The following is a 57,671-nucleotide window of genomic DNA, read 5'->3' as shown; positions in this document are numbered from 1 at the left end:
GGCGGTACGGGCAGGTCTTTTCCGATGCCTCTGAGGAACTGATGACCCATGTCGGTGCCGACCGGGCCTATATCGACGCGGGAAACAGCTATTTCACCGCTGAGACCAACGTGAAGTATCTGGCGGAAACTCTTGCCGGAGAGGCGTTTTTTGTCGAAACAAAGGTACTGTTGGGGGAGGGCAAGAAACTGCGCCTCTGGCATGAGATGAAGCGGGCGGAGGATGGCGAGGTGCTGGCCACCTGCGATCAGTTCCTGCTACACGTGTCTCTGGACACGCGGCGGAGTTGCCCGCCTTTGGATCACGTCCGCGCACAGGTCGAACGGCTTGCCCGGATGCACGCGGAGGCATGAGGGACTGTCCCTCACAGGCCCCCGAATAGTTTGACCAAGTAGAAGACAGGGGATTCCATGGAACCGCGGCGCTTTCTGACCGAATTGTTCGAAGAGGCCGTCGCGGCGGCCGATCCGCAAAAGGCGCTGAAGGATGTGCTGCCGGACCGGCCCAAAGGGCGGACCGTGGTTGTGGCTCTTGGCAAAGGGGCCGCGCAACTGGCAGCGGCGTTTGAGACCCTGTGGGATGCGCCGGTCGAGGGCGTGGTGGTCACGCGTTATGGCTATGCCGCGCCCTGTCGGCATCTGCCGGTGATCGAGGCGTCGCATCCGGTGCCTGACGCCGCCGGGATGCGTGCAAGTGCGGCGGTGATGCAGGCGGTGTCCGGTCTGACGGCGGATGATCTGGTGGTCGCGCTGGTCTGTGGCGGCGGCTCTGCGCTGTTGCCCGCCCCGCCAAAGGGTTTGACGTTGGAGGATGAGCAGGCGCTGAACCGGGCGCTTTTGGCCTCTGGCGCGCCGATCGGCGTGATGAATGCGATCCGCAAACATGTGAGCACGATCAAGGGCGGGCGGCTGGCGGCGGCGGCCCATCCGGCGCGCGTTGTGTCGCTGGTGGTGTCGGACGTGCCCGGAGACGATCCGGCGCAGGTGGCCTCGGGGCCGACGGTGCCGGACAAGGTCACGCGCCTTGATGCGCTGGCGATGATAGAAGCGCGAAATATCAAATTACCAGAACGGATTATGGCGTATATCTCAAGTGAAGACTGCGCCGCGCCTTTGCCCTCTGACCCGGTGTTTGCCCACAATGAGGTGCGGGTTGTGGCCTCGGCCCGTCTGTCGCTGGAAGCGGCGGCGGCGCGGGCAGAGTCGCAGGGGATCGCCGCCGCGATCCTGTCGGACGCCATCGAGGGTGAGGCGCATGACGTGGGCCGGGTCCATGCCGCCTTGGCGCGCGAGGTGGCTTTGCGCGCGCGGCCATTCACGGCACCCGTGGTGATCCTGTCCGGCGGTGAGACAACCGTGACCCTTGGCGCGAAACCGGGGCGCGGAGGCCGCAACACCGCCTTTCTGATGGGGCTGGCTGAGGGGGTGGAGGGCCTTTCGGGGGTGACCGCTCTGGCTGCCGATACCGATGGCATCGACGGCACCGAAGACAACGCCGGGGCCTTTGTCGACGGCAGCAGTTTCGACCGGATACGCGGGTTGGGGCACGACCCGATGGGGTTTGTCCAAAGGCAAGACCCTTACAGCGCGTTTGAGGTGCTTGGGGATATCTATGCGCCCGGACCAACCGGAACAAACGTGAATGATTTCAGAGCTATACTTATCAAACCTCAGGTGTAGTCATAGCCCAGTAGGGCCTCTGTCGGCAGGTCCAGATTTTCCCAAAGCAGGGCAAGATCAAACTCTGAAAGCGTCTCTGGCGTGGTCGGACGAGCCTCCACCGCAGATAGAAATTTCGACCCAAGGCGTTTGTGTACCGGTCGCAACCCGCCCGTTCGGGCGGGCAGGTCCAGTCCCGCGTGCAACGCGTCAAGAAAAGCCTCAGGCGCGGCCTGCACCGCCTCCATCCGGCACAGGACGACGGTGCAGCCGCGTCGGTGATAGGACAGCAGGCCTTGCAGTTTGGCGCGCCGAAGGGCGAAGAGATTGGGAAAGGCCTGCCCGGTGATCGGGTGGCGGTCGTGTTGCAGGGGCTGCCCCTGTCCTCCCAACGCGGCGACCTGCGGAAAATAGCGTTTGCGGTCGGCCACCGTGCGCCATGGCGCGCGGATGAACTCGGCAAAGGGCAGGCTCTGCATGTCGGGCGGACAGTGCCAGGGTTTGGCATGCATCGACAGCGCCCAACTGCGGGCATCGCGCAGGGTGCAGATCACCGCCAGATCCTCGGGGATGGCAGTCATCGACGGAAACCCGTGTTTCCAGCCGAAATCCTCAACCGGCTGGAGCGGTGAATTGCGCCCCAGCAGGCGTTTGATGAAATTGGTCCCCGAAGACCGTTCCCCAAAGACCTGAAAGCGGCGCGGCGGGCCATGGGGCCGGGTTATCTGCCAGCCGATGTCGCGAAACTCTGGGTCGATCATGGGGGTGCCCGCCTGTTTTTCAGCAGGTTAGCGGCAAGGCTGTCAAAATGCGATTCCCCGAATGAACCGTCTGGGGTAGTCTGGCGGCAAAACAACAGGCGAAGAGGCCAGAGCAGATGCAATCGGTTGCGGCGGCGCTGACCATGGTGCGCGGGGACGCCTTCTTTTTGAAGGCATGGCTGCGCCACTATGGCGAAACTCTGGGACGAGAGAACTGCTATATCGTCAACCATGGCCGTGGCGAGGATGTCGATGAACTGGCAGAAGGGTGCAATATCATCGGGATACCCGGTGATCCTCACCCAAATTTCGACATGAAACGCTGGCGTATGCTGAACAATCTCGTGCAGGGGCTGCGCTGTTATTACACCCATGTGGTGGTTGGCGACGTGGACGAACTGGTGGTGGTTGACCCGGCGCATGGCGGGTCATTGCTGGACTACCTGCGAGAGGTGCGGCCCAAGCGGGTTCTGACGCCGCTGGGTCTGGAGGTGATCCACAGGACCGACATCGAGACGTCAGAGATCAGCGGCCCGATCCTTGGTCCCCGGCGGCACGTCCGGTTGGCCCCGCATTATTCCAAACCCTGCGTGATCAGTCACGGGGTTAAGATCGCGCGCGGCGGCCATTTCACCCAGTTCGAGCATCTGATTGCGCCCGACGAGCTGTATTTGTTTCACTTAAAGTTCTGCGATTTCTACACCTACGTGGCCACCATGAATGCGCGCAATCAGGTTACGGCAGAGGTGGGGACCGGCATTCAGGACACCGCCATCGGACGGCACTGGTTTGCCGAGGCACGCGGTGAGGACCGCGAGGTGTTCGATGGGTTTGCACGGCTACCGATGCAAGACGGGTTTGACCTGTCATGGGTCCGACGGCGCATGAAACGCAGTTGGGCCCCGCGCGGCGAGACGGGGTTTTACGCCTTCAAGCGACCGGACTACGACGGGCAATACGTGCTGCCGGACCGGTTTACGGGTCTGATCTGACCGGGGTTAACCGCGCGAGGAGGTAAAGCGGATCTGGTCGATGTTGAGACCGGGGATCACCTCGCCGACAATCTCACCGGCCTTGGACAGAAAGCCCTGTGAATGGCCGTCAAGCAGGTCATATCCCAGCAACCAGATGGTTTCCGGCGTGTAGAACATGGCAAAAGCCAGCGCCGCGCCAAGGACATAGGCCCGCCCGTTCTTGCGTCCCACACCAGCGGTCAGGGCGGTCCGGACAACCTGAACCGTCAGCATGACCAGCGTCGCGGCCAAGGCGGCGGTCAGCACCGAAAGGATCAGGTGGTGGATGTCCGGGGTCAGCCCTTGCTGGCGCAGTACAGCTTCGATCCGGTCGCGGTTGGTGCCGATCGCGGCGGCGGTATAGGCGGCCCCGAACCCCAGCAGCGCCGCTGTCACCACTTTCGGCTGGGCGCGGTATCGGTTGGGCAGCCCGCCGAATTGTGCGGTGGGGTCGATAAGCTGAACCCGTCGGCAGAAGTCACCGTGGTCTTGCTTGCGAAAGGCGGAGGGGCGATAGGGCATTGTCATGCCCAAATCGTTAACGCGGGAATGGGGCGGGATTCGCGGCGAATTGTGGCCAGAACCGGGTTTTTATCCACAATACAATTCGCATGCGACGCATGGTGGCGCGCCTTCCGCCAAGGCCCGCCACGTGACTGCCAGCGACACGCCGACGGCCCCGCCCGCCGGGTTTATCGGATCGCTTGCAGGATACGCGCCCAGCTGCGGATACCTTTGTGAAAGCTCTCGACGTCGTATTTCTCGTTCGGAGAGTGGATCTGGTCGTCGTCCTTGCCCCAGCCGACCAGCATCGAATCCATGCCCAGTATGGATTTAAAATACCCCGCAACCGGGATCGACCCGCCGCAGCCGGTAAAAGCGGCGTCATGGCCCCATTCCGCCCCCAGCACGCTGCGGGCGGATTCGAAGGCCGGATGGGTTGTCTGCATCTGGCTGGCGGGAGAGGCACCGTGGCCGTGGAAATCGACGGTGACATCCTCGGGCAGTTGCGCGCGCACCCAAGCGCGGAAATGTTCGCGAATCGCGTGCGGGTCCTGCTGGCCGACAAGGCGAAAGCTGACCTTGGCCGAGGCCTTGGAGGGCAGCACGGTCTTGAACCCGTCGCCGGTATAGCCGCCGATGATGCCGTTGACCTCGGCGGTGGGGCGCGACCAGATCATTTCCAGCGCCGAACGGTCCTGCTCACCGGCGGGTTTTGACAGGCCCACGTCACCCAGAAAGGTGCCGTGATCGAAATTCAGTGCGTCCCACTGCGCCTTGATGTCGTCCGACAGGTCAGGGACGCCATCGTAAAACTGCGGCACCTGAATGCGCCCGGTGACGTCATGCAGGTTGCCAAGAATCCTGCAAAGGACGGTGATCGGGTTCCGCGCCGCGCCGCCGTACATGCCCGAGTGCAGATCCTTGTCCGGGCCGGTCAGGGTGATTTCCTCACCCAGAAGCCCGCGCAACTGGGTGATGATCGACGGCACCCGGCTCTCAAACAGGCCGGTGTCGCAGATCAGCGCAAGATCGGCCTTCAGTTCGTCCTTGTTGGCCTCAAGGAAAGGGATCAACGACGGCGAGCCTGATTCCTCTTCGCCTTCGAAGAAAAAGGTGATGCGGCAGGGCATGGTGCCGTGAACGGTTTTCCACGCCCGGCAGGCCTCGACAAAGCTCATCAACTGGCCCTTGTCGTCCGATGCACCGCGACCGCGGATCACCTTGCCCTTGGGCGTCTCCTCGATTTGCGGGTCAAACGGGTCACGGTCCCACAGGGTCAGCGGATCGACCGGCTGCACATCATAGTGCCCGTAAAACAGCACATGCGGGCCGTCGCCATCGACATGACCGACAACCATCGGATGGCCGGGGGTCGGACGTGCCTCGGCCTTGATGCCAAGGCTTTGCAGATCGGAGACCAGCCAGTCGGCGGCCTGCTGGCATTTGTCGGCATAGGCCGGATCGGTCGAGATCGACGGGATGCGCAGCAGCGCCATCAACCGGTCGAGCGCTGCGGGCAGGTCGGAATCGATCTGGGAAAGGGTGGCGTCGAGGGACATGAGACTCTCCTGCTGGATTTCACGCGGACCCTAGCAGAGGGCAGGGCGCTGTCCAGCCGGTCGGCTCAGAGCGCGACCAGTGGGGCCGCCGCCAGAACCTCGCCCGTGGGCGCGCCGGTGGGCGAGCCGCCCGGCGGCTCGTCCGAGACCGCCAGTGCCGCGCCGGTCAGTTGCGCGGCAAGGGCGGGCGTCAGCGCGATACGGGTGCTGTCCGCCTCTGGCAGAACCCCCAGCGACACCGGCGCGGGCGCGCCATCGGCGATCAGCCAAAGCTCCAGCGCGCGACCGGGACGCGGCCCGCCTTCGAGGCGTGCAAGCACCAGTTCGGCCCCTGTGATCGTCGCATTCATCCGCAATGTGCCATCGGCAGAGGCGATTTGCGCCTCGAACTCCGGGCCCCGCAACAGCGTTGGCAGCGGCGAGATGACCAGCAGGGCCGCAACCGTGGCCAGCCCAAGCCCGGTGCCCAGCCACCAGCGCCGCGCCGGTGACGCGGGCGCGCCGCCGATCGAATCCATCAAGGCGCGTCTGGTCCGCCGCGACGGCGTCATGTCGCCCAGTTCATCGGTCATGGACGCAAACCGCGCCTCCCAGTCCCGCACCCGGACGGCAAAGCCGGGGTCGTCGATGACGCGGCGGTCCATGGCGCGTTCGATATCCGGGGACAGCAGGCGCAGCACGTATTCGGCGGCCATCAGGTCGTCGTCTTCGGGCATTTCTGGCAGATCGGCGCTCATCGGGACATGCACTCCCTGAGGCTTTGCAAACTGCGGCGCAGCCATGTTCGCATGGTGTTCAGCGGCACGTCAAACCGCGTGGCGAGATCGGTGTAGCTCGCCCCTTCCAGATAGGCGCCGCGCACCGCATTGGCGCGCTCACCGGGCAGCTCGCCAAGGCAGGCGACGATCCGACGGCTTTCCGAGGCGGCGATGGTCGAGGCCTCCGGTCCGGGCCGGGTGTCGGGCAGCACATCGGTTTCGGATCCGTCCTTGCCGGTCTGCGCCTTTTGCCGCGCCCGCAGGCGGTCGATGGCGATGTTGCGCGCGACGGTGATCAGCCAGGTCATCGGGCTGTGGCCGGTCACCGCATAGCGATCGGCCTTGTTCCACACCCGCAGGAACACCTCTTGCAGGGTGTCCTCTGCCTCGTGGCGGTCCTTCAGCACCGAATGACACACGGCCAGCAGCTTGCCGCTGGTTGCATCGTAGAGCGCGCCAAACGCGGCCCGGTCGCGCAACGCGGTACGCGCTATCAGTGTCTCTATGTCGCCACGGGTTGTCATGCGCACTCCGGTCTGCAAGGACAGAGATACTAGTGCCACCTCCCGCCGAGGCAATGCAATCATGTTTCCGATATACGTCATTTCGTTTCGCCAAGTGGCCCGTTCCCGGATATCCTTTGATTCAGATCAAGGATGCGACGCTTGGTCCGGCCCTAAACGGTAGACAGATTGGTCCGTGGGCTTTAGGTATTCATGAACTTGAATAAGCTGTGCCCGCAGCACCGGCCCCGGCACAAGGGCCGTAAGTAGAAGGAGGAGCCCGGTGGATTACACCGCGAAACTGGATGACGCCCTTAATCGTCTGCATGAGGAAGGCCGTTACCGCACCTTCATCGACATTGAACGTAAGAACGGCCAGTTCCCGCACGCCTCCTGGCGCAAGCCTGACGGCAGCGAAGAACCGATCACCGTCTGGTGTGGCAATGATTATCTGGGCATGGGTCAGCATCCGGTTGTCCTGTCCGCCATGCATGAGGCGATCGACGCCACCGGTGCAGGGTCCGGCGGGACGCGCAACATCTCGGGCACAACGGTTTATCACAAGCGTTTGGAGGCCGAACTGGCCGACCTGCATGGCAAGGAGGCGGCGCTGCTGTTCACCTCTGCCTATATCGCCAATGATGCGACGCTCAGCACTCTGCCCAAGCTTTTTCCCGGTCTGATCATCTATTCGGATGAGTTGAACCATGCCTCGATGATCGAGGGCATCCGCCGCAACGGTGGCGCAAAGCGAATCTTCAAGCACAACGATCTGACCGATCTGCGCGCCAAGCTGGAGGCCGACGACCCCGCCGCGCCCAAGCTGATCGCCTTCGAATCGATCTATTCGATGGACGGCGACTTTGGCCCGATCAAGGAACTCTGCGACCTGGCCGATGAATTCGGCGCGCTGACCTATATCGACGAGGTGCACGCGGTCGGCATGTACGGGCCACGCGGGGCAGGGGTGGCGGAACGCGACCGCCTGATGCACCGCATCGACATCATCAACGGCACACTGGCCAAGGCGTATGGCGTGATGGGCGGCTACATCGCGGCCTCGGAAAAGATGTGTGACGCGGTGCGCTCCTACGCGCCCGGTTTCATCTTTTCGACTTCGCTGGCCCCGGCACTGGCTGCGGGCGCAACCGCCTCTGTCGCGCATCTCAAGCGGGACCAGTCGCTGCGCGAACAACACCAGACACAGGCAAAGATCCTCAAGACCCGGCTCAAGGGGCTGGGCATGCCGATCATCGATCACGGCAGTCACATCGTGCCGGTCATCGTCGGCGATCCGGTCCACACCAAGAAACTGTCGGACATGTTGCTTGAGGGCTATGGCATCTACGTGCAGCCGATCAACTTCCCCACTGTGCCGCGCGGGACAGAGCGGCTGCGGTTTACGCCGTCTCCGGTGCACGGTCCGAAGGAAATGGACCGTCTTGTTCACGCAATGGATGAGCTTTGGAGCCACTGTGCGCTGAATCGCGCTGAAATGGCCGGCTAAACCCCGCGTATTCCTGTCAAACGGCTTGAGATGTGTTACCCTTACAGCAATAACCGGGTTGCGCGAATCGTGCTGCCTGGACCGGGCAGGCACATAAAGATGGGTAAGATGGGGCAGTCTCGCTATGATTGGGCGAAAATCCCAGCACCGTGACGACAGTGGCGATGGGGCATCGCCGCAAAGCTTTGACGACTTCAAGTTGAAGCTGGGTGACGTCATGCGGGGCGAACGGGCGACTATGGGTAAGTCGCTGCTTGACGTCCAGCGTGAGCTGCGGATCAAGGCCAGCTATATTGCGGCCATTGAAAACTGTGACCCCTCTGCCTTTGATACGCCCGGCTTCATCGCTGGATATGTCCGCTCTTACGCACGGTATCTGGGGATGGACCCGGATGAGGCGTTTGCGCATTTCTGCGCCGAAAGCGGGTTCTCCGTCGCGCATGGCATGTCACAAGAGGCGTCTGTCGTGCGCAAGCCGCGCACGCAAGAGCCGCGCCCGCGCGCCCGCGATTCCATTGCCGAACCCCGGATGCCTTTCGCCCCGGCAGGCGACAGCCTGCTGTCGCGGGTCGAACCCGGCGCGCTTGGCTCGTCGCTGGTGTTGCTGGCGCTGATTGGCGGCATCGGGTATGGCGGCTACCGCGTCCTGCAAGAAGTGCAGCGCGTTCAGGTGACGCCGGTCGATCAAACCCCGATCGTGTTGAGCGAACTTGACCCGCTACAGGCGGCCATTGCCCCCAGCGCGCGGGCCGAGGACGATGACCCGCAGCTTGCCGGTGTCTTCACCCCACCCACCACCGAAGCATTTGACCGCCTCTACCGTCCGCAGGCGCTGGATGTGCCGGTTCTGGTCGCGCGCGATGCGCCGATCTCGACACTGGACCCGGAGCGCGTCGGCCTCTTTGCCCGAAACGGCCGTCCGGCCCTGCCGTCGGTACAGGACAGTTCATTGGCCGCCGCCGCGCTGGCGCAGCGTCTGGTGGCCGAGGGGGTCATCCCCGACACCGCGACACCTGCCGCGCCGCTGGCCGCGCCCAAGGGCGTCACCGTGGTTGCCGTGCGCCCCGCTTGGGTCGAAGTGCGGGATGAAACCGGCGGTGTGCTGATCTCGCGCGTGCTGAACGCCGGCGACACCTTTGCCGTGCCGCGCAACGCGGTGAACCCACGTATTCGCGTCGGCGAATCCGGCGCGGTCTATTTCTCTGTCAACGGGCAGACCTTTGGCCCCGCAGGCACCCCCGGACGCGTCACCAGCAAGATTTCACTGGCGGCGGCAGACGTGGTGGACCGCTACGATGTGGCGAACACCGCGAAAGACCGTGACCTGATGGCGGTGCTGACGGACCTCAACATGGCCGCACCGCAGGCGGCCCCGGCGCAACAACTGGCCAGTGTCACGCCAGTTGAGATCGAGCCAGTGCACCGCGCAGCGCAGACGCCGATCCTGACCGAACTCGCGCGCAATATTCCTTCGGTGCCGCCGGTGGCCCGTCCGGACAGCATTGCGCTGGCGGCTGTGTTGGCCGAGGCGCCCGCGCCGGTTGCGCCCGCGGCGATCCCGGTCGCCCCGCCTGTCGCCGTGGCCGAACCGGCGGCCCCGATCCTGACCGCCGACCCGGTTCCGGCACCGCAGCTGACCATTCCGCGCGTCACCGCAGAACCCGCGCCGGGCATCACCGTTGTCGCGGTGGCCGAAACATGGGTCGAAGTGACGTCTCCTTCGGGTAAGAAGCTGCTGGCGCGCCTGCTGAAACCGGGCGACAGCTATGAGGTGCCGCAGACCGAACAGGCCGCGACGATCTTTTCCGGCAACGCAGGTGGCGTGTTCTTTGCGGTCAACGGCCAGACCTATGGCCCTTACGGACAAAGCGGGCAGTTTGGCCGCGATCTCGCGCTGTCGGCCGAGGCGATCCAGCAAAAGCTGGAAGTGGCCGACCTGACCCAGAATCGGACCCTTGCCAAGGTGGTGGCCGAACTTCAGCTTCAGGGCCAGTGATCCGGCGAAATGCGCTCGGATCACGGGTGGTCTGAGCACGCGCGAATGACTATGTTCCCGGCGAACGCAAGCTAACACAGGACAGAGCGCATGAGCCTCAACCACGTCCGACCGTGGCGGAATATCTATCGTCGCAAGTCGCGCCAGATCATGGTCGGCACTGTGCCGGTCGGCGGCGACGCTCCGATCACCGTCCAGACCATGACCAACACGGTCACCACCGATATTCCCGGCACCATCGCGCAGGTGCAGGCCGCGGCGGAGGCGGGGGCCGACATCGTGCGGATTTCCGTCCCGGATCAGGAGTCGTCCCGCGCGCTGCGCGAGATCGTGCGCGAAAGCCCGGTGCCCATCGTGGCCGACATCCATTTCCACTACAAACGCGGGATCGAGGCCGCCGAGGCCGGGGCCGCCTGCCTGCGGATCAATCCCGGCAACATCGGCAGTCAGGACCGCGTGCGCGAGGTCATCAAGGCGGCGCGCGACCACAACTGTTCCATCCGGATCGGTGTAAATGCGGGCAGTTTGGAAAAGCACCTGCTGGACAAATACGGTGAGCCGTGCCCCGATGCGATGGTCGAAAGCGGTCTGGATCACATCAAGATCCTGCAAGACAACGATTTTCACGCGTTCAAGATCAGTTGCAAAGCCTCTGACGTGTTTATGGCCGCCGCCGCCTATCAGCAACTCGCGGACCAGACCGACGCGCCGATCCACCTTGGCATCACAGAGGCGGGCGGGCTGACATCGGGCACGATCAAATCCGCCATTGGTCTTGGCAACCTGCTGTGGATGGGCATTGGCGACACGATCCGCGTGTCGCTGTCGGCGGACCCGGTCGAAGAGGTCAAGGTCGGCTACGAGATCCTGAAGTCTCTGGGCCTGCGCCATCGCGGCGTCAATATCATCTCTTGCCCGTCCTGCGCGCGGCAGGGGTTTGACGTGATCAAGACGGTCGAGACGCTGGAAAAACGGCTGGAGCACATCAAGACTCCGATGAGCCTGTCAATCATCGGCTGCGTCGTGAACGGCCCCGGTGAGGCGCTGATGACCGATGTCGGCTTTACCGGCGGTGGCGCGGGCAGCGGCATGGTCTATCTGGCGGGCAAGGCCAGCCACAAGATGTCGAACGACCAGATGGTCGAGCATATCGTGGAAGAAGTCGAAAAACGCGCCGCGGTGATAGATGCCGAAGAGGCCGCCGCAACCGAGGCGGCGGAATAGCGGTCAGTCAGCGGCCTCGATAATATAGCGTTCGAGGACAAAGGCGGGCATGTGCCCCCGGATCATCCGGTCACGCATGACGTAGGACGGCAGCACGTCCAGACCCAGCGCCGCCATCGTGGCGGCGTTTTCCGGGTCGGTCGTCTCCAGCAGGGTGACGCGAATTCCCAGATCCTGCGAAATCTGCTTAAGCTCCGCCAGTGCGGCGTCGCAGTCGGGGCAGTCCGGCCCAATGAACAGGGCAAGGACCGGCCCGCCCGCTGGACCAAATCCGGGGCTTGCGGGGTCGAACAGGGTGTCTTGACGGGCAATACCGGCAAGATCGGCCTGCTTTTCATCGCTGTACAGATCAAGCGGCGCGGCAGGTGTTTGCAGCGCGTGGATGCGCCCGAGAAAGTCGGCCTTCAGGCCACCGTCGGACGCGGGCAATGGACCGGCGTCGGCAGCCAGACGAGCGGCACCTGAAAATAGCGCGACGGCTGCAACCAGCCATCGCGCCATACCGGATATCATTGCGCCTCGCGGACCTCATCGACGATCTGGCGCATGGTCGGCAGCGGCGCGTAACCGCGCACCATCTGGTCGCCAAAGACAAAGCTGGGCGTGCCATTGATGTTCATCGCCAGCGCCAGTTCCCGCGTCTCGGTGATGCGGCGGGTAACCTCTTCGCTGTCCATCTCGGCCATGATGGCGTCCGCATCCAGAGACAGCGTCTCGGCGATGCGGCGCAGTGGACCGTTGCCGGGGTTGCCTTCAAGAGTGATCAGCGCGTCATGAACAGACTTGTAGGCCTCTTCCCCCGCGACGATCAGGGTGGCGATGGCAAAGCGCGACGACACCACCGATGCCTCCCCCAAAATCGGGAATTCCTTGACGATATAGCGGATGTTGCCGTCAGATTCGATCAGTTCCGTCACCTCGGGGTGGGCGCGGCGGCAGAACCCGCAGCGGTAGTCGGAGAACTCGATGACCGTCACGTCGCCTTCGGGGTTGCCGCCGACCCATGAAAACCCGTCGTCCAGCAGGCGCGCCATGTTGTCTGCGACCAGCGTGTCGTCCTGAGCGGTCTGCGCGGCCTTTTCGCGTTCCTCCAGAACGGCGACGGCCTCCATGATGACCTGCGGGTTTTCCAGCAGATAGGCGCGCACTTCTGCGCCAAACGCCGTCTTTTGTTCCGGTGTCATGTTGGCGAAATCGAACGGGCCTGCGTCCTGCGCCAGCGCCATGGGGGCGGTGAACAGACAGAAGGCGGCAGCGGAACTGCTCAGGAAAGACTTGGAAAGGAACATGGGAACTCCCGTAAAAAGTTGGGTTATCGGTTTATTTGGCCTGTTGGGCGGCACTTATCACATCCTGTGCCCGTTGCCACGGGGCAGAGCCACGCGGCAGCGTGGCAAGGGCGCGTTCGGCGTGCAGCTTGGCGTCTTCCAGACGGCCCTGAAGGGCATAGCGTTCGGCGGTCGAGATCGAGGCCATGCCATTTTGCCCGGTCTTGGCATAGGCAACCGCCAGATCGCGCAACAGGCGCGCATCGGTGAAATCGCGCCCGCGCGCGGCCTCCAGCGCGCTGAGCGCCTGTTTTGGCTGACCGGCGGCCAGCAGCGCGCGCCCCAGCCCGCCCAGGATCAGCGGTTCTCGCGGGGCACGGCTGGCGGCGGCCTGATAGACCTGCACCGCGGCCCCGAACTGGCGCGATTCCAGCAGGATCTGGCCTTTGAGTTCCAGCAGGTAGGGGTCGTTGGGGCGCAGGGCGATGGCGCGGTCGATGGCGCTGAGGGATTTCTTGAGGTTGGATTGCCGGTGATAGGCCACCGCCTCGCGCATGTAGGCGATGTCCTGACTGCCGCTGTCCTTGAGCCGCCGCAGCGTCCATGACGGCGCGCGCTTGAAGGCGCTCAGCTTGCCCTGCGCGCGCTTGAACCAGTATTGCGATGTGGCATCGCGGCCCGGTGTCTTGGTGCCTGCCACCAGTCCCTCAAGGGCGCGCAGTCGGTCGCGGGTCAACGGATGCGTGCGCATGTAGGGGTCTTGCCGCCCGACCGACAGGGCCTCTTGTCCGCGAAACAGCTTTTGCACCTCCAGCGCGCCGCGCGGATCGACCCCGGCGCGCGACATGAACCGCACGGATGAGATGTCGGCGGCGGATTCCTCGGCGCGGGTGTGGGAAAAGAACAGCCGCATGGCAGAGCCTTGGCTTCCCAGCGCCACACCTGCGGCGGCCTGTTTGTTGGCCCCGGCGGCGGCGGCGGCGGCGGCCAGAGCCATGCCGATCCCGGCGGCGGTGCGCGCCGCGCGCAGATTGCCAAGGCGACGAGAGATATGGCCGTTAGAGATATGCGCCGCTTCATGCGCAATGACCGCCTGCAACGCCTCGGCGCTGTCCAGCTTCATGATCAGGCCGGAGTGCAGAAAGATATGCTGGGTATCGACCACAAAGGCGTTCAGCGACCCGTCGTCGATCACGATGATGTCGACCTGTTGCGGACTGAGACCGGCGGCGCTGAGGATCGGCGCGCCCAACTGGCGCAGGGCATATTCGATATCGGCATCGCGCAACAGCGTGGTCGCGGCCTGCACCGGAGCGGCGGCCATCATGCTCAATGCCGTTGCCAGTGCGATCAACCGGGGCAGGATCTGTTTGCGGATCATTGACGGGCTGCTCCTTGCGCTCGTAAGCCGTGTTGGCGACACAGTAGAGAGGCTCACATGCGAAGTTCAAGGCGCGGCGCGGTCGATCCCTTCATCGTGATGGACGTGATGGAGGCCGCACGGCAGGCCGAAGCGGCCGGTCGGCGCATCATCCACATGGAGGTGGGCCAGCCGGGAACGCCCGCGCCGGCGGCCGCACGGGCTGCACTTGCGCAGGCGATGGAGCAGGACGCGCTTGGCTATACCGTGGCGCTTGGCCTGCCCGCGCTGCGGGCGCGGATCGCGAAACTCTATGCCCAGTGGTACGGGGTCGATCTGGACCCGGCCCGCGTGGTGGTCACTCCGGGGTCTTCGGGCGGTTTCATTCTGGCCTTCACGGCGCTCTTTGACGCCGGTGAGCGCGTGGCGCTGGGGGCACCGGGCTATCCCTCTTACCGGCAGATCCTCAAGGCGCTGGACCTTGTGCCGGTCGAGGTGCAGACCTCGGCGGAAAATCGCCTGCAACCGACGCCCGAAGACCTTGCCGGGATCGCCTATGAGGGCCTGTTGGTGGCCAGCCCGGCGAATCCCACCGGGACCATGCTGGACAAGCCCGCCCTGTCGGCGCTGATCGGCGCGGCGCAGGCGCGCGGGGCGGCCTTCCTGTCGGATGAGATTTATCACGGCATCGAATACGACAAACGCGCTGTGACCGCGCTGGAGGTCAGCGACGATGTCATCGTGATCAATTCGTTCTCCAAGTTCTTTTCCATGACCGGATGGCGCGTCGGCTGGCTGGTGGTGCCCGATGACATGGTCCGTCAGGTCGAACGGCTGGCGCAGAACCTGTTCATCTGTCCGCCCCACGCGGCGCAGGTCGCGGCCTTGGCGGCGCTGGACGCGCAGGAGGAACTGGAGGGCAATCTGGCCGTCTACGCCCGCAACCGCGCGCTGATGATGGACGGGCTGCCAAAGGCGGGGTTTGACCGGATCGCGCCGCCGGACGGGGCCTTTTACGTCTATGCCGATGTCAGCCATCTGACCGACGACAGCCGCGCGTTTGCCGGTGAAATCCTTGAGCAGGCCGGGGTGGCGGTGACGCCGGGGCTGGATTTCGATCCGGTGCGGGGCGGCGGCACGCTGCGGTTTTCCTATGCGCGGGCGACCGCCGATATCGAAGAGGGGCTGGCACGGTTAAAGGCGTTTATGCTGGCGCGCGGGTAACTGGCGCGTGCGTCGCCCTGCGGTGCCTGCTAGATTACGCCCAAACCACCGGAACCGGGGCATATGAGCAGATTTCTTTCCTTTGTGATGGCGCTGAGCCTTTGGGTCGGTGCCGTGTCGGCGCAGGATGTGGGTCTTGCCCGCCTGATGGGGGGCCAGATCGAGGATCGCCGTTTTGGCGTCACCGACCTGCAACTGGACCTGTCGCAGGGCGTGCCGTGGCGGCTGTTTACCCTGACCGATCCGGACCGGCTGGTGCTGGATTTCGCCGAAGTGGACTGGCAGGGGGCCGACCCCGAGGCGATCAACCAAAGCGACCGGATCGCGGTGCTGCGCATGGGGGTGTTCCGGCCCGGCTGGTCGCGGCTGGTGGCCGAACTGGCAGAGCCGATGGCGGTGGACCGGGCCGAGATGCGCGTGGCACCTGACGGGGCCTGGGCGAAACTGGTCCTGAGCCTGACCTCTACCGACGCCGAGAGTTTTGCCGCCGCCGCCGGTCAGCCCGCCGATCCGGTCTGGGTGCGGACCCGGCCCAAGGCGCGGCGCGTGACCCCCGATCCTGACCGCCCGCTGACCATCGTGCTGGATCCCGGCCATGGCGGGATCGACCCCGGCGCCCGGCGCGATGGCATCAGCGAGGCGGATCTGATGCTTCTTTTCGCGCAGGAACTGCGTGAAATGCTGCTGCGGGCCGGGGACTACCGGGTGCTGCTGACCCGGCAGGACGATCAGTTTGTCTCACTGGAGGGGCGGGTGAAATTTGCCCATGACGCGGGTGCCGACCTGTTCATCTCGTTGCACGCCGACGCCTTGTCCGAGGGCGTGGCGCATGGGGCGGCGATCTATACGCTGGCGGAAGAGGCCTCGGACGCGGCCTCGGCGGCGCTGGCGGAACGGCACGACCGGGACGACCTGCTGGCGGGGCTGGACCTGTCGGGCACCGATGACCGGGTGGCGCAGATCCTTATGGACCTCGCGCGGCTGGACAACACGCCGCGCAGTCAGGCGCTGGCGCGTCACATCGTCGACGGGATCGAAACCTCACTGGGCCACGTCCACAAGGACCCGCTGCGTCAGGCGGCGTTTTCGGTGCTGAAATCCGCCGACATCCCCTCGGTCCTGCTGGAACTGGGATTCCTGTCGACCCAGGCCGACCTGCGCAATCTGCAAGACCCGGCGTGGCGGGCTGGCATGGCGGCGGGCATCCGCGACGGGCTTGCCGCGTGGCTGGTCGAGGACGCGGCGCTGTCGCGGCTGCGGCGGCAATAGGCAAACCCTTGCCCCTATGGCAAAACCCCGCGCGGTTGTGTTTTGACGCCGCGCGCCGGGGCCTGTAGGGAATAGGATGAACGAGTAACGGGAGCGGCTGGTGCTGCGTTTCATCTTTTCCTTCTTCGGGGCGATTTTCGCCGTCGTGACAATGGGCACCATGATGGTGGCGCTGACCATCGGGGCGGTGTTCTGGATGTATGGGCGCGATCTGCCCAGCCATGACCACCTTGCCCAATACACGCCGCCGACGATCAGCCGCATCTACTCCACCGAAGGCGCGGTGATCGACGAATTCGCGCAGGAACGCCGGTTGTACACGCCCGCCGCGCAGATCCCCGATCTGGTCAAGGACGCGTTCATCTCGGCCGAGGACAAGAATTTCTACACCCATCAGGGCTATGACCTGCGTGGCATCGCCGCCGCCGCCGTGCAGGCGGTGCAGACGCGCGGGCGCGACGTGCGCGGGGCCTCGACGATCACGCAACAGGTGATGAAGAACTTTCTGCTGTCGGGCGACCGGCGCGCCGAACGCAAGATCAAGGAAATCATTCTGGCCAGCCGGGTCGAGAATGCGCTGTCCAAGGAAAAGATCCTTGAACTGTACCTGAACGAGATCTTCCTGGGCCAGAACGCCTACGGCGTCACCGCCGCCGCGCAGGTCTATTTCAACAAGACCTTGTCGGAAATTGCTCCTCACGAGGCAGCATTCTTGGCCTCGCTACCAAAGGCACCATCCAACCGGCATCCGGTGCGCGATCATGATGTGGCGTTCTACTGGAGAAACAATACCCTTCGGGAGATGTTCGAGAACGGCTACATCGACGAGGCCACCTATCAGGCCGAGGTCGCGATGCCGCTGAAATCCGTGCAGAACGGCGACTACGAACCCTACCAGCGGTCGCTGCCGCCCCGTGACTATTTCACCGACGAGATCCGCCGCCAGTTGAGCCGCGACTTCGGCGAGGAACAGTTCTTCTCCGGCGGGTATTCCGTTCGCGCGACGCTGGACCCCGAGATGCAGGGGCAGGCGGCCCAGGCGCTGCGCAGCGCGCTGGAACAATACGACCGTTCGCGCGGGGAATGGCGCGGCACCGGCAAGACGATTCCGACCGATACCCTGGGCGACGAGGCCAAGTGGCGCGAAGCCCTGGCTGACCTGCGTGTGGCCCGCGACATCGAGCTGGAACACCCCTGGCACGTGGCGGTAGTGCGCGAGGTGCGCGACAATTCTCTGCTCTTGGGGATCGAGGACGTGGCGCTGGACGATCCGCGCGGCATGACCGTGCCCCGAACCGACACCGACTGGTTCAAGGGTAGCCTGCAGGACAATTTCGAACCCGGCGACGTGATCCATGTCCGCCAGATGACCCAGGACAGTGACGGCGCCTTTATCCGCTGGAGCCTGCGGCAGGTGCCCGAAGTGCAGGGCGGTTTCATGGCGATGGACGCCCACACGGGCCGCGTCATCGCCATGCAGGGCGGGTTCTCCTACCAGAACTCGGTCTTCAACCGGGCGACGCAGGCGATGCGCCAGCCGGGGTCGAGCTTCAAGCCCTTCGTCTATGCCTCGGCGCTGGATTCGGGCTATTCGCCCGCGACCATCGTTGTCGACGCCCCGATCGAGGTGGACACCGGCGCCGGCGTCTGGCGCCCCAAGAACGCCTCTCACCAGTATTACGGCCCGACACCGCTGCGCACCGGGATCGAACGGTCGCGGAACCTGATGACGATCCGCCTGGCGCAGGAAGTGGGCATGGACATCGTCGCCAGCTATGCCGAGAAATTCGGGGTCTACGACCGCATGGGCCTGTCCATCGCGAACTCGCTGGGCGCGGATGAGACGACCCTGTTCCGCATGGTTGCCGCCTACGCGATGTTCGCCAACGGCGGCGAGCGGGTCGAACCGACGCTGGTCGACCGGGTTCAGGACCGCTACGGCACCACCGTCTATTCGCATGAATCCGTCTTTGGCAACAAACGGGTCTGCGTCGATTGCGACAATCCTGACCTGCCGGAGGGGCAGGCGCCGCGTATCGCCGACGAGCGTGAAAGGGTGATGAACGCCGTCACCGCCTATCAGCTGACCTCGATGATGCGCGGCGTCGTCGAGCGCGGCACCGCCGCGCGTACCGTCAACCTCAGCGTGCCGACCGCGGGCAAGACCGGCACCACGAACGACGCCAAGGATGTCTGGTTCGTCGGCTTCACCTCGAATATCGTGGCGGGCTGCTACATCGGCTACGACACGCCGCGGTCCCTGGGCCGCGGGGCCTCGGGGGGCGGCATGTGTGGCCCGGTGTTCAACGAATTCATGAAGGAAGCTGTCAAGAAGTACGGGGGCGGCAACTTCAAGGTTCCCGAGGAATGCCAGTTCATCAAGATCGACCGTTTCTCTGGCGCGCGCCTGCCGGACGATGCCAGCGGCCCCAACGTCGTTTCCGAGTGTTTCCGCCTCGGCGAAGAGCCGATCTTCGGCGTGATGTTCGACGGCGGCTTTGCGATCTCGGGCACCTTTGACGTGATCCAGCCGGACGGATCGACCGTCGCGCAGGAGGTCACGACCTCGACCGGCGACAAGGCCATCGTGGGGCCGAAGGCGGGCTTTGGCACGTTGTCCTCAGGCGGGTTGTACTGAACAGGGCATCGGTCGCTGTTCCATGTCGGGACAGTGGCCGGACCGGGCCGAACTTCATGCGGGCAGGGGCGGATCGTCCGCCCCGGTGACAGCGGGCCAAACCTCATGCGGATGTTCACCGGCGCGCGTGCCGTGTGAATTTGTCTGCCACGGCTTCCCCGGCTTGCCCGCACCTTGCCCCCTTGGTATCACGCATCACTCCCAAGGACCGAAACAGGACCATAGCAGATGCGCGCAGAGACCCAGAACCATGCCGACAAGATCGAGAAATCGCTCGACCTGCTGGCGCAGCGGCTCGAATGGGACACCGCCCAGCACCGGCTGGAGGAATTCAATGCACGGGTTGAGGACCCCAATCTCTGGGACGACCCGGCGGCGGCGCAAAAACTGATGCGTGAGCGTCAGCAACTGGTCGACGCGATGGAAACCTATACCTCGATGAAGCAGGAGCTTGCCGACCAGATCGAACTGATCGAACTGGGCGAGATGGAAGAGGATGAGGAAGTTGTGGCCGAGGCAGAGGCGGCCATTGCCGCGCTGGTGGACAAGGCCGCAAAAAAGGAACTTGAGGCGCTGCTGAACGGTGAGACCGACGGCAACGACGCCTTTCTGGAGATCAAGGCCGGTGCCGGTGGCACCGAGGCCTGCGACTGGGCCAACATGCTGGCGCGGATGTATGTCCGCTGGGCGGAAAAGCGCGGCTTTGAGGTCGATCTGCAAGAAGAGCAGTCCGGCGCCGAGGCGGGCATCAAATCCGCCACCTATCAGATCAAGGGGCCAAACGCCTATGGCTGGCTGAAGTCAGAGAGCGGCACGCACCGTCTGGTCCGGATTTCGCCGTTTGGCAAAGGCACGCGCGAGACGAGTTTCGCCGCCGTGGGGGCCTATCCGGTGATCGACGACAATATCGAGATCGAGGTGAACCCGGCGGATATCCGCATCGACACCTTCCGGTCCTCGGGCGCGGGCGGCCAGCACGTCAACACAACCGACTCTGCCGTGCGGATCACCCACGCGCCGACGGGCATCGTGGTGACAAGTTCGGAAAAGTCGCAGCACCAGAACCGGGATATTGCCATGAAGGCGCTGAAATCGCGCCTCTACCAGATGGAACTGGACAAGCGAAACGCCGAGGTCAACGCCCTGCATGAGGCCAAGGGGGACGCGGGCTGGGGCAACCAGATCCGGTCGTATGTGTTGCAACCCTACCAGATGGTGAAGGACCTGCGCACCAACTATGAGACCGCCGACACGTCCGGTGTGCTGGACGGCGACCTTGATCCGTTTATGGCGGCGACTCTGGCAATGAACGTCGCGGGCAAAAGCCGCGCGGACGCCCAGGCCGAGGACTGAGGCCGCGCCGCACGCCGCTAGTAGGACCGCAGCACCCCGCGAAAGGCAAAGCTGTCGCGGGTCTTGCGTTCGGAAAACTTGGCGTTGCCATCCAGAAAGCGCACCGTGAGCGGGCGACCGGTGGCCTCTGCCGCCAAGGTCAGACCCGGCAGATGGGCCACGCCAGAGGCAAAGGCCAGCACGCGCGCCGGGCCGTCACGGCCCGCCCAATCCTGCAACGCCTCGGGGTCTTGGGGATCGACGCGCTCTGCGATCACGCCACCGGTGCCGACGATCGGATCGGCGGGCAGCACCATTTCGAACAGCTCAAAAGCGCCGGTGGCAGCGGGATCGGGGGTGAAGGCCATGATGATCCCCGATTGCGGATCGGTCGCCCCCAGCGGCAGGCGCGGCGGGGCGGCGGCCAGTTGGCGCGCGGCGGCATCATAGTCGATCCGCAACAGCTCTCCCCGCCGCAGGATCCAGTTTTCCAGTCGGGGAAAGGGTGCCGCCAAAGAAGCAGGCTGGATCGCCGCGGTCTCTGGATCTTGGCTCCGGTACTGAAACCGGGTGGTGCCGGAGACCGTCGCCGCAGCGGTGGTCACGAGGATCACAAGGATCATCGCAAACAGCGATACCACCGCGTCGAGCTGATAGCTGTCGTCAGGCTCATCGGATCGTTTGCGGCGGAACAGGCGCCGGCTCATTCCTCAGGCTCCTCTGGCGGGTCGATCATGACCACGGTGAGCAGCAGGATGGCGCGTTCCTGCGTGGCATCGCGGGTGGTGACATCGTCTGTTGTGTCGTTCATCTGGCGGACCGCCTGCTGAAAGCGCGCAACACAGCGAAACGCCCGCTGGTCCGCCTCCAGCCGGAGGCGTGTCAGCAGGCGGTCGGGGCGCGGGTGCGTGGCCAGCCAGTCAGCGGCCTCATTTGGCGGCAGCGGCGCTGTGGCGGGCAGCCATTCCGGCTGCAAGGTGGTGGCAACGGCCCCCTCTGCGCAGCGCAGGACCACATCCGCCTGCGGCTGGCTGCCCGGATGATCCTGAAGGTTGCTGGACAGCACAATCAGGATCAACAGGATCGCCGTGCCGCCGACAAAGGCATCGACCATGGCCAGCACCGGCGGTCGGATCAGCCCGCGACGCAGCGGCCCGGTCATTCCAGACCGGCGCGGCGCGACAGGCGGTCCCATGCCTGATCAATCGCCTTTGCCCCGATCAGGCAGATCAGCGCGCCGATCAACCCCAAGAGGGTCGTGTCAAAGGCGACATGCAGTTCCGACAGCACAGGTTGCAGCGCGTCCGGGTTGCCAATGGCGCCGGGCAGCGACTCGATCGCGCCGGAAAGGCCCACAACCGTGCCCAAAAAGCCCAGCATGGGGAAGGCGGTCAGCCCCAGCCGAAGAGGATCAGCAATGATGTCGCCTTCGGAGGCCAGTTCAAAGGCGTCCAGCCGCCGCCGGTCCGGATGGCCGACCCGCAGACGACGGGCCGCGAACAGCCGGGTCAGTTGCGCCAGAGGCGTCAACAGCCCGGCGCGCGCCTCGTGCCGCGAGACAAGCCGGGTGTCGATGGCAAGACTGGTCAGTTGAACTGCGATAAAGATCAGCGTGGCAAGGCATCCGGCGGCAAAGGTCAATCGGATCGGATCAGAGAGGATACGGGTCAGCAGGGGATGGCCGCTGTCTTCGGGCGCGGCCAGCGCAACGATCTCAGGCACCGGGGGGGCTGCGGCGGGGGCGTCCGGCGCAACCGCCGGGGCGGCAGGGTCAGGTGTCGTGTCTGGTGCACCCTCTGGTGCGGTGTCCGGTGTGGCCTCTGGCGGTGTGTCACCCAGGCCCATCACCCAGGTGGTTGCCGTCCGGGACATGTCGCGCGCGGCGTCGGCAATGCTGCGCGGGTCGGTCAGACCAAGATCGCGAAACACCGCCACCGTCAGCGCGACCAGAGCGGCACAGATCAACAGGCTGCGCCATGGGCGGATCGGCAAAGCGCCAAAATCGTGATCCTCTGCACGGGGCAGCGGGGTCATGTCACGGGTCCCCGCGCAGGGTGGCCAACAGGGCGCGGACCTCGGCCCGTTTTGCCGCCAGGTCCGTCCGGCGGGCAATCAACCCGTCGATCTGGGCCAACGTCTCGGCAGAGGCCCCGAAGCCCGCGTTTTCCTCCTGCAAGGCGATCTCGGCGTCCAGTTCCTCCAGAATTGCCGAAAGCTGTGTATCCAGCGTGGTCGCGACCTCGATCAGGTCCGCCCGTTCGGCGACGGGCTCGTTCCCGGTGTCATGGTTGTCGGCGTGCAGCGGCAAAGCGGTCAGCCCAAGTGCCAGCACGCAAGCGCCCAGAAAGGGCGCTTGCAGGAACCGGGCTATGACGGTCATCTCAGTTCTCGACGAGGTTGGGATCACGCTTGCGCAGCGCGTCTTCGACCTGCGCGACGCGGTCCGCGCCCTGCTGGATGATGCCGGTGGCATCGGCAAACAGCTGCTGGATCTGGTCGTAGCGGCGCAGCTTGATCAGGAAAACGATGCGCTTGCGCTCTGCCTCGACGGCGCGGATGCGGCGTTCCAGCGCCTCGAACTCGGACACAAGGGTGCCGCGCTGGTCGGAAAACACCTGCGCATCCTCAAGAAAGGCCTCTTCGAAATCAAGGAAACCCTCGACCTTGGCGGCCTGCGCATCCAGCTTGGCCGCCTCTTCGAGCGCTTGCAGACGCTGCACATAGCTGCCGTCCGGGTCGCCGACACCGGCATGCGCGCGCAGCGTGGCGATCATCTCGTCAAAGGCGGCGTCCGCCTCATTCAGTTCGACAGTGGCAAGGTCGATCTCCGCCGACAGCGCGTCGATCCGGTCGATGGTCGCCTGCCGCGAGGCGGCGATGTCCTCGATCACCTTGGCAAGCGAAACTTCTTCGCCGTCCTGCGCCTGTGCGGTGCCGGAAATTGACAGCGCCAGCCCAAGGACAAGGGCGGAGGCAAAAACCTTCAGAGATTGAAACATCTGGTTACTCCTGCTTGAATATTAGGACAACCGCGCGGACCCCGCGCGGTTCAGTTGCAAATAGAGGGGTCGACAAAGCCCAGGCTGGTCAGCGAGGACAGGTCGCGTTCAAGGTTCTCGACCACAACACTGATCTGGCGGTTCTGCTCTTCGGCCCCGACCAGCGACTGTTGCAGCTGGGTCTGGAACACCTCGACCACCGCCTCGCAGTTGTCAAAGGTCCGGTTGGTGCAGAATTCCTCGCCGCGCGAGGCGAACCATTTCGAATACTCAAGGCGGCAAGAGGTGACTTGCCCCAGCTTGTCGCTCAACTCATCGGCGCGCCCGCTCAGGGATGAGGCCCCGATGTCGATCTGGATCAGCATGTCCTCTCCGATGCTACAGGCCAGCTTGACCAGTTCGTCGCCGTTCAGGGGCCGGTCGCTGAGACCCAGCGAGGGCATTGCGTCGTATTCCCGCTGTACCACGCCGGTCTCACCGCTGAGGCAGCCAAACATCGCTTCCAGCGCAAGGCTGGAGGCCGCGCAGGCCGGGCGGTCAGAGAAGAAGGCGTTGAAAATCGCCAGCCGGCCCTTGTTGCGGGCGATGACCCGGCTGGGCTCTCGCGGCAGCAGGCGTTTGTCGTCGATGCAGGCCTGAAGCGTGACAAGGCCGGTTTCCGAGGGCAGCGGGCAGCTTTCGCCATCCGCGTCGGGCAGGGCGGTCATCGCGGCATCGCAGGCTTCGGTGTTTTCCAGCAGGAATTTGGTCGAGGTGCAGGCAACCTGACAGTAGTTCGGGCATGTGGTCAGCATGTCGTCCGCCGAACACTGTTCGACCGCGAAACTCACCGGGTCGGGTGCATCCTGCGCAACGGCGGCTCCGGTGGCCGCGACCAGCCCGCTTGCAACCAGCAGCGGGGCAAGAAAAGGTCGGGAAACCAAGTATTGAAAGACGGTAAACGACATATCAGACTATCCAAAAATTGCTTTTTCCACGATACCTTGGGAACTTGTAAAACGCGTGTCACCATCCGAAGATACCCTTGGTCCCTAGGATAGCAAATGTTTTTTGACTTCTATATTGAGCGGCGTCCGGCAGGTTTGTCCCGCCTTGGTCTTGCGCTGGTTTTAACGGCTACCGCGTTGGTTTTTCTGACATTCCAGCCGGTCTTTGCGCAAGAGGACGGGGACGATCCGGTCGTCGTGCCAGAACCCGCCGCGCTGCCCGCCCTTTGCACGCAGGCAGGGGTGTCGCCCGAGGACTGTCTGGGGCTGCTGGGACAGTTTTCGCTGGATCTCTATTGCGACATCAACGCGGTTGAGGACGCAGAGTGTCCCGCGTTCATCGCGGCCTACAAGATGCCGCCGGACTGCCGCGCCGCCAATCTGACGGTTCTGGGCTGCGTGGACTTCCTGTCCCGCCGGACCCGCTATTTCCGGGAGCAGGTCAAAGGTCTGATCGCGCAATGCTCCTTTGAGACGGATGAGGTCTGCGCGCCGGTCAAGGTCGATTTGCAGGAGCGGATCGCAGAGCTTGAGGCGCAACTGGCGCAAGTGACGGCGGACAATGCCGATCTGAGGGGGCAGGTTGACGCCCTGACTGCCACCAAGGCCGATCTGGATGCTCAGGTTGCCCTGTTGGTGCAGGACGCGCAGGCGGCGGCCGCAGAATTGGCCACGGCGCAGGCGGCACTGGAGGGAAAACAGCTATCGGTTGCGGATGTGTGCCGGGCGGCGGCAGCGCGCCTGAACGCCCGCGCGCAAGAGGTGCTGACCGCCGCCGCGCCGACGCTGGACCTGACCGCCTGCGCTGCCAGCCCGATTGCCGAGATCACGCGCTTTCTGACCGCGTTGTCGGACGGTGGCGATCCTGCCGCGCCCGCACCCGCGCCGGACGCCGCCCCGACACCAACACCGACGCCAGATCCTGCGCCTGATTCTGCGCCAGATCCGGGCAGCGCGCTGTCCTGCGCCGTGACCCCCGGCGCAGAGGATCTGGTGGCCTTTGTCACATCCCAACCGGATGTTTTTGGCGGGTTGCCTCCTGTTCGGTTCAACCGGATGATCCGGGAACTGGCCGAGGGCAAACAAGCGCAGGACACCATCAATGCGATCTGGCCGGACCCGATCGACGACATTGATGCGGCGTTGCCGTTTCTGGCGATTGACCTGATTTGCAAGCAGTTTCCGGCGACCTGTCTTGCGCAAAGCGGGCAGGATCTGTGTCCGTGATCCGCGGCGCGGCGCTGGTGGGGGTCCTGCTGGCCGCCGCGCCGCTGGCGGCGCAGCAATGCCCTGTCTTTCGCGTTGCGCCCTGCATTCCTTTGCCGCCGGTTCAACCTGCGGAACCGTCTTGTTCAGGACTGTGTCAGGGGCTGAGCGATCAGATGCAGCGCGGCTGTTCCAGCGGCCCGGATCAACCCTATGCCGATACCATCTTTCTGCGTCGGCCCGGCCTGCTGGTCGGAACCGAGACGGACAGGCAGGCCCTCGCGCTGGCGGCCCTGGCGGAAACGCTGGACGGGGCCACGCTGCTGGCCGCACCTTTGATGGACAGCCCCGATCCGGGCCTGCGCTATGCGGCGGGTTTGCAGGTGGCGCTGACGGCGCTGCGGGCGGGTCAGATCGCCGATCCCCGCTTTGCCGACGCGCTGGAACGTATGGCGGCGGTCGAGGATCCGGGCGTTCCGCGCAGCGATCTGTTGTTCCTGCAAGCCATGCTGGCCGAGGCCGAGGGACGCGAGGATGACGCCCTGTCGCTCGCGCGTGCCGCCGCGCGGGCGGAGCCGCGCTTTTTCAACGCGCTGGCGTTGGAACTGCGGTTGACGCTGGCGCAGGGCGATCATCTGCGGGGGGCCGCCGGTCGGCATTCCAGCGCCGCGGCGTGCCTTGCCGAGTTCACCGACCTGCTGACTGCCCTTGCACGGATTGCCGATCTGGAACCCTGCCCACGGGTCGCGGCACATCTGGAACTGTACCTGTCGCGCGGTTTGCGCGCCCCGGACCGCGCGCCGGGCATGATGGCGGTGCAGGTCTATCTGGCGGTGCTGTCGCGGCGCAAGGCATTGGCCGAAGGCGCGCTTGCCGCCTTTTACGACCCGCCCGCGCCGGTCTGCGGGGACAGTGTGGCGCTGGAACTGCAAGGGCTTCTGCAATTGCTGGACGAGGCCCAGCCATGAGGCGGCTGCGGTCCGTTGGCCGCAAGGCGGGCTGGCTGGCGTTGATCGTGCTTGCGGGGCTGGGGCTGTGGCAAGGGGCCGGCGGGGCGGCACTGGAACCGGGCGGCTGGTTCTGGTCGGTGGCGGCGGCGCTTGGACTGGCGGCGGTGCTGTGTCCTGCATCGGCGCTTCGCGCGGTGCCAGCGGCGTCTTTGGCGACCTTGCTGGGGGGGCTGGTGTTCTCCTTGCTGCCCGATGTGCAAGGGCAGGAAGCGGCGATGGCCCTGATGCTGGGCGCGGGCGGTGCGGCGGGCCTGTCTGCGCTGTTGTGCCTTGGCGGGCGCGCAGCGGTTGGCATGGCGCTGCTGGCGGGTGGGGTGCATATCGGCCTGATTCAGGTGCTGACCGTGGCCCCCATGGCCTCGCCCTTTGTGATCTGGCCGTGGTCCGCGCCGGGGCTGTTGGGCGTCTGGATGGCCTTCGGGACGGTGATCAGCCTGACAGCGCCGCGTAGTGGCGCATCACCTCAGCGCGCAGCCAAAGGTAATCACCGGTCAACCGGTGCCATGTAAGGCGCAGGATCGGCTCCGGCATGGCAAAGCGGCGCGCCTCCAGCGCCAATTCCGCCGCCACCCGGCTTTCACGGGTCCATTCCAGCCGGGGATCAAAGACATTGGCCGGGCGCGGCGGGCAATCGGTGCAGTCAAAGGCGGTATCGGCCATGGCAAGGCGCATCAGATCGGTGCATTGCCGGTCCGAAAGCATCGGGTGGCCGACAAGGCACAGCTCATATTCCGTCAACCGCTCGCGCACCCGGCACAGGGAAGAGACCAGCCGCCAGTCGTCGTCCAGCGCGTCCTCGCCGCCGACGCGGCAATTCTGCGCCGGGGTCGCCACGATCCAGTCGGTGCCGCCCTCGGGGGCCAAGGGCGCAAGCGCGGCAAGCATCTGGCCGGATGTGCTGCGGGCGCGCGCCAGATCGGCGCGCAGGGCGGTGGCGTAGGGCAGTGCCGGATCGCTGCTGCGGCAGCTTTGCGGCGCGGTGCCCAGACAGGCAGAGGCAAACCCCGGCAAAGACAGCGACAGACCGGACACAGCGGCGATGAACCCGGAAAGCGGGATGTCCAGTTCGGCGGCGATGGCGCGGCGTTCGACGGTGGTCTGGATCAGCCGCCCCCCGGACCAGCCAAGCAGCGCCAGCAGCCCCAGCACGACCATTCCGCGCAAAAGCCGCCCCAGCGGTCGTCGTCGTTGGGGGACTGGTGTCGCGGGCACCTCGACCGGATCGGGGGGCGCTGCGGCCACCGGCTGAACGACCACCGTCTCGGACCGCGCCGTCTTGGCTGTCCGGGTGGCGGCCAGCGCCGCCTCAAAGCTTTCGGCCGGTGTCCAGTCCAATTCGGACAATTGCAGGCAGATCCGCAGATAGGCCAGAGCCGCGCCAAGGGTATCCGGGTGTGCGCCTTCGGGACGGGCCGTCAGCGCGGTCAGCAGCGGGCTGTCAGGCGGCAGCGCAGCGGTGAACTCTGCCGGAGCGAATGGCGCGTCCTCATCCGGCTGGTCCCCGGTCAGATACCAAGCCAGCAGGTCGGCCCGCGCGCGGCCATAGCGCGCCTGACTGCGGAACCGGTAATAGGGGGGCGCGCCGGTCGGAGCGGTCATTTGAGGCGGACCTCATCATAGGGGCGCGGCATGTAGCTGAGCGGCAGATAGATGGTCTGCACGTTGCCGATGCCAATCCGCGGCCAGATATATTTGCGGCTGGTCAGATCGTCATAGTCCTGTTCGGCCTGATCCCAGACCAGATCGCCGGGCCGCCCGTCGGGACCAATCTCGAACGGGCGCTCCACCCGCAGGTTGGAATCGATCAGCTTGAGCAGTTTGCGGGTGCGGCAGGCCTCACGCCGGTAGGCCTCGACCCGCGTGCGGGTGGTTTTGGACAGGCTGCCAAGGTCCTGACCCAGTTCAAAAACCCCGTCGCCAAGGATGGTCCGGTTGACCAGCGGGATGTCGTCGCGGTTGTCGAAATAGGCAAAGTAAAGCGCGTTGTCGCGCGACAGCACATCGCCGGTCAGGATCTCGATCACCTGCCGCAGGGCGTTTGACAGCAGGCCCTCCGCGCCGGTGTCATGCATCGACTTGCACAGGATGTCGAACTGCTCGGACAGCAGTTTGACGTCGTTCGGGCCGATAGCGGCGAAATAATCCCAATCGGTTGAGGTGCCGTCGGCGGGGACCGCGACATAGCCTTTGGCCGCCAGCGTCCGCGCCTCGGCGGAGCTTTGCACATCGTCCAGATCAATGCCGTAGATCTTGCGCGCCGCCGCCACCAGTTGCGCATAGCCGGGTGGATAGCGGTTCGATTCCGCCACGGTGCTTTCCTCACCGCTGAGCAATATGCTGGCAACCTGCGTGCTGATCACGTCCTGAAGTTCGGTCGCGCCGCGCAGCGACTGGCGGATGCGCAGCCGGGCCTCATCGTCGGACTGACCGCCGCGCGCGGGATCATAGGTCAGTTGGGTGTCGATCCCCATCGGCACACCGTCGATCCGGGTGCGGTTCAGCAGGTCGCGCGTCTGGGTGACAAATCCACCGTTTTCCCCGGCGATAAACTCACCCAGCACCGCAATCGGCACATAAAGCACGTTCTGCGCCGCCATCAACGCGACCAGCGCATCGGGGGCGGGGCCCCGGTCGCCGTGATCGGCGATATGCACAACGATGCGCACGCCGTCGGGACGCCAGTTGGCAGAGGTGATCGCCTGATACAGCGCCGCAAAGGCGGCCTCTGGCTTACCCCCCACCGGATCGGCGATGAACAGGTCGGCGGTTTGCAGCGGGTCAAACTCATCGCCGCCATAGATTTCGGTCAGCGGGACGGCGGTCTTGATCTGCATCGGGGCCGCGTGATCCATCGCACGTGTCGACAGAAAGTCACCGTACATCATCGCGCCAAAGCGGTTGGTGGTCGAGGCGCGCGCCAGCGCGATATCGGCCACCTCTTCGGCGACCATCGGAAAGTAGTCCGCCATAGAGGCCGTCGCATCCATGACAAACAGCACATCAACGGAATCCAGCAGGCTGATCTTGTCCACCACCCGGTCTCCGCCAGCCTCGGAGCACAGTTGGTCCTTGCCGCAGCGCGCGCCGATAAAGGCGATCTCAAGATGCGGTTCCTGCCGGGTGCCCAGCGTGGCCTCGGGCGCGCGGTTGTCGACCAGAACCGGGAATTTGTCGAAATCCTCACCGGCTGCCAGCATCGCGTCCAGATTGGGCGGCACCTCGGCCAGCGGTTCGGCGGCGGCGGTGCCGGGGGCCTCGGTCAGGATCGGGGCCGTTGCGCCCTGTTCGAAAAACGTGGTCAGACGCGAGAACCAGACCGTTCCGGCGGTTTCCAGCACCCAGCCCTCGACCGTCTTTTGATCCGGGCCGATCAGCACAAACAGGTCTTCGCCATCGGGTGAGGCCGCCACGTCCCAGACCTTGAAGACGGAAAAGATCGACAGGTCGCTGGCCAGCCGCGCGCCGGTGTCCGGTGCCGAATAGCGCGCAACGGCGGTACGGTCGGCGGGGTCTTCGGCGTTGGCGTTCCATGTCAGGAACTTGGTTTCGATCGGGTTGTCGGCAAAGCTGCCGTCCGGTTGGCGCATTTCTTCGCAGAGCGCCTCAAAGCTGCCCAGTTCTTCCTTGCGGGCGCAATAGTCAGAGACGCTCATCGGGTCGAGGGAGGGACAGGCGCGGCCCCGGTTGAGCGGCGTGATCGGACCGGCATCGCCCTGCGCCCCGCCCAAAAGCGCGGTGCGCGGCACCCAGCCGCAGAAATTCTGCCCTTCCTCGGCAAGGATCAGCACAAGGTCCTCAGTGCGGGCATAACATTTGACCGGCGTAAACGGCGGGATCACCGCGTCGGTCATCGGTTGCGGCGCAAGTCGGCCCGATTTGATCTGCTGGGCGCGGACCGTGACGCTGTTGCCGCTTCGCGGATAGGCCGAGATCTTTTCGTAAAGGTCGGTCTGGCAGGTGCCCGAGGGGGTGACAAAACTGTCGGCCTGTTGGGCGGTTGCGGGCAGGGGCAGCACCAATACGGCAGAGAGAAGGGCGGCGGTCGGTCGGATCATTGCAGGCCTCCGAAGAGATAGGGGGCAAGGGTTTCAAGGGCGTGGATCAGTTTGAACTGATCCGCGACATCGGGCGTCAAAACCCAGTGGACCAAGCCGCTGCCATCCTCCGGGCAACGGGTGGCAAGCCGTTGGGCGGCCTCGGCAAATGCCTCGGCGCCTGTCGGGTTGATCAGCGTCGCCTGAACCGGTCGGGACAGGTCAAACGCGGCCTCGCGGCTGAGGAAATCGATCACAAGCGATCCGCGTCGGCTGGCCTCCGGCAAGGCCGGGGGGGACGCGCAATAATCGGCCCCCGCATCCAGACCGCTGCGCCCGATTACGACAAAGCGCGGCGTGGTCGCGGTGGAATTGACAAGGTCTTTCAACGTGTTCTCAAGGTTCAGCGGGCCAACTTCACCGGGCCGCAGGGCGTCGGCGGCGCGCAGCGCGCTGTCGGCGGTCAGGGGTTCGGGCGGCAGAAACCCCTTTGCCACGCCCCCCGCTGCCTGCAACAGGAACAGGTCCTCGACCCGTTGGGCAAAGACCGCCTGCGCGGAACTGACAAGGATGCTCAGCGCGGATTGCATGTCGCGTCCGCCGCGCGCGTGGGTCCAGGCGGGGTACAGGTCCGGTCTGAGTGGCGCACCGTTGGTGTCCTCCAGCCCGGTGGTGTTGTAAAGCAGCACAAAGACCGGCCGCGCGGTGCTGCGCAGCGTCGCCTCGGCAAAGATCACATGGCCGTCATCGGTCACGGTTACAGGCACGGGCGCGGGCAGATCCGACGTTTGTGACAGCTCTGCCAAGGGCAGCGCCGTGTCGGGAAAGCGACCGCCCCACGCAAGGCTGCAACTGGACGGATGCGGGTCGGGGCTGGTCAGAGACTGCACCTCTGACGCCGCGAACAGGCGCAGGGCAAGGGTTTCGAGAGGCACGGCCGCGATCGCCAGGTCCGGGTCGATTGCCACGGTGAGCCTGCCGTAAACCTCTTCGCCCTCGGCGTTGGTGATGGCGCTGGCAAGATCGATCTGCATGGGCAGACGCACCGGGTCATGATCGGGGTGGGTGATCTCGACCAGAGGATTGCAATACTCGAATACGGCGCTGCCGGGCGGGTCCGCCAGCAGCAGGTCCACCCCGGCCAGCAGGCGGGGCGGTGGCGGCGGCGGGGCGCGCAGAACCAGCCGAAAGCCACGGTCGGCGGACTCGATGGCGTAGTCCTGCAACCCCGCGTCCAGCAGGCCGACGTCGATCAGTTGCGCCAGCGCCAGAGCACGGTCGGCCACGCCGCCGCCAAGGGCCTCCAGCGCGTCGCGAATGGCGCTCTGCGCCTGCGGATCGTGGCTGAATTGGGCCATGGCCTGCTGCAAAGGCAGGCTTTCCAGAAGGATCACTTCTTCTTCGGGGCCGATCAGTGTGATCGACAGGGCTTCATCGGCAAAGGTCTTGCCGATATCGGGCGGTGTCGGCTTGTCCGCCCCGGCGACCGGGAGATTGGCCACAGGCGGCGCAAGCGGGTTGACCGGACCGCTGGCCGCCAGCAGGCGTGCCTTGAACCCATCAAGATAGGTGGCGCATGGCCGGTCGCAGGTCACCGCGACCAATTGCGGCCCCTTGCCCTGACGCAGGTCCAGACCCATCCACGCATAGTCCCCCCGGCCAAGCGTCGTGTCCTTTTCGCTGGCGATGTACGGGGCAACGGTGAAGTTGGCAAAGGCGTCGCTCTGCGCGGTCAACGGCGCGCCTTCCCGCAGGTCCGGGTGGAACAACAGCGGGCCGACACTCATCCGGGCGTTGGTTTCGGTGATCGAGGGGCCTTCGAGAAAGGCTATGTCAAACACGCCTTGGTTGAAGACGAAGACCGACACCGGCATCGGGGTGCCGTCGCGGCGGGGAAGTTGCTCGAGGCTCTTTTTGGTGCGCAGGATGCCGGTGACCTCGATACAGCCCTCATGCCGGAACGCACCGGTCGTGCTGAAATCCACCGGGTCGCGCTGGCGCTCTCCCAATCGCCCGAAATAACCGGAGAAAACCGGCAGCGCCTCTGGTGTGCCCGGCGGGACGGGATCGAACAGCGGGGTCGCGTCCCGCAACAGGTGCATCGCCGACAAATCGCCCGACAGCCTGCTTTCGGCAAAGGCCACAAGCACCGCGTCACAAACCGGCGGTTCCTGCGCGTGCAGCGCACCCGCGGACAGAGCCAGCCAAAGGGTCACCGCAAACCGTGTGTGTGTCATGGCGTCTTTCTCCCTTCGCGGTCTTGTCCGGCGTATGTGTCCCAGCGTCACACGCCCTGTAGTTTCTGTCCAATGTCCCGGTGGCTGCGCCACCAGTGCATCACCACCACCAATCCAACGGTCAGCACCAGCCCATAGGCCAGCCCGACCGCCTGCGCGGTCTGCACCGCCGACCAGTCCAGCCAGTCGGGCGACAGCTCCCAGATTCGCGCGATGCGCGCCGCCAGCAGTTGGTGGGCCACGGCCAGCAAAAATACCGCAAAGACGGTCGCAACCAGCGTGATCACCAAGAGTTCCAGCAGCACCAGAGACGCGATGTGGCCCAGCCGGTAACCCACGGCCCGCATGATGCTGAGGAACCGTTCGTTCGAGACGATAAAGGCCTGCACCGACAGGCCGACCGCGATGGCGATGGAGACGGACATGGCCGTCATCACCGCGAACAGCAGGTTGCGGCTGCCAAGGGCAATTCCCAACAGCCGCCGCACCTGCGCCAGCGCGTCATCGTTCAACTTGTAGCTGGGGCCATAAATCTGGTCGTAAAGCTCTGGCCGGTCGGCGCATGCGTCGATCGTGCAGAACAGTTTTTCGGCATAGTCGGCGTCGAAATACAGCGCCGCGCTGTCAAACGGCGGCCAGCCGTTGCCCCAGTGGTTGGGGCGGATGTCGGGCGTTTTCATCAGCCGCAGGTAGGCGTCGTTGGTCATGGCGATTTCGGCGCTCAGCACGGACGATCCGGGGATGTCCGCGATCAACCCGGCGATGCGCACCGGTTTCAGCAGCTTTTCGGTGCCGAAACAGAACTGGTCGGGCAGCGGGTCGCCCGGATCGAGGCCGAACCGACGCTTGAGGAAATCCGGTGTGACAAAGGCCGCATCGCGCAGATCGGGTTTGTCGAATTGGCCGATTGTCATGGGCGGCGCACCCGGAGGCGCGACCGGCAGTTGGCGAAAGAGCGGCTCGGATTGGTCAAAAACCACCAGCACCGCGTTGCCCGCCCGGTTGCGCGCGCCGTCGCAATCGCCGCGCAGGTCCGCCGTGCGCACGCTGAGTTCCAGCCGTCGGCCAAAGACCTGTGGCGGCCGCGCGCCTGCCGCGATTTCAGGGCCAAAACGGTCCGCAAGGTCGCTTTGGATCTGTCGCACCGCGCCCAGCGACAACAGGTCCGCGGCGGTGCTGTCCACGTCACCGAACCGTTCCAGCGTGTAGTGCGACACCTCTGGCCGCGACAGGTCGCGGGCGAATTTCGCATCCAGAACAGACGTCCCGAAGAGGGTCGCATAGGCCGCGAGGATGCCCAGAAGGATGATCAGCGCAAAGGTCGGGCGGGTAAACTGGAACGGCCCGCCCCAGATCCGGTGGGACATCCGCCGCAGCCAGCCCGGTTTGCTCTGGGGCGCGGGCTGGCGCGGGAATAATTCCGCCAGAACAAAGCGCCAGATGAAATGCGTGATCCCCAAAAGGTTGAACCGCGCGGGCGCGGGCGTTTCCCTTGCCGCGCCATTGGCGCGGCGCCGCTCTGCCGGTTTGGGATGAAGGATCAGCCCTTGATTGCCGAAAAAGGCGGTGTCGAGCGTGGGCAGGTCGGCCCCTTGCGCCTTCAGCCGGTCCAGCGCCGCGCGCCGTGTCGCGGTGTCGGCCCCGTCGGGCAAGGCCAGCGGCGCGCCGTCCTGCGACAACACCCGGCCCCGGTCGACATAAAGCACCGCATCGGCGATCTCCAGCGCCAGCGCCTCGTCATGTGTGACCCAGATCACTGTCGCGCCAGTATCCTGCGCCCAGTCGCGCAGGTGGCCCATGATCCGCAGGGCGTTTGTGGAATCAAGGCTGCTGGTCGGTTCGTCGCAGAAAATCACGCGCGGATCGGCGGCAAGCGCACGGGCCACGGCGATCCTCTGCTGTTGGCCCCCGGACAGGTCGGCCACCCGCATGCCGCGCAGGTCCTTGGCGTCGCCGTCCACACGCAGGAGGCCGAATTCTGTCATCAGATGATCGAACCGCGCGGGGAGCAGCGGCGGGCGGGTCAGGGCGCGCGCCATGTCGACGTTCAACCCCACCGACAGGCTTTTCATCAGGTAGGATTCCTGAAAGACAAAACTGACGGTGCCCGGTTTGGGCAGCGCACCGGCCAACAGATCGCAGCAGTCCTCGCCGCCGGGCAAAAGGCGCAACTGCGATCCATCGGCCTCTGCGGACACAAGGTTTGGGGCCTTGAGGCCGCTCAGAACGCTCAGCAGGGTCGATTTTCCAGAGCCTGACGGCCCCATGACGGCCACGACGCCGGGGCCGGTGATGTCCAGCGCGTCGATGTAGATGCCGCTGAAACCGGGTTGCTCATTGCCCTGCGCCGAGCGGTAGACCACGCCGGTCTTTTTGCAAATCGCCACGCGCTTTTGCACCTGAAACCTGTTTGTTTGAAATCACCTGTGGTTGACTAAACCGTGTTCGGCGCGGCCACGCAAGGGTGCAGGCCGTCGGACCATCGCGGTCCCATGGCCCCACGCGACCTACGCTGGCGGGAGGACAGGCTGCCGGGGGATGGCCTCCGGCCAACAGCGAACCGCTCTGGACGGCGTGCAAAATCGGTGCATAGTGACGCCCGACGGATCGCGGCACAGATCCGGGTTCGGGGCTTTCGGGCCGATTGTCGGCGCGCCTGTTCAGGTGGCCGGCAAGAAAACGCCGTGTTTGCGCCTTTCGGCCATGTACTTTCCCGCAGGCTTGGCCTATAGGTCCGGATCTTGTGCCGATGCGGCGCTGTTTCCGGCAGGTGCTGCCGCTATTCCATGGAAATTCCCCACTATGATCTCTTCCCTGTCCGAGGCGCTTGCAGAGCGTGGATTCGACAAGCTGACCCCTGTTCAAGAGGCCGTCATCGCGCCGGAACTGGCGGCGTCGGACCTGCTGGTCTCGGCGCAGACCGGGTCGGGCAAAACCGTGGGCTTTGGCCTTGCCATCGCTCCCACCCTGTTGGGGGAGGCCACCTCGTTTGACCGCGCGGCAGAGCCGCTGGCGCTGGTCATCGCGCCGACCCGTGAACTGGCGTTTCAGGTCAAACAGGAACTGGCGTGGCTGTACGCCCGCACCGGTGCGGTCGTTACCTCCTGCGTGGGCGGGATGGACATGCGCGACGAACGCCGCGCCCTGTCGCGCGGCGCGCATATCGTTGTCGGCACACCCGGACGTCTCAAGGACCACATCCTGCGCGGGTCGCTGGATCTCAGTGGGCTGAAGGCGGCTGTGCTGGACGAGGCGGATGAGATGCTGGACCTCGGGTTTCATGAGGATCTGGAATATATTCTGGGGGAATCCCCGAAAGAGCGGCGCACGCTGCTGTTCTCGGCCACCGTGCCGCCGACCATCGTCAAACTGGCAGAACAGTACCAGCGCGACGCCAAGCGGATCAGCACGCTCAGCGGCACCAAACAACACGCCGATATTTCCTATCAGGCGATCCGGGTGGCGGCGTCCGACAGCGAGCACGCGATATTCAACATGCTGCGCTTTCACCATGATGAGGGGGCCATCGTTTTTGCCAACACGCGGGCGGCGGTGAACCATCTGACCGCGCGTCTGGCCAACCGGGGCTTTGCCACGGTCAGCCTGTCAGGGGAACTCAGCCAGACCGAGCGGACCCATGCGTTGCAGGCGATGCGCGACGGGCGGGCGCGGGTCTGCGTGGCGACAGATGTGGCGGCGCGCGGCATCGACCTGCCGAACCTCAATCTGGTGATCCATGCGGATCTGCCCTCCAACACCGAAAGCCTGCTGCACCGCTCGGGCCGGACAGGCCGGGCAGGGCGCAAGGGGATCTCGGCGCTGATCGTGCCGCCGAAGATGGCCAACAAGGCTGACCGGCTGCTGAAATGGGCCAAGATCAACGCCGAATGGACAGAGGCCCCATCGCCCGAGGATATTCAGCGGCAGGATGAGGACCGGCTGTTGTCCGATCCCGCATGGGATGAGCCGGTGACAGAGGAACAGACCACCTTTGCCGCCAAACTGCTGGAGCGGCACGGCCCCGAGGTCATCGCCGCCGCCTATCTGCGCCTTTACCAGTCGCGCCACGCCGCGCCTGAGGAGTTGTTGCCGCCGGATGCGAAGCCGGCGCGTTCTGCCGAGCGCACCTTTGGCCCCAGCCGCTGGGTTGCCCTGTCGGTGGGGCGCGGCGACCGGGCAGAGGCACGCTGGCTGTTGCCGCTGCTGTGCCGGTCCGGTGGGCTGGACAAGAACGATATCGGCGCGATCCGGGTGCAGGACAGTGAGACCTACGTGGAACTGCTGGCCGCCAAGGTCGACGGCTTTCTGTCGGGACTGGGTGCGGAGGCCGTTCTGGAAGACGGCATCACGGTGCGTGCCATGGACAATGCCCCGGACCTGAAACCGCAGCGCCGGGGACCCAAGCCGGATGGCGCAGGGCCGCGCACGTACCGGGATCGTGGAACCGACGACAAGCCGCGCAAACCGCGCCCGCCCCGCGACGACGCCGCAGCACCCGCGCCGCGCAAGGAACGCTCTGAGGGCGACGACCGGCCTGGGCCCGCCGCAAAGGCCAAGTATGGCGACAAGCCGAAATTTGGCGACAAGCCAAAGTACGAGGGCAAACCAAAGTACGAAGGTAAGCCGAAGTACGAAGGTAAGCCAAAGTATGAGGGCAAGCCGAAGTACGAAGGCAAACCCAAGCACGAGGGCAAGCCCCGGACAGAGGCGGCCGCGTCCGCTCCGGCGCAAGCCCGGACACAGGACAAGGACGCAGCCGGACCGGCAAAATACAAGGCCCGGCCCAGCCCGGCAGGCAAGCCCGGACATAAGTCCACCGGCCCGAAACCCTTTGGCGCAAAACCCAAGGGGCCGGGCAAGGGCAAACCCCATGCCGCCGGCGCGGGCGACGCCAGCAACACCTCCAAGCGGTTCACGCCCAAAAAGCCGGGCAAGGCCCCGTCCAAGGCGCGCGGACCAGGTGGCCCCCGTGAGGGCGGCTTTGACGCGCCCCGGCGCGGCAAGCGCTGAGGTCAGGGATGCCCAGGGTGCGCCCGAACCGGACGGTTTGTCCGGTCCGGGCGCGCGGTCAGGGTCTTGTCGGGTGGGATTGATCCTCAACTGGCGGACACGCGGGGCGAAATCGACCCGGCAATCCGGCAAAGGCCTGCAAGCCCGCGACCGGTCCGGGATTTTATGAACGTCGGCCCTTGCAAGCGGCGTGCTCTCGCGCGATGCCGTTACTCCAGCGGCGACCACCAGAACACGGACCAGACTCATGACCGATCACAGCAATCGCAAACCCTCTCTTGCCACCCGTGTCGCGCAGGCCCTGCACGCCATCGAGGCCGAGACCGGGGCGGTCGTCCCGGCGATCCAGCCTGCGGCCACCTATGCGCGCGACGAGAACTACGCGGTGCGCAAACCCTATTGGTATCGCCGTGACGGCAACCAGACCACCAGCCACGCCGAGGCCATCATCGCCGAACTGGAAAATGCCAAGGAGTCGTTTCTGTTCGCCTCGGGCATGTCCGCCTGCACCGCGGTGATTGAGCAATTGCCGCCTGGCGCGCATGTGGTGGTGCCGCGTGTCATGTATCACGGTGTCCTGCACCAGTTTCAGACCTACGCGGCGAAACAGCGGATCACGCTCGACTACTATACCGCCGGAAACCTCGATGAACTGGCGAGTGCCGTCAAACCGGGCGAAACCCGGCTTGTCTGGGTCGAGACGCCCAACAATCCCAACTGGGAGGTGACCGACATCGCCGCCGCCGCAGAGATTGCCCATGCCGCCGGGGCCAAGCTGTTGACCGATTGCACCGCGACGCCGCCCAACATGACCCGCGCGCTTGATTTCGGGGCGGATTATTCCTTCCATTCGGCGACCAAATACCTCAACGGGCATTCGGATATCACCGCCGGGGTCCTGTCGGTCAAGGAGACCGATCAGGACTGGGAAGACATCTATCTGGTGCGCAAGCTGCAAGGCACGGTATTGCAGTCGCACGATGCATGGTTGCTGATCCGTGGCCTGCGGACGCTGTTCCTGCGGGTCGAGAAATCCTGCAAGACGGCCATGGCGATTGCCCGGCACTTTGACGGCCACCAGCACGTTGCGGCGGTGCTGTACCCCGGATTGCCGACCGATCCGGGACATGAGATTGCCAAGCGGCAGACCGACGGACAGTTCGGCGGCATGTTGTCGATCCTCGTCAACGGCACGGAACAGAACGCCATCGACGTGGCCCGGTTCTGCGAGCTGTTTTACCCCGCAACCTCGCTGGGAGGGGTCGAAAGCCTGATCGAACATCGCAAGACCGTCTCGGGTGAGGGGTTCCCGGTAGATGCGCGGCTGTTGCGCCTGTCGGTCGGGATCGAAGACCCCGACGACCTGATTTATGACCTTGAGCAGGCTTTGGCGCGGGCGTTCGGCTAACACGACTTGCCGTGCCGAAACGGTCCGAAAAGACCGTCTGCGCAGGGCGGCGGACCGCAGTCCGGCGGGGTGGTTGACCCAACGCGCGCAGGTCGCCCAATGGACCGGCACGGCCGGTCCATGCGGCGAAGCGGGTCAGAAGGCTTGATTTATACAGCCCTAGCTTGCATCCTTGGGGGGATCTTCTCCAAAAAGGTTTCAAGACATGCTCCGCCACAGCGTCGCCGCCACCCTTCTTGTCGTTTGGTCCGGAGGCGCTGCGCTGGCGCAGTCCGATAGGACGACGCTGCCGTTGCCGTCTTCGCTGCCTTTGCTGGATTACGAAGAACAGCTTTATCCGTTCATCGCCGACCGCACCTTTGCCAAAGAGGGCTGGACCCGCGACAAAAGCTGGCGCGACACCGGACCGTTTGTGCTGGACACGTCCTACGGCGTGCATCCGGCGGTGCGGATCTACTATTCACCCGAGGTGCTGACATGGCTTGAAGGCGGGCGAAAGGGCGGCATTCCCGACGGCGCGATTGTGGTCAAGGAAATGGCCTCTCCCCCCGCCGCGCGCTATGTCGAGTACCGCGAGATGCTGGCCTACATGCACCCCGACGACCCCGCCAAGGTCGAGGCCGAGATGCTGGCGTTCCTGCGCACCACCGGCGGGTTGAACTGGACCGTCATGGTCAAGGACAGCGCGCTGTCGCATGGCGGCTGGTTCTTTGCCTCTGTCGGACAGTCGGCAGCGGTGGACAGCTTTGACCCGCCCTATACGCCGCCCTCGGGGCAGGCGGGTGACGGGATGTGCATGCGCTGCCACGCCTCCGCCGCCGAGGAACTGATCTATTCCAGTCTCGACAATGTCGAAGGCTATCCCGGTGAGCCGCTGATCTTTCGCGTCGACGAAAGCTGGCGCGATATGGAAGGCTTTCCGCCGGGGCCCTTCAACCTGCCGGCCGTCCAGCGCCCGGCGATGGGCGCCAGCGAGGCGGCCCTGATCGAGGATTTCTTTCACAGTGAGACGGCGCTGGCGAAATCCAACGCCAAGGTGGCGTCCTCACCGATGGAGATCAACCCGATCTTCGCTGCGATGTTCCCGCCCACCGGTGGCATTGCGGTGCCGCCGGGCAAGGTCCAGACGCTGCCCAGCGAATGGCTGGACCATGTGCCGGCGCGGCCCAACGATGTGCAGCACTTCCTGACCTCTGACAATTGCATTGGCTGCCACGGCGGTCTTGGCGGTCCGCCCTCGGGCACGACGATGTTTCTGCAAACCGGGCCAAACTACGGTGACGGCTATAACATTTCGGAATACGGCGAATGGCGCTGGTCGCCGATGGGGCTGGCGGGCCGCGACCCGATCTTTTTCGCCCAGCTCGAAAGCGAATTTGCCCTGCTGCAAAAGGCCGGTTCGGGTGATCTGACCTCCAATCTGGGCACCACTTGCCTGTCGTGCCACGGAGCGATGGGCCAGAGGCAGCTGGAGATCGACGCCCACGCCAACCCCGACGCAGGTCTGGACCCCAACAATTTCAAGGTTGCCTATACGCTGCTGCACAGCCCCCTGACCGAGGCGGAGGAAAAGGCGCAAAAGGCCGACGGCACCTATGATTACCACCTTTACGGCAACCTCGCGCGAGAGGGCATTTCCTGCACGGTCTGCCACCATATCGCGCCGCCCGAACGGGCTGAGGGGCAACCAGAGTACAATAAGCTGGACACCTACCTGATGAATGGCACCACCGGGGTCTTTCGGATGACCGACGCCGACCGCCTGATCGGGCCGTTTGCCGATGTGCGTCAGAAACCGATGGAAAATGCCATGGGGATCACGCCGGTCAAGGACGATTACATCAAGGACAGTGAGCTTTGCGGGGCGTGCCATACGATCAACTTGCCCAATGTGGACGCGCCCACGGACAAACCGCTGGAGGGTTATACGGCAGCGGATCAGAAGGTGTTCAACGACGCCGCCCGCAATGGCGCGGCTTTGCTCAATACCGAATACGGCGTGACCTTCCCCAAGGCGCTGACAGACTTTCAGCACTCGGTCGAACAGGCCACCTATATCGAGTGGGTCAACAGCATCTACAGCGAAAAGGGCACGGCGCAGTCCTGTCAGGATTGCCATATGAAGTCCGACTTCCACAGCGTCGATGGCAGCCTGTCCGTGCCCGCCATCACCACGCAGATCGCCAGCATTCAGGACACCAAGCTGCCCGATGTGGCCAATCTGTTGCCGCAAGAGGACGTCGACGTGCCCTTCCGTGAGGGCTATCGGCGGCACAATTTTGTCGGTCTCAACGTGTTCATGGTCGAGATGATGCGTCAGTTCAGCGCCGAAATGGGGATGAGCCGCACCGATCCGATGACGTATGCGACCAATGGCGCACAACTGGCGATCGACACCATGGTTCTGCAAGCCAGAGAGGAGACGGCGGATGTCACGCTGGACCTGCGCAAAGGCTATGGCGGACTGGTGGCCAATGTGCAGGTGACCAACAAGACCGGGCACCGTTTGCCATCGGGCGTCAGCTTTCGCCGGGCTTTTCTTGAGGTGCAGGTTGTGGACGAAAACGGTGACAGACTGTGGTGCTCGGGCTGCACAAACGGCGCAGGTGTGATTGTCGACCCGCTGGGGATGCCGCTGAAGACAGAGTTTCTGGACGTGGTGCCCGAAGGCGCGGAGATCGCACTGTACCAGCCGCACTACAGGGTGATCAGCGACCAGACGCAGGTGCAGATTTACGAGGAACTGACCCTGAACGCCGACCGTGTCTTTACCACCAGCTTTGTGCACCGCGACTATCACCCCAAGGACAACCGCCTGACCCCGCACGGCGCGCTGACCCCCGGCACGCCAGAGTTCATTGCCCGGTTTGGCGACAGCGAAGTCACCGCCGCCTTCATGAAGGCGACTGTCCCGGAGGGGCGGGCCGCCTCTGATCCCGATTTCAAACCCGGCTCTGACGCGCTGGAATATCGGATCACGCTTCCCGATGGGGTGGACCCGTCCAAGGTGACGGTCACGGCGACGCTCTATTCGCAGGCGATCCCGCCTTATTATCTCAAGCAACGGTTTGAGACGGCGCCGAATGGTCCGGCGACACAGCGGCTGTATTACCTTGCCAGCCGGCTCAAGACCAAAGGCACGGCAATCGAAAACTGGAAGCTGGCGACCGGGTCGGCCTCTGCGGTGCTACAATAACGGCGCGCTGAACGTGACGAAGGCGGCTAGCCGCCTTCGTCCAGCGGGGCCAGAAGCGCGGCGATCTCAGCCCGCAGCCATTCATGGGCGCGACTGGCTGAATAGCGTCGGTGCCAAACCAATATGATCTGGACGATATCAAGCGGCATGGGCGCGCGGTAAATGATCAGGCCCGCGTCCTCGGCCACATGGCGGGCCAATGCGGTTGGCAGCAAGGCCACCAGATCCGATCCGGCGACGGCGCGGTAGACACCGGAAAACACCGGCATGGTCATCACGACCCGACGGGTGCGCCCGACGCGCGCCAAGGCGGCGTCGCCCATGGCCTTGATATTGCCCTGTTGGGAAAACAGGACATGGCCCAGGTCGCAGAACAGATCGATCGGCACAACGTCTCCGGGCGCAACCCCGGCTCTTTCCAGACGCGGATGCCCCTTGCGGGCGACGACCGAAAAACTGGACCGGAACAGCGGCTGGCTTTCGACCCAGTCGGGCAGGTCCAGCGCCGGGATCAACGCAAAATCGACCTCATAGCGGTCGAGCGTCCCAACGTGGTCATCCGACACCAGACTGACAAGATGCACGCGGACGGACGGCGCGACGCCTTGCAGCCGGTCCGCAAGTTGCGGCATAAGAAGTTCGGCAAAGAAATCGCTGCCGGAGATCCGGAACCTATCCGCTGAGCGCGACGGGTCAAAGTCCTCGCGATCGCGGATCAGCGCCTCTGTCTGCTCAAGGATCTGCCGCAGCGGCGCTTCCAGCGACAGGGCGTATTGCGTCGGCTCCATCCCCTTGCCCCGGCGAAAGAACAACTGATCGCCCAGCGCGGCGCGCAAACGCCCCAGCGCCGCCGAAACAGCCGGTTGCGACAGCCCCAGACGGTCCCCCGCCTTGACGGTCGATTTGTCCAGAAGCAGCGCGTTCAGCACACGCAGCAGGTTCAGATCGAAGCTGGATAAATTTGCCATGTCGATATGTTTAATATTCTTAATCGATTTTTCATATGGCTTTTGGCGCGGTACAGTGAAGCCCGACGAGAGCGCTTTCGTCTCCAGCATATCACTTGGAGGAGACGATGAATGAGTCCCTGCTTGGCCCGGATGCCTTTGAATGGCTCGGGGTCCACTACCGCACCATCCTGACCACCGAAGACAGCGGCGGAACCCTGTCGATCACTGACTCCGTCTCGCCGCCGGGGTCGGGTCCGCCACGCCATATCCATCATGATGCCGACGAAAGCTTTGTGATGCTCACCGGCGACGCCGAGTTCTGGCTGGCGGGCAAGACCGTGTCCTGCGGTCCGGGTGGCACCGTCTTTGTGCCGCGCGGCACAGAGCACACGTTTCGGGTCATCAGCGACGTGCCCGCGCGGCATCTGGTGATCCTGACACCGGGCGGGTTCGAGCGATTCTTTGTCGACATGGCCGCAGGCGATTTCCGCATTCCCGAAGACATGGCGCAGATCGAACAGATCGCCGCCGGTCACAACCTCACCTTCACCGGGCCGCCGCTTGGCGCCGACCTACAGGAGACCTGATCCATGAAATCCCTTCCGACCCTGTTCTTTGCGACCGCTGCCTTCTTTGCACTGTGCGGGATGATCTGGGGCATCCAGATGTCCGCCACCCATGACCATTCGTTGTCCCCGGCGCATGGACATTTGAATCTGATCGGCTTTGTCGTGATGTCGGTTTTCGGAACCTATTACGCCCTGACCGCACACGCCGCGCGGACCCGTCTGGCGGCGATCCACTACCTGCTGGTGACACTGACGGTGATCGTTTTGGTTCCGGGGATCGTGATGGCCATGACCGGCACCACCGAAACGCTTGCGCAGATCGGGTCCATGCTTGCGGTTGTCTCCATGGCGCTCTTTGTCTTCATGGTGTTGCGCCACGGAGTCGGCCCGGACCGGGCGGCGACCGGCGGGGCGGTGCCGCAGGCACAACCGGCGGAATGATGCATTGCCCCGGCGCGGTTTCGGACGGGTCGGGGCATATGAAGCGCTACCGTTCCGGTTCCGACCGGTGTCCGCCCAGTCCGAACCGGCGTTCAGATCGCCGTCCATGTCTGGCCCAGCGTGTCCAGCAAGGCCCGCACCGTCGGGCGGTCAAGGTGACGCTCCTGCGTGAGAAAGCTGAGCCGGGCAGGCACCGTCACCGCGTCGCTGACCGCCAGTCCCGTGGTCTGGCGTTCGTGCAGCGCGATGGATTCCCGGCACAGGCTGAGGCCGACACCGGCGCGGACCATTTCCAGCATCGACGCCTCTTGGTCGACCTTGGCGACGACGTTTTGCACGCAGTTGTGGCGGGCAAAAACCTCTGCCAGCAGCCCGTGATGGGATGAGGTCGGTGGCGTGCCGATCCAGGGCAGGGCGGCCAGCGAGGGCCAATCGGCCCCGTCCACGCGGCTTTGCCAGCCCGGTGGCGCGATCACCCGATAGGAAAACCGCGCCAGCGGGATCATGTGCACCGCATCGTCACCGGCCTGCGGGGCCAGTGCGTCCGGCGCGGCAAGAAAGAACCCGGCATCGACCTGCCCACGGGCCAGACGGGCCAGCACGTCGCCGCTGACCGCATGGCTGAGTTCCGTGGTGATGTCGGGGTAATCCGCGCGCAGGCGGCGCAACAGCGGTCCCAAACGGATGAAATCCGGGTCCACGATGGTGCCGATCCGCAGCGTGCCGCCGATCCGTCCGCTGCGTTTGCGCGCGCTGCTGCGGAAATCGTCCATGGCGTTCAGGACGTGTTCGGCCTTGTCCAGCAGGGCCGCGCCGTCGTCGGTCAATATCAACCCGGTGGCCGTGCGGCTGAACAGGTCCGTGCCGGTGTCCTGCGCCAGCCGCTTGAGCTGTTGACTGACGGCGGGTTGGGTCAGGTTCAGCACATCCGCGGCGCGCGACACGCTGCCCTCACGCGCGACCGTGATGAAGGCGAGCAGGGCATTGATGTTGGTATAGCGAGTCATATAAATTATTCTTATAATTATATGTGAATTTTGTCATTGGAAAAGAAATTTCAAGCTCTGTACCACCGATGAAAAGGGTCAGGGGGAGCAGCAGATGTCAGATGACATGACGTTCGATTATGTCGTGGTGGGCGCGGGGACCGCAGGATGTCTGCTCGCCAATCGGTTGAGCGCGGAGCCGAACACCCGTGTTCTGCTGCTGGAGGCGGGCAAGCGGGACAATTATCCGTGGATACATATCCCTGTCGGCTACCTGTATTGCATCGGCAATCCGCGCGCCGACTGGATGTTCCACACCGAACCCGACAAGGGGTTGAACGGGCGCAGCCTGCGGTATCCGCGTGGCAAGACGCTGGGGGGCTGTTCCTCGATCAACGGCATGATCTACATGCGCGGTCAGGCGCGGGACTATGACAACTGGGCGCGCATCACCGGCGACGCCGCGTGGTCGTGGGACAACAGCCTGCCGGATTTCAAGCGGCATGAGGATCACTACAAGCTGGATGGTGGCGCTGATCCGGCGACCGGAGACAACAGCCGGTTTTCCGACCTGCACGGGACGGGCGGCGAATGGCGGGTGGAAAAGCAGCGCCTGCGCTGGGACGTGCTGGACAGCTTTGCCGATGCGGCGGAACAGATCGGCGTCGAAAAGACCGACGATTTCAACACAGGCGATAACGCGGGGGTTGGGTACTTTGACGTCAACCAGCGCTCTGGCTGGCGGTGGAATACCTCCAAGGCGTTCCTGCGTCCCGCCAAGACGCGCCCCAATCTGACGGTCTGGACAGAGGCGCAGGCAGAGCGGCTGACCTTTGACCATGACGCAGGCGGCGCGCTGCGCTGCAATGGCGTGGTGGTGCACCGGGCGGGGCGGTCGGTGACGGTCACGGCCCGCAAAGAAGTTGTTCTGTCGGCGGGCGCGGTGAACTCACCGGCGATTTTGCAACTGTCGGGCGTGGGGCCAGCGGGCCTCTTGCGGAAGCAGGGGATCGAGGTGATGATGGACGCGCCGCAGGTGGGGGAAAACCTGCAAGACCATTTGCAGATCCGCGCCGTATTCAAGGTCAAAGGCACCAGAACCTTGAACGTGTTGGCCTCTTCGCTGTTCGGCAAGGCGATGATCGGGCTGGAATACGCGGTCAAACGCTCTGGCCCGATGAGCATGTCGCCCAGCCAGCTAGGCGCGTTCACCCGGTCGGACGCCGCGCGCGCCCATGCGAACCTTGAATACCATGTGCAGCCGCTCAGCCTTGATGCCTTTGGCGAGCCGCTGCACGACTTTCCGGCCATCACCGTGTCGGTCTGCAACCTGAACCCAACCTCACGCGGCAGCATCCGGATCGGATCGAATGATTTCCGCGACGCGCCCAAGATCGCGCCGAATTATCTGGACACAGAGGATGACCGCAAGGTCGCCGCTGACAGTCTGCGGCAGGTCCGGCAGATCATGGCGCAGCCTGCGATGTGGGTCTATGAGCCGGAAGAATTCAAACCCGGTGTACAGTACCAGACGGATGCGGACCTGGCCAAGCTGGCCGGTGACATCGCCAATACCATCTTTCACCCCGTGGGCACCGTGCGGATGGGGCGTGCAGACGATGCGGACGCGCCTTTGGACCCGCATCTGCGGATGAAAGGCATCAAGGGCCTGCGCGTGGTCGATGCCTCTGTCATGCCCGAAATCACCAGCGGCAACACCAACTCACCCACCCTGATGATCGCGGAAAAAGCCGCCCAGTGGATGTTGGCCGGGGAATAACCCCGCCAACACGGAGGAAATCCATGCGCACGACATTCTCTCAGCTTCCGCTCACCGGCGTGAAGATCGTCGATTTCGGTCAGTATATCGCAGGCCCTGCCGTGGGGATGCTGTTGGGCGATCTGGGCGCCACCGTGGTCAAGATCGACCCACCTGCCGGTCCGATGTGGCACAGCCCCGCCAACGCCGCGCTGAACCGCAACAAGGTGATCGTGAACCTTGACCTCAAGACCGGGGACGGTCTGGAAAAGGCCCGCGCGCTTTGTGCCGAGGCCGATATTCTGATCGAAAACTTTCGCCCCGGTAAGCTGGCGGCGCTGGGGCTGGATTTCGCCGAGATGCGCGATGCGCGGCCCGAGTTGATCACACTGTCGATCCCCGGTTTCGCCTCCAACGATCTGGAGCGGCGCGAGCAGCGGGCGTTTGAAAGCGTCATCGCGGCCAGTTCTGGTGTCTTTACCGACATGGGCCTGAACCGCGTGCTGATGGGGATCAACCCGTCCTTTTCGCCGCTGCCACTGTCCTCTGCCTATGCGGCGCAGATCGCCGCGTCATCGACCGTTCTGGCGCTGCAATCGCGGCAGGTGACAGGCCGGGGTGACCATATCGAGGTGCCGCTGGCCGCCGCCGTGATGGAGGGGTTGTGCTACAACTCGATCAAGGTGGCGGACATGCCCGAACGCTATCTCACCCAGCGAGAGAAAGAGATTGAGCGGCGGCGCGTCGAGGGCCTGCCGATGAACCTGTCTTACGAGGAATTGCAGGAACTGCTGGACCCGTTCTTTCGCAGCTACATGTGCAAGGACGGGCGTATGTTCTACGTCGTCTGCCCCAGCCACAAATATCACGCCAAACGCTGCCTTGAGGTGTTGGGCATCTACGACGAACTGGTTGCTGAGGGGCTGACCTCTGAAGAGGACACCTACAAACCCTATGCCGAATGGACCAGCCATGTGTCGCTGGGTGTCTACCCGATGCCCAAGGACTGGGCCGATCATATCGCCGCGCGGATGAAAGAGGTTTTCATGACCCGCACCGCGCGTGAGTGGGTCAAGCTGTTTGGCCGCGCGGGCATTCCCGGTGGCGCGCAACTGTGGCTGCAAGAGTGGATCAACGACGAATACGCCGAGGCGGCGGGCCTGATGATCGACGTCACGGACCCGGTCTATGGCGAGATGACCATGCCCGGACCGGTGGTCTGGCTGGAGGAAAGCGGCGAAGAGGCCCTGACGCCAGAGCCGCGCCGCTGGGTCGGCTTTGATGAGGCGCTGTCGGTCCTCAAGAAACACCGCACCGACATCCCCGAGGCAACCGAAGAAAACGACCAAGAGGCGTGGTTGACCGGGGTCCGCGTGCTGGACCTGTGCAATGTCATCGCCGGTCCGCATTCGGCCAGCTATCTCGCGCGTTTCGGCGCGGAGTTGATCAAGCTGGACCCGGCAGAGCCGCTCTACGACAGTTGGAACACGGTGATCTATGGCCTCAGCCAGATGCGTGGCAAACGGTCCATTCTGGCGGATCTGAAATCGCGCCACGGACGGCAGGTCTTTGAGGATCTGGTGAAAACGGTGGATGTGATTGTCTGGAACGCGCCGGACAGCCAGATCAAGCGCATGGGGCTGGACGCCGAAAGCCTGCGCAAGCTGAACCCGGACGCGATCTTCTGCAAGCTTGATTGCTTTTCTGGTGTGCGGCGCGGGGTGCGGACCGATTATATCGGCTATGATGACCTTGTGCAGGCGGCGACGGGCATCATGACCCGGTTCGGCGGCGCGATGGACCGACCAGAGGAGCACGCCCATGTCGGCACCATCGACGTCATGTGCGGCTTTGGCGGGGCGCTGTCGGTGGCGGCGGCGCTGTACCAGAAATACCGGCACGGGCGGATCGGGCGCGGGCGAACCTCGCTTTCGGCCAATTCCGGTCTGCTACAGGTGCCCTTTGCCTTTGACTACAAGGGGCGTGGGCTGTTCGACGAACCCTCGGGGCCAGAGGCAAACGGCTGGGACTCGCTCAGCCGGTTCTACAGCACCGCCTCGCTGCGCCATATCCTTCTGTGTGCCTATGAGGCCGACCTGCCGCGCTTTCGCGCAGTAGAGGGGCTGGAACAGCTGCCGGACGTGGCGGTTGAGGAGCGCGCCGCCTATCTGGCCCATGCGTTCCAGAACCAGCCCGCGACCGAATGGGTGAACCGGCTGCGGGCCGCCGACATCGGTGTCGCGATCTGCGAAAACATCGACGCCCTGCGCGCCCGCAATGAACAGGCGTTTGACGGCACACCGGGGACGGACAAGGGCAGCTATTCCTTTTCGATCTATCCCGATCACCCCTCGGGCCACGAGGTTGTTCAACTGGACCCCTATGCCGTGCGTCCGGCGCGCGGAAAGGTCTACGCGCTCAACCCCGCGGAAAAGTTCGGCACCTCGACGCGGGCCATTCTGAGCGACCTTGGCTACAGCGATGCAGCGGTGCAAAGGATGCTGGACGCGGGCAGCCTGAGCACCTCATGGAGCGCGGCCTATCTGCCGGGCTGACGAAAGGCGCTTTTGCGGCGTTGGCAGGGGTGTTACGCCGCAAGCAGCAGCCGCGCCTCGTGGCTCTTGAGGGTTGGGGCCACGGGGGGCGCCACATGGCTGTGGTGTCCAAGCTCGGGGAAGACCGACAGCAGTTCGGCGCGCGCAGATGGCGCAAGGTTGTTCAGCGCGCAGGGGCCGGGATAGAGGCTCTCGGTCGGGGCACCTTCGGACAGGATGATCTCATGCCGGTCAAAGAGCAGATGTACATAGGTGATGACCTCGACATCCTCAAAAACCACGTTTGATCCGTTCACGAAATCCTGTGCCGCGACCAAAGCGCCGGTCAGCCCGAACAACAGCGAGACGCGCCAGTCGCGGACCAGTATCCTGTGCTGCGGCGATACGATCAGGTCACGGGTGTTGCCAATCGCACCGGCCCGGAAGCGGATCGGCCGGTTGCCCTCATGCGTGCGGTAGCGCCGCTGGCCGACCCAGCGGACGGTTGCCTTGCGCCCGTTGATCGTCCGCACGCGGTGCCCCGGCTTGAACAGTTCCACCCGTCTTGGGCCATCCGGCGTGTCGATCAGCGTGCCCGCCGCAAAGCAGACCGGCTCTACATAGGCGTCGGCGGCGTAGCTGGGCCCTTCCTGAGCCGAGACAACCGTTAGCGGCACGCCGACCGGCGGCCAGCCACCCGGATCACCGATAAAGGCGATCCCTTCGACCGTCGCATAAGAGGGAGAGCTGTTCTGCACGTTGAAGGCGACCAGCGTGTAGGTGTTGGTGCCGTCCGTGACGTTGAACGCGTATTCCGCCTCGACGACGCTGCCATTCACGTAGGTGACGCCATCGACGACCTGCGCGCCGTTCAACTGCTGCCCCGAGTCGTTGTCCGCGAAACTGGTATCGTCATCGTTGACCGAAATGGCCGACCAGTTGGTCGAGTTGAGCGTCAGGGTGCGTCCAACCAGATGTGAGCCGTCGCCCTGCGTGACGCCGTCAAGCTGGCCGCCGCCGCTGATGGTGACGTCGCCTTCGCCCAATACCCAGATATCGTAGGTCGGCATGAGTCCCTGACTGCCTCTTCAAGATTTTGACCAGACTGAAGCCAAATTTAGGCAAAATTGGGGCCAATTCGTTTATTTGGGGAATTTCCGGGCCACGCGCCGCAACATTCGGGGCCGTCCGAGGCACGGGCCTTGCGGTATATATCCGTTTTTCCGGGACTCTCTCGGGATGGTTGTGCCGGTCCGAATGACTCCCGGAAAGCGGTCAAACTGATTGGCAGGCGGCAGCGTTGTGTCTCCTGTGCATAACATCCCCGCGAGCTTTGCCGCGAGGGTTGCTTTCCCGCGAACATCTTTGTCATGTGTTCCTTTGACTGCCCGTGCCTGTCGGAGGGTGCCGAGTTCTCTTGTCTTCGTTGGGTGCGTGCTACTCTGTTTTATTCCTTTGAGGGCGTATTGACGCTTTCCGGGACAACGCGAGAGGAAAATCGTGCGACCCAAGACCCTTGTTCGGATGACCGCCATTGCGGCCCTGTCCACAGCCACATTTCAAAGCGCCCCGGCCATGGCCGATGCCGGCAGCTTGCTTGATCCTCAAACCCGCGCGCTGCAAATGCAGCAATACGACGAAGTGCGCACCAAGACGATCCTCGAACTACAGCCGTTCCGCACCACCCAGACCGCGCGCGGTGCCGATGGCACCAGCTATGAACTGGTCGCCCTGAACCCGGCGATCAACTCCTGGTTCCTTTTGACAGTCAGCTCCGAAGGGTTCTGGTCATCCACGCGCCAGTTCCATCTGGAACTGGCGGACCCCAAGCACAGCACGATATCGCTGGTCGCCGGGGCAGAGCCGGAACTGGTCATCAAGGGCGAGGCGACAGAATTCCGCTGCACGCCATGGGCCGGCAGCAGCCCGGAACTGGACGACGCGCAGTATCGCGGATTGCCCTTCGCCCCGATCTGCGATGAGCGGGTCTTTTTGCGCAACCGCGTCAAGGGCAACTCGACCAACCGTGAGGCGGTGGCCGATTTCCTGCGCGATAACGTTGTCTTTGGCGAAAGCCTCGTCAACATGATCAAGGGCTCTTTCTACGAAGATGCCTTTATGAACTCCGGCCCCGTGATCGAAGGGGCCGATGCCGGTGAGACCGTCAAGGCGCTAGGCAAGGCGCAGTTGGACAATGCGCCGGTGTTCCGGACCAGCTTCAACTTTGACCTCGACGGGGCCGAAGGCGATCGCGTCGAAGCGGGCAGCTGGTACGCGGTCAGCGATATTCCGGGTGTCTATGCCAGCGCGATGCAGCCGGGCATGATCTCACGCGATTTGCTGAACCGGTCGGGCGAAACAAACGCCCTGGACGGGGTGGAACGCGGTGCCGATGTCTATCTGATCGCCTTCGATCTGGAGCAGTTCGAGGTTGGTCTGGAACTGGGCACCGACCACCCGCGCGTCGACTGGTCGCCGCGCCCCTCCGGCGCGGGCCGAAACTACCGTATTCCCGGCCCTGACGGCATCGACGACTCAGCCCCGCTGGTGCGCTCGGGCATGCTTAGCCCGGCCAAGACGGACCGCGTTGTCGGCACCTTTGCCTCTGGATTCAAGCGCAGCCACGGCGCGTGGCGGCTGACCGAAAAGGCCTATACCAACTATGGCCACCACTACGGGTTCATCAGTGAGGGTGTGATCTTTTCCAAGCTTCAGCCCGATCTGGCGACGATCCTTGTGCTGGACGATGGGACCATCGACATGCGCACCTGGACCGAGGCGGACAACACGCTGTTGCCGCGCATCCACTATGCCCGTCAGAACGGTGTGGCGGTGGTCGAACCGGACCCGGCCACCGGCGACGGTGTGCCCGGCAGCCAGATCCGCAGCTGGATGGGCGGCAACTGGTCCGGCAATGCCGATGCCAAGCTGCGCACCCTGCGCGGCGGCGCCTGCATGAAGACCGCCGGGGGACGTCAGTTCCTGATATACGCCTATTTCTCGACGGCCACGCCGTCGGCCATGGCGCGGACCTTTCAGGCCTATGGCTGCGAATACGCCATGCTGCTGGACATGAACTCGCAAGAGCACACATACGCCGCTGTTTATACACAGGAAAACGGTGATGTGGTGCCGCACCACCTTGTGCGTGGCATGGCCTCGATCGATTCAAAGCGCCGCGATGGCACGCCGATTCCGCGCTTTGTGGGCTTTCCCGACAACCGCGACTTCATCTACCTTTTGAGGAAGTGAGGCATTCCATGGTGACGTTTCGCAAACTGCTGGGCACGGGGCTGGCCGTCACGCTGGCGGGGGCATTGGGCCTGTCCGAAGCATCGGCGCAAAGCCTGCAACAAAACAATGAGGCGATGTTCCGCCAGATGCAGGCGGCGCGCGGCGTCACCGATGCCGAACTGGGCCGGATTCGCCAGATCTTTGCCGGATCGCGCTGGATCGGGCAGGGCAATCCGTCCGTCACCCGGCACCCGATGACGCCAGAGCAGGCGCAGGCGCGCCTGCCCGCCCCGGCGCTGGAGTTCTATCGCAACAAGGCGTTCGAAAAGATCTGCGGTGAGAAATACATGGCGCCGCTCTATGATCCGGCGACGCAAAAACCCGAAGACGCCAAAGCCTGCGCCGACATGTTCGAATACCCCAACGTGCCGTTGGCCTACCCGGTGACATGGGTCCGCGCACGGGAGGCGGCGCTGCTCTGCGCCGCCGAGGGCAAGCGGATCGGTGACGCGCATGAATGGGAAGGCGCGTCGCACGGGGCGCTGACGCCGCCGGATTATTTCTTTGGCATGAGCGTGCAGGCCGCCCGCGCGGCGCACAACCGCAAGTATGAGCCCAGCGCCCGCTACAGCATCGGCCCAAGCTGGAAACGGGGCGTCTGCGCCACCAACAGCACCAAATCCGCGTCCTGCAACGGCGGCAGCTTTACCGGCTGCGGATCGAACACCTACCCGGCGGGCAGCTTTCCCGACTGCAAGAGCCCGCTTGGCGTCTACGACCTTGACGGCAATGCGGCGGAGCACATGAACCTGCCTTTGGCCGCAGATCAGATGGCCAGCCGTGGCAGCACAAAACTGGGTGTTACGGAAATGAAGGGCAGCTGGTTCATCTGGGACAAGGTCCGCGCCCACACCCACTGGAGCCGGTGGCGCGCCCCGTATTGGCACGGCAGCCGGGTCTTGGCCACCAACAGCCATCACAACTACCACCTTGGGTTTCGCTGCTTCAAAGATGTGAACTGACCCCGTCTGACAGGTCAGAACAAAAACGCCGCCGGGCAGAGAGCCCGGCGGCGTTTTTGTGTGAGGGCAGGCGCATGACCGTGATCGAATCCGCCTGTTGCGTTGTTTTGGCGTGGCTGTGCGGTTTCCCTGGCCTCGGCCCAATTCCGAGCGGCGGAGGCCAGGAAAAGAGGGGGCAGCGCCCCCTCATACTTAGTTGCAAGATCGACGTGGCTTGTGCCTCAGTTGGCGCTGGCCACCCGCAGTTGCGCGGCGCGGATCGGGCCTTCGTCGCTGATAAGGCTCGCGAAATCCGGGTCCGCCATCAAATCTGCCAGCCGCACCGGACGCCCGTTCAGATAGGCGGTCTGGCTGACAAGGCGGACGCCGTGGCTATAGTCGGCATAGGTCGCGCCGTGCACGGTGCTGAGCGGTTGGATCGCCTTGCCGTTGGTCCGGTGCCATCCGTAGATCGCAACCCGGCCTCGGTTCTTGTTGAGGCGGTTGGTCAGCACCAGATCCTTTTTGTGGCCTGCGATCAGGTGACCGGCAACAGAGGCACCGCGCACCTGCGTTTCAACGGTGGCGTTGTGGCGCACAAGGTAGTCGGTCGAGGACATTTGCGGTCCCGGCTTCATCGGGCTGGGCGCGACACGCTTGTCCGAAGCGCGATAGATCTGGTCGACCATGCGGCGCGTCGGCAGCATCATGTCGAACCGGCCCGCGATCTGCATCGCGGCGGGCAGCCCCATCGGCACGCGCACAAAGTCGCGGTTGCTGCCGACGGCAAGGTAATCCGGGGTCACGCAAAAGGTGATCTTGACGCCTGCGCCATCACGGGCGCGGCCGGACACTTCGACCGGGACAAGGTCCTGCAAGAACGACGGCATGTTTCCGGCCATCATCTCTCCGGCGACACGGCGGTCACGCTCGGTGCCGCTGACCTGCATCAGAGCGGACATGACCGATTTTCCGCCCTTGGCAGAGCCTTTGCGGTTCGGCATCGCGCGGGTCAGGCGTGTGTTGCACACAGCGCCGCCAACGGGGCGTTCGATGCTGCGCGGCAATGAGGCCAGCGTGGTCTCGGGCACGGCGGTTTCGGGCACGTCGGTTTCCGGTGTCGCGGCAAGGCGGGGTTCGGGCACTTTCAGACCCTCCGGACGGGCCAGGGGGCGCAACGACACCGCGACCTGGGTGCCGTCTGTGACGTCTGGCAGGTCAAACGCGGGCCGCATGCGCGGACGAATGCCGGCGATGGCCGCGACCCGTGGCATCAACGATGCGTTCAAAACCTCGGGCTGCGGCTCGGGCGAAATGCTGCTGGGCGGCAGAGCCGCCAGCGCCTGCGGCACGGGCCGGGTATCCGCCTGCGGCAACCCATCGGCGCGCGGGGCCGAAAGGCCCGATGGCGCGGCGCGGGACACGTCGGGTGCGCTGGCATGGACGCGCTGGGTCGGCAGTTGGTGCGGCGGGTGCCACGTCTGGGCGCGGGGCAGGCGGCGCACAACCGTGTCCAGAATGACCCGGTTGGACGCGGGGGCCGGTGTCAGGCGGCTGACCGTCACCGGCGGCACCGCCCCGGTGCGCAGTTGCGGCTCTGGTGTCCAGAGCAGAACCGTCACAGCGGCGGCGGCGTTCACCGCGGCAAAGCCAAGCGCAGCAGCCACGAAACGCGGTTTGCGCGTCAGGACTGCAAGTCCGGAAAACCTGATCTTGAGATTTTCGGGGATTTCGAATTTCGGAGTGTTTGCCTGCATCATGTGCTGCCTCGTAGACGCCAAGCGTTAAGCGAACAATGACGTTGCGCGCGCTGACTCCCGTCTTGGGCGGGAAGCCGCCAATGCCGTTCGCACGCCGCCTGTGGCTACAAGGCCGCAAGTGGGGTCATGCACTGATGCATTCGCTGATAGCGTTTGATCTCATCCATTTGGAATGAAAGGGTAACTGTGTATTTAAGTCAATTTGCTTCGGCAATCGGTGGCGGTTTTTCGCAAGAGCGTGCAGCGAGGCAACAACTCGTGGACGAACTTTGGAAAAACGCTGAAAAGTTGAAAGGAACGCGCGGATGACCCGTTTGAAAAGAGATCTGGCCAAGGCGATTCTCGCCTGCGTGCTGCTGCCGCTGGCCACGCCGGGGTTCTCGGCTGGTGCGGAAGAGGCGGCTGCGACCTGTCGTGAACTGGCTGGACCCGCCACCGCAGAAGCGCCGGTCAGCAAGCAGGCGGTTTCAGATTATTTTCGGGCGCTGCGCTCGGCGCGGGCGGCCTGTGAACGGGCGGTGATCGGGGCGGCGCCGGACCCGGAGGCGCTGTTCAACGTGGCGGTGCTGATGCAGGCGGACGGCGAACACGCGTTGGCGCTGGAGACATTCGAACTGGCCGCCGAGGCGGGGGTTGCTGCGGCGCGGACCAAGGTGGGGGATTATTACAACTTTGGCACCGGCGGGGTGAAGCCGGACATCGACCGGGCCATGTCGGAGTACCGCGCCGCGTCGGACGCGGGCGATCTGCCGGCACTGGCGACCTTGGCGATGATGAGCGGGCTGGGTCGTGGCACCTCGCGCGATTTCCGCCAGATGGTCAGCTTGTTGGAACAGTCGGCGCGCGAGGGCTATCACTTTGCCCAGCTGCGGCTGGCGGCGATCTATATGCAGCCCAACAATATCCCGCGCAGTCTGGCCGAAGAGTTGGGCCTGCCGGATGTGGTGAAGGCCGCCGAGATGCTGGAGAAAGCCTCGGCCCAGGGCAATGAGGATGCGGCGCGGGCGTTGCAGACGCTTTATTCCGAGGACGGGCCGGTCACGGACCCGGCGCAGCGGGCGGCCTTGATCCGGCGCTCGGCGCAGGGTGGGGACGCGGCGGCGATCAATGCGCTGGGGTTCCTTTATGAGCGCGGCGAGGGGGTCGAGTATGATCCCGAGCAGGCGGCGTCCTTGTATGTGCAGGCCCTTGAGACGGGCAAGGTTTCGGTCAATGAGATCCGCGGCACCGTGTCGGGCCGGGCGGTGCAATGGGACCGTGAGACGGCGCTGGCGTTCCAGCGGATCTTGCAGGAGCGCGGCCTGTATGATGGCGGCTTGGACGCCAAGATTGGCCCTGGCACCTTGGGGGCGGCGCGGGGGCTGGCGCCCTAGTGTCCACGCGTGGACAGCCGCACGCCTGAACAAAATCAACAGGTTACAGAGACGTTTTTACCTCTGATTAACAAAGGCCCGGTTTTCCAATGGGATGCCGGGCCTTTTTCTGGAGAGGGCGCAACCCGTGTTGGCGCGCTTTGCCTTGGCCCGCAAAACCCTGTCCTGCACCGCGCAGGTGTCAGGACATCAGGCGTCAGTAAAGATGGGTCGCGCCCAAAATCTCGTAATAGGTGGCTCTGCCTCAATCTGTGTGGCGGAACGGGAGTATTCTCGCCCGCAACAGGTCTGGACCTGCCCGGCCGTACATTGCGCGCGTGAGGGTCTTCAGGCGGTTGATCTGACCTTCCGCCTGACCATTGCTCCAGAGCATCTCGACGGCGTTTTTTGACCGCATCGAAGTC

Annotated in this window: 45 protein-coding genes (1 of these 45 running past the window's edge); 23 read left to right on the top strand and 22 right to left on the bottom strand. The window is 64.5% G+C overall.

The features are described from left to right. Positions 1-353, top strand: the 3' portion of a protein-coding gene (locus ACN0S5_RS17095) for a carnitine 3-dehydrogenase (RefSeq protein ID WP_417209953.1). The gene continues 1,057 nt to the left of window position 1, outside the view; only the last 353 of its 1,410 coding nucleotides appear in the window; its start codon lies off the left edge, out of view; its stop codon occupies positions 351-353. Between the two features lie 57 nt (positions 354-410). After that, positions 411-1,679, top strand: a complete 1,269-nt coding sequence (locus ACN0S5_RS17090) for a glycerate kinase type-2 family protein (RefSeq protein ID WP_417209952.1) — start codon at positions 411-413, stop codon at positions 1,677-1,679. Here ACN0S5_RS17090 and ACN0S5_RS17085 read toward each other — a convergent pair. Continuing rightward, the gene (locus ACN0S5_RS17085; RefSeq protein WP_417209951.1) at positions 1,670-2,419 is read right to left on the bottom strand and encodes a hypothetical protein; all 750 of its coding nucleotides are present in this window, start codon (positions 2,417-2,419) and stop codon (positions 1,670-1,672) included. The genes ACN0S5_RS17090 and ACN0S5_RS17085 overlap by 10 nt on opposite strands. Before the next feature lie 116 nt (positions 2,420-2,535). On the opposite strand from ACN0S5_RS17085, the gene ACN0S5_RS17080 reads away from it, so the two are divergent. Further along, positions 2,536-3,411 carry a glycosyltransferase family 2 protein gene (locus ACN0S5_RS17080; protein WP_417209950.1) on the top strand — a complete coding sequence of 292 codons (876 nt, stop codon included), beginning with the start codon at positions 2,536-2,538 and terminating at the stop codon, positions 3,409-3,411. 6 nt (positions 3,412-3,417) lie between these two features. Here ACN0S5_RS17080 and ACN0S5_RS17075 read toward each other — a convergent pair whose 3' ends face one another. The 4 genes from ACN0S5_RS17075 to ACN0S5_RS17060 all read right to left on the bottom strand — a co-directional run bounded on the left by ACN0S5_RS17075 (position 3,418) and on the right by ACN0S5_RS17060 (position 6,777). After that, positions 3,418-3,960, bottom strand: coding sequence for a hypothetical protein (locus ACN0S5_RS17075; RefSeq protein WP_417209949.1), 543 nt, complete (start codon positions 3,958-3,960; stop codon positions 3,418-3,420). Positions 3,961-4,124: 164 nt separating this feature from the next. Next, entirely contained in the window at positions 4,125-5,495 is a 1,371-nt protein-coding gene (locus ACN0S5_RS17070) for a M20/M25/M40 family metallo-hydrolase (RefSeq protein WP_417209948.1), read from the bottom strand. Between the two features lie 65 nt (positions 5,496-5,560). After that, positions 5,561-6,232 carry an anti-sigma factor domain-containing protein gene (locus tag ACN0S5_RS17065; protein ID WP_417209947.1) on the bottom strand — a complete coding sequence of 224 codons (672 nt, stop codon included), beginning with the start codon at positions 6,230-6,232 and terminating at the stop codon, positions 5,561-5,563. Beyond that, positions 6,229-6,777: a sigma-70 family RNA polymerase sigma factor gene (locus tag ACN0S5_RS17060; RefSeq protein WP_417209946.1), complete on the bottom strand. Its 549-nt coding sequence runs from the start codon at positions 6,775-6,777 to the stop codon at positions 6,229-6,231. Before ACN0S5_RS17060 ends, ACN0S5_RS17065 begins: the two co-directional genes overlap by 4 nt. 262 nt (positions 6,778-7,039) lie before the next feature. On the opposite strand from ACN0S5_RS17060, the gene hemA reads away from it, so the two are divergent. The 3 genes from hemA to ispG all read left to right on the top strand — a co-directional run bounded on the left by hemA (position 7,040) and on the right by ispG (position 11,483). Next, positions 7,040-8,263 carry a 5-aminolevulinate synthase gene (hemA, locus tag ACN0S5_RS17055; protein ID WP_417209945.1) on the top strand — a complete coding sequence of 408 codons (1,224 nt, stop codon included), beginning with the start codon at positions 7,040-7,042 and terminating at the stop codon, positions 8,261-8,263. Between the two features lie 124 nt (positions 8,264-8,387). Further along, positions 8,388-10,259: a helix-turn-helix domain-containing protein gene (locus ACN0S5_RS17050; protein WP_417209944.1), complete on the top strand. Its 1,872-nt coding sequence runs from the start codon at positions 8,388-8,390 to the stop codon at positions 10,257-10,259. 90 nt (positions 10,260-10,349) lie between these two features. Then, positions 10,350-11,483 carry a flavodoxin-dependent (E)-4-hydroxy-3-methylbut-2-enyl-diphosphate synthase gene (ispG, locus tag ACN0S5_RS17045; RefSeq protein ID WP_417209943.1) on the top strand — a complete coding sequence of 378 codons (1,134 nt, stop codon included), beginning with the start codon at positions 10,350-10,352 and terminating at the stop codon, positions 11,481-11,483. Positions 11,484-11,486: 3 nt separating this feature from the next. Here the strand turns inward: ispG and ACN0S5_RS17040 are convergent, their stop codons facing one another. The 3 genes from ACN0S5_RS17040 to ACN0S5_RS17030 are packed head-to-tail and all read right to left on the bottom strand — an operon-like array spanning position 11,487 to position 14,132. Next, positions 11,487-11,984 (bottom strand): hypothetical protein, encoded by a 498-nt coding sequence (locus ACN0S5_RS17040; protein ID WP_417209942.1) that lies wholly within the window; start codon positions 11,982-11,984, stop codon positions 11,487-11,489. A gap of 8 nt (positions 11,985-11,992) precedes the next feature. Further along, on the bottom strand, positions 11,993-12,772 hold the full coding sequence (locus ACN0S5_RS17035; RefSeq protein ID WP_417209941.1) for a DsbA family protein: 780 nt from the start codon (positions 12,770-12,772) through the stop codon (positions 11,993-11,995). A 31-nt stretch (positions 12,773-12,803) separates the two neighbouring features. Continuing rightward, a complete protein-coding gene (locus tag ACN0S5_RS17030; RefSeq protein WP_417209940.1) occupies positions 12,804-14,132 on the bottom strand; it encodes a M48 family metalloprotease in 1,329 nt (442 codons plus the stop codon). Between the two features lie 57 nt (positions 14,133-14,189). Between ACN0S5_RS17030 and ACN0S5_RS17025 the strand changes: the two genes are divergently transcribed. The 4 genes from ACN0S5_RS17025 (at position 14,190) to prfB (ending at position 20,595) form a co-directional block, all read left to right on the top strand. Then, positions 14,190-15,335, top strand: a complete 1,146-nt coding sequence (locus ACN0S5_RS17025) for a pyridoxal phosphate-dependent aminotransferase (protein WP_417209939.1) — start codon at positions 14,190-14,192, stop codon at positions 15,333-15,335. A 63-nt stretch (positions 15,336-15,398) separates the two neighbouring features. Continuing rightward, positions 15,399-16,604 carry an N-acetylmuramoyl-L-alanine amidase gene (locus ACN0S5_RS17020; RefSeq protein ID WP_417209938.1) on the top strand — a complete coding sequence of 402 codons (1,206 nt, stop codon included), beginning with the start codon at positions 15,399-15,401 and terminating at the stop codon, positions 16,602-16,604. A 100-nt stretch (positions 16,605-16,704) separates the two neighbouring features. Then, positions 16,705-19,242 (top strand): penicillin-binding protein 1A, encoded by a 2,538-nt coding sequence (locus ACN0S5_RS17015; RefSeq protein ID WP_417209937.1) that lies wholly within the window; start codon positions 16,705-16,707, stop codon positions 19,240-19,242. Positions 19,243-19,470: 228 nt separating this feature from the next. Continuing rightward, positions 19,471-20,595: a peptide chain release factor 2 gene (gene prfB / locus ACN0S5_RS17010; protein WP_417209936.1), complete on the top strand. Its 1,125-nt coding sequence runs from the start codon at positions 19,471-19,473 to the stop codon at positions 20,593-20,595. Positions 20,596-20,612: 17 nt separating this feature from the next. On the opposite strand, the gene ACN0S5_RS17005 is transcribed toward prfB, so the two are convergent. From ACN0S5_RS17005 to ACN0S5_RS16980, 6 genes are read right to left on the bottom strand one after another with little or no spacing between them, the layout of a single operon-like run. Next, complete coding sequence (locus ACN0S5_RS17005) at positions 20,613-21,281, bottom strand: hypothetical protein (protein WP_417209935.1); 669 nt, start codon at positions 21,279-21,281, stop codon at positions 20,613-20,615. After that, positions 21,278-21,736, bottom strand: a complete 459-nt coding sequence (locus ACN0S5_RS17000; protein WP_417209934.1) for a hypothetical protein — start codon at positions 21,734-21,736, stop codon at positions 21,278-21,280. Before ACN0S5_RS17000 ends, ACN0S5_RS17005 begins: the two co-directional genes overlap by 4 nt. After that, complete coding sequence (locus ACN0S5_RS16995; RefSeq protein WP_417209933.1) at positions 21,733-22,608, bottom strand: MotA/TolQ/ExbB proton channel family protein; 876 nt, start codon at positions 22,606-22,608, stop codon at positions 21,733-21,735. Before ACN0S5_RS16995 ends, ACN0S5_RS17000 begins: the two co-directional genes overlap by 4 nt. Before the next feature lies 1 nt (position 22,609). After that, positions 22,610-22,954, bottom strand: coding sequence for a hypothetical protein (locus ACN0S5_RS16990; RefSeq protein WP_417209932.1), 345 nt, complete (start codon positions 22,952-22,954; stop codon positions 22,610-22,612). A gap of 1 nt (position 22,955) precedes the next feature. After that, a complete protein-coding gene (locus tag ACN0S5_RS16985; RefSeq protein WP_417209931.1) occupies positions 22,956-23,573 on the bottom strand; it encodes a hypothetical protein in 618 nt (205 codons plus the stop codon). Positions 23,574-23,623: 50 nt separating this feature from the next. After that, on the bottom strand, positions 23,624-24,520 hold the full coding sequence (locus ACN0S5_RS16980) for a hypothetical protein (protein ID WP_417209930.1): 897 nt from the start codon (positions 24,518-24,520) through the stop codon (positions 23,624-23,626). Positions 24,521-24,697: 177 nt separating this feature from the next. Here ACN0S5_RS16980 and ACN0S5_RS16975 point away from each other — a divergent pair, with 177 nt between their 5' ends. From ACN0S5_RS16975 to ACN0S5_RS16965, 3 genes are read left to right on the top strand one after another with little or no spacing between them, the layout of a single operon-like run. Beyond that, complete coding sequence (locus ACN0S5_RS16975) at positions 24,698-25,786, top strand: hypothetical protein (RefSeq protein WP_417209929.1); 1,089 nt, start codon at positions 24,698-24,700, stop codon at positions 25,784-25,786. Beyond that, positions 25,783-26,733 carry a hypothetical protein gene (locus tag ACN0S5_RS16970; RefSeq protein ID WP_417209928.1) on the top strand — a complete coding sequence of 317 codons (951 nt, stop codon included), beginning with the start codon at positions 25,783-25,785 and terminating at the stop codon, positions 26,731-26,733. Before ACN0S5_RS16975 ends, ACN0S5_RS16970 begins: the two co-directional genes overlap by 4 nt. Next, entirely contained in the window at positions 26,730-27,284 is a 555-nt protein-coding gene (locus ACN0S5_RS16965) for a hypothetical protein (protein ID WP_417209927.1), read from the top strand. Before ACN0S5_RS16970 ends, ACN0S5_RS16965 begins: the two co-directional genes overlap by 4 nt. Here ACN0S5_RS16965 and ACN0S5_RS16960 read toward each other — a convergent pair. From ACN0S5_RS16960 to ACN0S5_RS16945, 4 genes are read right to left on the bottom strand one after another with little or no spacing between them, the layout of a single operon-like run. Next, positions 27,205-28,374, bottom strand: a complete 1,170-nt coding sequence (locus ACN0S5_RS16960; RefSeq protein ID WP_417209926.1) for a hypothetical protein — start codon at positions 28,372-28,374, stop codon at positions 27,205-27,207. The two genes, ACN0S5_RS16965 and ACN0S5_RS16960, sit on opposite strands and share 80 nt — an antisense overlap. Further along, positions 28,371-30,830, bottom strand: a complete 2,460-nt coding sequence (locus ACN0S5_RS16955) for a vWA domain-containing protein (protein WP_417209925.1) — start codon at positions 30,828-30,830, stop codon at positions 28,371-28,373. The genes ACN0S5_RS16960 and ACN0S5_RS16955 overlap by 4 nt, the downstream gene beginning before the upstream one ends. Next, entirely contained in the window at positions 30,827-33,046 is a 2,220-nt protein-coding gene (locus ACN0S5_RS16950) for a hypothetical protein (RefSeq protein WP_417209924.1), read from the bottom strand. Before ACN0S5_RS16950 ends, ACN0S5_RS16955 begins: the two co-directional genes overlap by 4 nt. A 47-nt stretch (positions 33,047-33,093) precedes the next feature. Next, positions 33,094-35,433 (bottom strand): ATP-binding cassette domain-containing protein, encoded by a 2,340-nt coding sequence (locus ACN0S5_RS16945; protein ID WP_417209923.1) that lies wholly within the window; start codon positions 35,431-35,433, stop codon positions 33,094-33,096. A gap of 415 nt (positions 35,434-35,848) precedes the next feature. Between ACN0S5_RS16945 and ACN0S5_RS16940 the strand changes: the two genes are divergently transcribed. From ACN0S5_RS16940 to ACN0S5_RS16930, 3 genes are all read left to right on the top strand, one after another. Beyond that, entirely contained in the window at positions 35,849-38,056 is a 2,208-nt protein-coding gene (locus ACN0S5_RS16940) for a DEAD/DEAH box helicase (RefSeq protein ID WP_417209922.1), read from the top strand. Between the two features lie 247 nt (positions 38,057-38,303). Then, entirely contained in the window at positions 38,304-39,464 is a 1,161-nt protein-coding gene (locus ACN0S5_RS16935; RefSeq protein WP_417209921.1) for a trans-sulfuration enzyme family protein, read from the top strand. Between the two features lie 205 nt (positions 39,465-39,669). Further along, entirely contained in the window at positions 39,670-42,660 is a 2,991-nt protein-coding gene (locus ACN0S5_RS16930) for a hypothetical protein (protein ID WP_417209920.1), read from the top strand. Between the two features lie 26 nt (positions 42,661-42,686). On the opposite strand, the gene ACN0S5_RS16925 is transcribed toward ACN0S5_RS16930, so the two are convergent. Beyond that, positions 42,687-43,628 carry a LysR family transcriptional regulator gene (locus tag ACN0S5_RS16925; RefSeq protein ID WP_417209919.1) on the bottom strand — a complete coding sequence of 314 codons (942 nt, stop codon included), beginning with the start codon at positions 43,626-43,628 and terminating at the stop codon, positions 42,687-42,689. Between the two features lie 107 nt (positions 43,629-43,735). On the opposite strand from ACN0S5_RS16925, the gene ACN0S5_RS16920 reads away from it, so the two are divergent. Both ACN0S5_RS16920 and ACN0S5_RS16915 read left to right on the top strand, forming a co-directional pair. After that, complete coding sequence (locus tag ACN0S5_RS16920; RefSeq protein WP_417209918.1) at positions 43,736-44,197, top strand: cupin domain-containing protein; 462 nt, start codon at positions 43,736-43,738, stop codon at positions 44,195-44,197. Between the two features lie 3 nt (positions 44,198-44,200). Further along, positions 44,201-44,620: a hypothetical protein gene (locus ACN0S5_RS16915; protein ID WP_417209917.1), complete on the top strand. Its 420-nt coding sequence runs from the start codon at positions 44,201-44,203 to the stop codon at positions 44,618-44,620. 92 nt (positions 44,621-44,712) lie between these two features. Here ACN0S5_RS16915 and ACN0S5_RS16910 read toward each other — a convergent pair whose 3' ends face one another. Continuing rightward, a complete protein-coding gene (locus ACN0S5_RS16910) occupies positions 44,713-45,627 on the bottom strand; it encodes a LysR family transcriptional regulator (RefSeq protein ID WP_417209916.1) in 915 nt (304 codons plus the stop codon). A gap of 94 nt (positions 45,628-45,721) precedes the next feature. Here ACN0S5_RS16910 and ACN0S5_RS16905 point away from each other — a divergent pair, with 94 nt between their 5' ends. Both ACN0S5_RS16905 and ACN0S5_RS16900 read left to right on the top strand, forming a co-directional pair. Next, on the top strand, positions 45,722-47,386 hold the full coding sequence (locus ACN0S5_RS16905; RefSeq protein ID WP_417209915.1) for a GMC family oxidoreductase: 1,665 nt from the start codon (positions 45,722-45,724) through the stop codon (positions 47,384-47,386). 23 nt (positions 47,387-47,409) lie between these two features. Then, positions 47,410-49,920, top strand: coding sequence for a CoA transferase (locus ACN0S5_RS16900; protein WP_417209914.1), 2,511 nt, complete (start codon positions 47,410-47,412; stop codon positions 49,918-49,920). Positions 49,921-49,952: 32 nt separating this feature from the next. Here ACN0S5_RS16900 and ACN0S5_RS16895 read toward each other — a convergent pair whose 3' ends face one another. Continuing rightward, entirely contained in the window at positions 49,953-50,969 is a 1,017-nt protein-coding gene (locus tag ACN0S5_RS16895; protein WP_417209913.1) for a Hint domain-containing protein, read from the bottom strand. Positions 50,970-51,399: 430 nt separating this feature from the next. Here ACN0S5_RS16895 and ACN0S5_RS16890 point away from each other — a divergent pair, with 430 nt between their 5' ends. After that, positions 51,400-53,151, top strand: a complete 1,752-nt coding sequence (locus ACN0S5_RS16890) for a hypothetical protein (protein WP_417209912.1) — start codon at positions 51,400-51,402, stop codon at positions 53,149-53,151. A gap of 8 nt (positions 53,152-53,159) precedes the next feature. Further along, positions 53,160-54,155 carry an SUMF1/EgtB/PvdO family nonheme iron enzyme gene (locus ACN0S5_RS16885; RefSeq protein WP_417209911.1) on the top strand — a complete coding sequence of 332 codons (996 nt, stop codon included), beginning with the start codon at positions 53,160-53,162 and terminating at the stop codon, positions 54,153-54,155. A 221-nt stretch (positions 54,156-54,376) separates the two neighbouring features. On the opposite strand, the gene ACN0S5_RS16880 is transcribed toward ACN0S5_RS16885, so the two are convergent. Further along, complete coding sequence (locus ACN0S5_RS16880; RefSeq protein ID WP_417209910.1) at positions 54,377-55,894, bottom strand: hypothetical protein; 1,518 nt, start codon at positions 55,892-55,894, stop codon at positions 54,377-54,379. A gap of 305 nt (positions 55,895-56,199) precedes the next feature. Here ACN0S5_RS16880 and ACN0S5_RS16875 point away from each other — a divergent pair, with 305 nt between their 5' ends. Beyond that, complete coding sequence (locus ACN0S5_RS16875; RefSeq protein ID WP_417209909.1) at positions 56,200-57,267, top strand: tetratricopeptide repeat protein; 1,068 nt, start codon at positions 56,200-56,202, stop codon at positions 57,265-57,267. The last annotated feature ends 404 nt before the right edge of the window (positions 57,268-57,671 follow it).

Origin of the sequence: Antarctobacter sp. (assembly GCF_048262615.1) — a bacterium.
GTDB lineage: Bacteria > Pseudomonadota > Alphaproteobacteria > Rhodobacterales > Rhodobacteraceae > Antarctobacter.
Note: the sequence above shows the minus strand (reverse complement) of the source record. Positions and strands in the feature narration are given on the sequence as shown.

What these genes read in the sequence shown, in the direction of transcription:
- ACN0S5_RS17090 (WP_417209952.1), top strand. Translation starts at nt 411, where the DNA reads ATGGAACCGCGGCGCTTTCTGACCGAATTGTTCGAAGAGGCCGTCGCG.
- ACN0S5_RS17085 (WP_417209951.1), bottom strand. Translation starts at nt 2,419, where the DNA reads ATGATCGACCCAGAGTTTCGCGACATCGGCTGGCAGATAACCCGGCCC.
- ACN0S5_RS17080 (WP_417209950.1), top strand. Translation starts at nt 2,536, where the DNA reads ATGCAATCGGTTGCGGCGGCGCTGACCATGGTGCGCGGGGACGCCTTC.
- ACN0S5_RS17075 (WP_417209949.1), bottom strand. Translation starts at nt 3,960, where the DNA reads ATGACAATGCCCTATCGCCCCTCCGCCTTTCGCAAGCAAGACCACGGT.
- ACN0S5_RS17070 (WP_417209948.1), bottom strand. Translation starts at nt 5,495, where the DNA reads ATGTCCCTCGACGCCACCCTTTCCCAGATCGATTCCGACCTGCCCGCA.
- ACN0S5_RS17065 (WP_417209947.1), bottom strand. Translation starts at nt 6,232, where the DNA reads ATGAGCGCCGATCTGCCAGAAATGCCCGAAGACGACGACCTGATGGCC.
- ACN0S5_RS17060 (WP_417209946.1), bottom strand. Translation starts at nt 6,777, where the DNA reads ATGACAACCCGTGGCGACATAGAGACACTGATAGCGCGTACCGCGTTG.
- ACN0S5_RS17050 (WP_417209944.1), top strand. Translation starts at nt 8,388, where the DNA reads ATGATTGGGCGAAAATCCCAGCACCGTGACGACAGTGGCGATGGGGCA.
- ispG (WP_417209943.1), top strand. Translation starts at nt 10,350, where the DNA reads ATGAGCCTCAACCACGTCCGACCGTGGCGGAATATCTATCGTCGCAAG.
- ACN0S5_RS17040 (WP_417209942.1), bottom strand. Translation starts at nt 11,984, where the DNA reads ATGGCGCGATGGCTGGTTGCAGCCGTCGCGCTATTTTCAGGTGCCGCT.
- ACN0S5_RS17035 (WP_417209941.1), bottom strand. Translation starts at nt 12,772, where the DNA reads ATGTTCCTTTCCAAGTCTTTCCTGAGCAGTTCCGCTGCCGCCTTCTGT.
- ACN0S5_RS17030 (WP_417209940.1), bottom strand. Translation starts at nt 14,132, where the DNA reads ATGATCCGCAAACAGATCCTGCCCCGGTTGATCGCACTGGCAACGGCA.
- ACN0S5_RS17025 (WP_417209939.1), top strand. Translation starts at nt 14,190, where the DNA reads ATGCGAAGTTCAAGGCGCGGCGCGGTCGATCCCTTCATCGTGATGGAC.
- ACN0S5_RS17020 (WP_417209938.1), top strand. Translation starts at nt 15,399, where the DNA reads ATGAGCAGATTTCTTTCCTTTGTGATGGCGCTGAGCCTTTGGGTCGGT.
- prfB (WP_417209936.1), top strand. Translation starts at nt 19,471, where the DNA reads ATGCGCGCAGAGACCCAGAACCATGCCGACAAGATCGAGAAATCGCTC.
- ACN0S5_RS17005 (WP_417209935.1), bottom strand. Translation starts at nt 21,281, where the DNA reads ATGAGCCGGCGCCTGTTCCGCCGCAAACGATCCGATGAGCCTGACGAC.
- ACN0S5_RS17000 (WP_417209934.1), bottom strand. Translation starts at nt 21,736, where the DNA reads ATGACCGGGCCGCTGCGTCGCGGGCTGATCCGACCGCCGGTGCTGGCC.
- ACN0S5_RS16995 (WP_417209933.1), bottom strand. Translation starts at nt 22,608, where the DNA reads ATGACCCCGCTGCCCCGTGCAGAGGATCACGATTTTGGCGCTTTGCCG.
- ACN0S5_RS16990 (WP_417209932.1), bottom strand. Translation starts at nt 22,954, where the DNA reads ATGACCGTCATAGCCCGGTTCCTGCAAGCGCCCTTTCTGGGCGCTTGC.
- ACN0S5_RS16985 (WP_417209931.1), bottom strand. Translation starts at nt 23,573, where the DNA reads ATGTTTCAATCTCTGAAGGTTTTTGCCTCCGCCCTTGTCCTTGGGCTG.
- ACN0S5_RS16980 (WP_417209930.1), bottom strand. Translation starts at nt 24,520, where the DNA reads ATGTCGTTTACCGTCTTTCAATACTTGGTTTCCCGACCTTTTCTTGCC.
- ACN0S5_RS16965 (WP_417209927.1), top strand. Translation starts at nt 26,730, where the DNA reads ATGAGGCGGCTGCGGTCCGTTGGCCGCAAGGCGGGCTGGCTGGCGTTG.
- ACN0S5_RS16960 (WP_417209926.1), bottom strand. Translation starts at nt 28,374, where the DNA reads ATGACCGCTCCGACCGGCGCGCCCCCCTATTACCGGTTCCGCAGTCAG.
- ACN0S5_RS16955 (WP_417209925.1), bottom strand. Translation starts at nt 30,830, where the DNA reads ATGATCCGACCGACCGCCGCCCTTCTCTCTGCCGTATTGGTGCTGCCC.
- ACN0S5_RS16950 (WP_417209924.1), bottom strand. Translation starts at nt 33,046, where the DNA reads ATGACACACACACGGTTTGCGGTGACCCTTTGGCTGGCTCTGTCCGCG.
- ACN0S5_RS16940 (WP_417209922.1), top strand. Translation starts at nt 35,849, where the DNA reads ATGATCTCTTCCCTGTCCGAGGCGCTTGCAGAGCGTGGATTCGACAAG.
- ACN0S5_RS16935 (WP_417209921.1), top strand. Translation starts at nt 38,304, where the DNA reads ATGACCGATCACAGCAATCGCAAACCCTCTCTTGCCACCCGTGTCGCG.
- ACN0S5_RS16930 (WP_417209920.1), top strand. Translation starts at nt 39,670, where the DNA reads ATGCTCCGCCACAGCGTCGCCGCCACCCTTCTTGTCGTTTGGTCCGGA.
- ACN0S5_RS16925 (WP_417209919.1), bottom strand. Translation starts at nt 43,628, where the DNA reads ATGGCAAATTTATCCAGCTTCGATCTGAACCTGCTGCGTGTGCTGAAC.
- ACN0S5_RS16920 (WP_417209918.1), top strand. Translation starts at nt 43,736, where the DNA reads ATGAATGAGTCCCTGCTTGGCCCGGATGCCTTTGAATGGCTCGGGGTC.
- ACN0S5_RS16915 (WP_417209917.1), top strand. Translation starts at nt 44,201, where the DNA reads ATGAAATCCCTTCCGACCCTGTTCTTTGCGACCGCTGCCTTCTTTGCA.
- ACN0S5_RS16910 (WP_417209916.1), bottom strand. Translation starts at nt 45,627, where the DNA reads ATGACTCGCTATACCAACATCAATGCCCTGCTCGCCTTCATCACGGTC.
- ACN0S5_RS16905 (WP_417209915.1), top strand. Translation starts at nt 45,722, where the DNA reads ATGTCAGATGACATGACGTTCGATTATGTCGTGGTGGGCGCGGGGACC.
- ACN0S5_RS16900 (WP_417209914.1), top strand. Translation starts at nt 47,410, where the DNA reads ATGCGCACGACATTCTCTCAGCTTCCGCTCACCGGCGTGAAGATCGTC.
- ACN0S5_RS16895 (WP_417209913.1), bottom strand. Translation starts at nt 50,969, where the DNA reads ATGCCGACCTACGATATCTGGGTATTGGGCGAAGGCGACGTCACCATC.
- ACN0S5_RS16885 (WP_417209911.1), top strand. Translation starts at nt 53,160, where the DNA reads ATGGTGACGTTTCGCAAACTGCTGGGCACGGGGCTGGCCGTCACGCTG.
- ACN0S5_RS16880 (WP_417209910.1), bottom strand. Translation starts at nt 55,894, where the DNA reads ATGATGCAGGCAAACACTCCGAAATTCGAAATCCCCGAAAATCTCAAG.
- ACN0S5_RS16875 (WP_417209909.1), top strand. Translation starts at nt 56,200, where the DNA reads ATGACCCGTTTGAAAAGAGATCTGGCCAAGGCGATTCTCGCCTGCGTG.